Annotated in this window: 55 protein-coding genes and 1 tRNA gene (1 of these 56 only partly in view); 30 read left to right on the forward strand and 26 right to left on the reverse strand. The window is 64.5% G+C overall.

Features of this window, described 5'->3' with window-relative positions; genetic code table 11:
• Positions 1-110 precede the first annotated feature (110 nt).
• From DFK10_RS14120 to DFK10_RS14125, 3 genes are all read right to left on the reverse strand, one after another.
• Positions 111-6,155, reverse strand: a complete 6,045-nt coding sequence (locus tag DFK10_RS14120) for an Ig-like domain-containing protein (RefSeq protein ID WP_217810166.1) — start codon at positions 6,153-6,155, stop codon at positions 111-113.
• 1,361 nt (positions 6,156-7,516) lie between these two features.
• Positions 7,517-7,969 (reverse strand): hypothetical protein, encoded by a 453-nt coding sequence (locus DFK10_RS16330; protein WP_146193277.1) that lies wholly within the window; start codon positions 7,967-7,969, stop codon positions 7,517-7,519.
• A 159-nt stretch (positions 7,970-8,128) separates the two neighbouring features.
• Positions 8,129-8,218 (reverse strand) — tRNA-Ser (locus DFK10_RS14125).
• A 156-nt stretch (positions 8,219-8,374) separates the two neighbouring features.
• Here DFK10_RS14125 and DFK10_RS14130 point away from each other — a divergent pair.
• On the forward strand, positions 8,375-9,205 hold the full coding sequence (locus DFK10_RS14130) for a DUF2059 domain-containing protein (protein ID WP_109389678.1): 831 nt from the start codon (positions 8,375-8,377) through the stop codon (positions 9,203-9,205).
• On the opposite strand, the gene DFK10_RS14135 is transcribed toward DFK10_RS14130, so the two are convergent.
• The gene (locus DFK10_RS14135; RefSeq protein ID WP_109389679.1) at positions 9,202-9,549 is read right to left on the reverse strand and encodes a hypothetical protein; all 348 of its coding nucleotides are present in this window, start codon (positions 9,547-9,549) and stop codon (positions 9,202-9,204) included. The genes DFK10_RS14130 and DFK10_RS14135 overlap by 4 nt on opposite strands.
• A 187-nt stretch (positions 9,550-9,736) precedes the next feature.
• On the opposite strand from DFK10_RS14135, the gene DFK10_RS14140 reads away from it, so the two are divergent.
• The 7 genes from DFK10_RS14140 (at position 9,737) to DFK10_RS14170 (ending at position 15,403) form a co-directional block, all read left to right on the forward strand.
• Positions 9,737-10,408 (forward strand): 50S ribosomal protein L21, encoded by a 672-nt coding sequence (locus DFK10_RS14140; protein ID WP_109389680.1) that lies wholly within the window; start codon positions 9,737-9,739, stop codon positions 10,406-10,408.
• Between the two features lie 21 nt (positions 10,409-10,429).
• Entirely contained in the window at positions 10,430-10,699 is a 270-nt protein-coding gene (gene rpmA / locus DFK10_RS14145) for a 50S ribosomal protein L27 (protein WP_109389681.1), read from the forward strand.
• A 146-nt stretch (positions 10,700-10,845) separates the two neighbouring features.
• Positions 10,846-11,391, forward strand: a complete 546-nt coding sequence (locus tag DFK10_RS14150) for a GNAT family N-acetyltransferase (protein ID WP_109389682.1) — start codon at positions 10,846-10,848, stop codon at positions 11,389-11,391.
• Positions 11,388-11,912, forward strand: a complete 525-nt coding sequence (locus tag DFK10_RS14155; RefSeq protein WP_109389683.1) for a GNAT family N-acetyltransferase — start codon at positions 11,388-11,390, stop codon at positions 11,910-11,912. Before DFK10_RS14150 ends, DFK10_RS14155 begins: the two co-directional genes overlap by 4 nt.
• Before the next feature lie 103 nt (positions 11,913-12,015).
• Positions 12,016-13,056 (forward strand): GTPase ObgE, encoded by a 1,041-nt coding sequence (obgE, locus tag DFK10_RS14160; RefSeq protein ID WP_109389684.1) that lies wholly within the window; start codon positions 12,016-12,018, stop codon positions 13,054-13,056.
• Positions 13,044-14,150 (forward strand): glutamate 5-kinase, encoded by a 1,107-nt coding sequence (proB, locus tag DFK10_RS14165; protein ID WP_109389685.1) that lies wholly within the window; start codon positions 13,044-13,046, stop codon positions 14,148-14,150. The genes obgE and proB overlap by 13 nt, the downstream gene beginning before the upstream one ends.
• Positions 14,151-14,161: 11 nt before the next feature.
• A complete protein-coding gene (locus DFK10_RS14170) occupies positions 14,162-15,403 on the forward strand; it encodes a glutamate-5-semialdehyde dehydrogenase (protein ID WP_109389686.1) in 1,242 nt (413 codons plus the stop codon).
• On the opposite strand, the gene DFK10_RS14175 is transcribed toward DFK10_RS14170, so the two are convergent.
• On the reverse strand, positions 15,400-15,990 hold the full coding sequence (locus DFK10_RS14175) for a histidine phosphotransferase family protein (protein ID WP_109389687.1): 591 nt from the start codon (positions 15,988-15,990) through the stop codon (positions 15,400-15,402). The genes DFK10_RS14170 and DFK10_RS14175 overlap by 4 nt on opposite strands.
• Between DFK10_RS14175 and DFK10_RS14180 the strand changes: the two genes are divergently transcribed.
• The 3 genes from DFK10_RS14180 to DFK10_RS14190 all read left to right on the forward strand — a co-directional run bounded on the left by DFK10_RS14180 (position 15,989) and on the right by DFK10_RS14190 (position 17,884).
• Complete coding sequence (locus DFK10_RS14180) at positions 15,989-16,171, forward strand: DUF3553 domain-containing protein (RefSeq protein ID WP_109389688.1); 183 nt, start codon at positions 15,989-15,991, stop codon at positions 16,169-16,171. The genes DFK10_RS14175 and DFK10_RS14180 overlap by 2 nt on opposite strands.
• 130 nt (positions 16,172-16,301) lie before the next feature.
• A complete protein-coding gene (locus DFK10_RS14185; protein WP_109389689.1) occupies positions 16,302-17,054 on the forward strand; it encodes a GNAT family N-acetyltransferase in 753 nt (250 codons plus the stop codon).
• A complete protein-coding gene (locus DFK10_RS14190) occupies positions 17,051-17,884 on the forward strand; it encodes a lysophospholipid acyltransferase family protein (RefSeq protein ID WP_109389690.1) in 834 nt (277 codons plus the stop codon). The genes DFK10_RS14185 and DFK10_RS14190 overlap by 4 nt, the downstream gene beginning before the upstream one ends.
• Positions 17,885-17,887: 3 nt before the next feature.
• Here the strand turns inward: DFK10_RS14190 and DFK10_RS14195 are convergent, their stop codons facing one another.
• Positions 17,888-18,511 carry a thiamine phosphate synthase gene (locus tag DFK10_RS14195; protein ID WP_109389691.1) on the reverse strand — a complete coding sequence of 208 codons (624 nt, stop codon included), beginning with the start codon at positions 18,509-18,511 and terminating at the stop codon, positions 17,888-17,890.
• A gap of 125 nt (positions 18,512-18,636) precedes the next feature.
• Here DFK10_RS14195 and DFK10_RS14200 point away from each other — a divergent pair, with 125 nt between their 5' ends.
• The 3 genes from DFK10_RS14200 (at position 18,637) to DFK10_RS14210 (ending at position 22,076) form a co-directional block, all read left to right on the forward strand.
• Positions 18,637-19,380, forward strand: coding sequence for an RNA methyltransferase (locus DFK10_RS14200; RefSeq protein ID WP_109389692.1), 744 nt, complete (start codon positions 18,637-18,639; stop codon positions 19,378-19,380).
• Positions 19,381-19,462: 82 nt separating this feature from the next.
• Positions 19,463-20,605 (forward strand): heme A synthase, encoded by a 1,143-nt coding sequence (gene ctaA / locus DFK10_RS14205; RefSeq protein WP_109389693.1) that lies wholly within the window; start codon positions 19,463-19,465, stop codon positions 20,603-20,605.
• A gap of 1 nt (position 20,606) precedes the next feature.
• Positions 20,607-22,076 carry a carboxypeptidase M32 gene (locus tag DFK10_RS14210; RefSeq protein WP_109389694.1) on the forward strand — a complete coding sequence of 490 codons (1,470 nt, stop codon included), beginning with the start codon at positions 20,607-20,609 and terminating at the stop codon, positions 22,074-22,076.
• 135 nt (positions 22,077-22,211) lie between these two features.
• Here the strand turns inward: DFK10_RS14210 and DFK10_RS14215 are convergent, their stop codons facing one another.
• A complete protein-coding gene (locus tag DFK10_RS14215; protein WP_109389695.1) occupies positions 22,212-22,997 on the reverse strand; it encodes an enoyl-CoA hydratase in 786 nt (261 codons plus the stop codon).
• Positions 22,998-23,057: 60 nt separating this feature from the next.
• Between DFK10_RS14215 and DFK10_RS14220 the strand changes: the two genes are divergently transcribed.
• The 4 genes from DFK10_RS14220 (at position 23,058) to rpsI (ending at position 25,631) form a co-directional block, all read left to right on the forward strand.
• Positions 23,058-23,486 (forward strand): PaaI family thioesterase, encoded by a 429-nt coding sequence (locus tag DFK10_RS14220; protein WP_109389696.1) that lies wholly within the window; start codon positions 23,058-23,060, stop codon positions 23,484-23,486.
• Positions 23,487-23,566: 80 nt separating this feature from the next.
• Complete coding sequence (locus DFK10_RS14225) at positions 23,567-24,544, forward strand: SLAC1 anion channel family protein (protein ID WP_109389697.1); 978 nt, start codon at positions 23,567-23,569, stop codon at positions 24,542-24,544.
• A gap of 128 nt (positions 24,545-24,672) precedes the next feature.
• The gene (gene rplM / locus DFK10_RS14230; protein ID WP_109389698.1) at positions 24,673-25,140 is read left to right on the forward strand and encodes a 50S ribosomal protein L13; all 468 of its coding nucleotides are present in this window, start codon (positions 24,673-24,675) and stop codon (positions 25,138-25,140) included.
• The gene (gene rpsI, locus DFK10_RS14235) at positions 25,140-25,631 is read left to right on the forward strand and encodes a 30S ribosomal protein S9 (RefSeq protein ID WP_109389699.1); all 492 of its coding nucleotides are present in this window, start codon (positions 25,140-25,142) and stop codon (positions 25,629-25,631) included. The genes rplM and rpsI overlap by 1 nt, the downstream gene beginning before the upstream one ends.
• A 48-nt stretch (positions 25,632-25,679) precedes the next feature.
• Here the strand turns inward: rpsI and DFK10_RS14240 are convergent, their stop codons facing one another.
• Positions 25,680-26,903: an acyltransferase family protein gene (locus DFK10_RS14240; protein ID WP_109389700.1), complete on the reverse strand. Its 1,224-nt coding sequence runs from the start codon at positions 26,901-26,903 to the stop codon at positions 25,680-25,682.
• 42 nt (positions 26,904-26,945) lie between these two features.
• Positions 26,946-27,782, reverse strand: a complete 837-nt coding sequence (locus DFK10_RS14245) for a LysR family transcriptional regulator (protein ID WP_109389701.1) — start codon at positions 27,780-27,782, stop codon at positions 26,946-26,948.
• 196 nt (positions 27,783-27,978) lie between these two features.
• On the opposite strand from DFK10_RS14245, the gene DFK10_RS14250 reads away from it, so the two are divergent.
• The 3 genes from DFK10_RS14250 to DFK10_RS14260 are packed head-to-tail and all read left to right on the forward strand — an operon-like array spanning position 27,979 to position 30,730.
• The gene (locus tag DFK10_RS14250) at positions 27,979-28,851 is read left to right on the forward strand and encodes an ABC transporter permease (protein WP_109389702.1); all 873 of its coding nucleotides are present in this window, start codon (positions 27,979-27,981) and stop codon (positions 28,849-28,851) included.
• Positions 28,848-29,651 (forward strand): ABC transporter permease, encoded by an 804-nt coding sequence (locus DFK10_RS14255; protein WP_109389703.1) that lies wholly within the window; start codon positions 28,848-28,850, stop codon positions 29,649-29,651. Before DFK10_RS14250 ends, DFK10_RS14255 begins: the two co-directional genes overlap by 4 nt.
• Positions 29,648-30,730, forward strand: a complete 1,083-nt coding sequence (locus DFK10_RS14260) for an ABC transporter ATP-binding protein (RefSeq protein WP_109389704.1) — start codon at positions 29,648-29,650, stop codon at positions 30,728-30,730. The genes DFK10_RS14255 and DFK10_RS14260 overlap by 4 nt, the downstream gene beginning before the upstream one ends.
• A 99-nt stretch (positions 30,731-30,829) precedes the next feature.
• On the opposite strand, the gene DFK10_RS14265 is transcribed toward DFK10_RS14260, so the two are convergent.
• From DFK10_RS14265 to guaA, 10 genes are all read right to left on the reverse strand, one after another.
• Positions 30,830-31,345: an acyloxyacyl hydrolase gene (locus DFK10_RS14265; protein ID WP_109389705.1), complete on the reverse strand. Its 516-nt coding sequence runs from the start codon at positions 31,343-31,345 to the stop codon at positions 30,830-30,832.
• A gap of 66 nt (positions 31,346-31,411) precedes the next feature.
• Positions 31,412-32,038, reverse strand: coding sequence for a TetR/AcrR family transcriptional regulator (locus DFK10_RS14270; protein ID WP_109389706.1), 627 nt, complete (start codon positions 32,036-32,038; stop codon positions 31,412-31,414).
• A complete protein-coding gene (gene ppk2 / locus DFK10_RS14275) occupies positions 32,031-32,903 on the reverse strand; it encodes a polyphosphate kinase 2 (protein WP_109389707.1) in 873 nt (290 codons plus the stop codon). The genes DFK10_RS14270 and ppk2 overlap by 8 nt, the downstream gene beginning before the upstream one ends.
• A gap of 41 nt (positions 32,904-32,944) precedes the next feature.
• The gene (locus DFK10_RS14280; protein ID WP_109389708.1) at positions 32,945-33,889 is read right to left on the reverse strand and encodes an alpha/beta fold hydrolase; all 945 of its coding nucleotides are present in this window, start codon (positions 33,887-33,889) and stop codon (positions 32,945-32,947) included.
• A 71-nt stretch (positions 33,890-33,960) separates the two neighbouring features.
• Positions 33,961-34,908, reverse strand: coding sequence for a homoserine O-succinyltransferase (locus DFK10_RS14285; RefSeq protein WP_109389709.1), 948 nt, complete (start codon positions 34,906-34,908; stop codon positions 33,961-33,963).
• A gap of 24 nt (positions 34,909-34,932) precedes the next feature.
• Entirely contained in the window at positions 34,933-35,796 is an 864-nt protein-coding gene (locus DFK10_RS14290; RefSeq protein ID WP_109389710.1) for an ATPase, read from the reverse strand.
• A gap of 105 nt (positions 35,797-35,901) precedes the next feature.
• Positions 35,902-36,942, reverse strand: a complete 1,041-nt coding sequence (locus DFK10_RS14295) for an OmpP1/FadL family transporter (protein WP_109389711.1) — start codon at positions 36,940-36,942, stop codon at positions 35,902-35,904.
• Positions 36,943-37,050: 108 nt separating this feature from the next.
• On the reverse strand, positions 37,051-37,941 hold the full coding sequence (locus tag DFK10_RS14300; protein ID WP_109389712.1) for a DMT family transporter: 891 nt from the start codon (positions 37,939-37,941) through the stop codon (positions 37,051-37,053).
• 44 nt (positions 37,942-37,985) lie between these two features.
• Positions 37,986-38,606 (reverse strand): hypothetical protein, encoded by a 621-nt coding sequence (locus DFK10_RS14305; RefSeq protein WP_109389713.1) that lies wholly within the window; start codon positions 38,604-38,606, stop codon positions 37,986-37,988.
• A 50-nt stretch (positions 38,607-38,656) separates the two neighbouring features.
• Positions 38,657-40,231, reverse strand: coding sequence for a glutamine-hydrolyzing GMP synthase (gene guaA / locus DFK10_RS14310; RefSeq protein WP_109389714.1), 1,575 nt, complete (start codon positions 40,229-40,231; stop codon positions 38,657-38,659).
• A 140-nt stretch (positions 40,232-40,371) separates the two neighbouring features.
• Between guaA and DFK10_RS14315 the strand changes: the two genes are divergently transcribed.
• Positions 40,372-41,925 carry a trimethylamine methyltransferase family protein gene (locus DFK10_RS14315; RefSeq protein ID WP_109389715.1) on the forward strand — a complete coding sequence of 518 codons (1,554 nt, stop codon included), beginning with the start codon at positions 40,372-40,374 and terminating at the stop codon, positions 41,923-41,925.
• 4 nt (positions 41,926-41,929) lie between these two features.
• Here the strand turns inward: DFK10_RS14315 and DFK10_RS14320 are convergent, their stop codons facing one another.
• Positions 41,930-42,244: a DUF6477 family protein gene (locus DFK10_RS14320; RefSeq protein ID WP_109389716.1), complete on the reverse strand. Its 315-nt coding sequence runs from the start codon at positions 42,242-42,244 to the stop codon at positions 41,930-41,932.
• A 217-nt stretch (positions 42,245-42,461) separates the two neighbouring features.
• Between DFK10_RS14320 and DFK10_RS14325 the strand changes: the two genes are divergently transcribed.
• Together DFK10_RS14325 and lipA are read left to right on the forward strand one after the other, a co-directional pair.
• Positions 42,462-43,478 (forward strand): DUF6456 domain-containing protein, encoded by a 1,017-nt coding sequence (locus DFK10_RS14325; protein WP_109389717.1) that lies wholly within the window; start codon positions 42,462-42,464, stop codon positions 43,476-43,478.
• Between the two features lie 102 nt (positions 43,479-43,580).
• Positions 43,581-44,537 carry a lipoyl synthase gene (gene lipA / locus DFK10_RS14330; RefSeq protein WP_109389718.1) on the forward strand — a complete coding sequence of 319 codons (957 nt, stop codon included), beginning with the start codon at positions 43,581-43,583 and terminating at the stop codon, positions 44,535-44,537.
• On the opposite strand, the gene DFK10_RS14335 is transcribed toward lipA, so the two are convergent.
• Both DFK10_RS14335 and DFK10_RS14340 read right to left on the reverse strand, forming a co-directional pair.
• On the reverse strand, positions 44,534-45,421 hold the full coding sequence (locus DFK10_RS14335; protein ID WP_109389719.1) for a cytochrome c: 888 nt from the start codon (positions 45,419-45,421) through the stop codon (positions 44,534-44,536). The genes lipA and DFK10_RS14335 overlap by 4 nt on opposite strands.
• 3 nt (positions 45,422-45,424) lie before the next feature.
• On the reverse strand, positions 45,425-45,898 hold the full coding sequence (locus DFK10_RS14340) for a c-type cytochrome (protein WP_235866856.1): 474 nt from the start codon (positions 45,896-45,898) through the stop codon (positions 45,425-45,427).
• 96 nt (positions 45,899-45,994) lie between these two features.
• On the opposite strand from DFK10_RS14340, the gene DFK10_RS14345 reads away from it, so the two are divergent.
• Positions 45,995-46,852 (forward strand): LysR family transcriptional regulator, encoded by an 858-nt coding sequence (locus tag DFK10_RS14345; RefSeq protein WP_109389720.1) that lies wholly within the window; start codon positions 45,995-45,997, stop codon positions 46,850-46,852.
• 12 nt (positions 46,853-46,864) lie between these two features.
• Here DFK10_RS14345 and hpt read toward each other — a convergent pair whose 3' ends face one another.
• On the reverse strand, positions 46,865-47,401 hold the full coding sequence (gene hpt / locus DFK10_RS14350) for a hypoxanthine phosphoribosyltransferase (protein WP_109389721.1): 537 nt from the start codon (positions 47,399-47,401) through the stop codon (positions 46,865-46,867).
• 87 nt (positions 47,402-47,488) lie between these two features.
• Between hpt and DFK10_RS14355 the strand changes: the two genes are divergently transcribed.
• Complete coding sequence (locus tag DFK10_RS14355) at positions 47,489-47,932, forward strand: type II toxin-antitoxin system RatA family toxin (protein ID WP_109389722.1); 444 nt, start codon at positions 47,489-47,491, stop codon at positions 47,930-47,932.
• Here the strand turns inward: DFK10_RS14355 and DFK10_RS14360 are convergent.
• Genes DFK10_RS14360 through DFK10_RS14370 form a run of 3 tightly spaced genes read right to left on the reverse strand, consistent with a single transcriptional unit; the run spans position 47,923 to position 50,014 of the window.
• On the reverse strand, positions 47,923-48,390 hold the full coding sequence (locus tag DFK10_RS14360; RefSeq protein ID WP_109389723.1) for a CinA family protein: 468 nt from the start codon (positions 48,388-48,390) through the stop codon (positions 47,923-47,925). The two genes, DFK10_RS14355 and DFK10_RS14360, sit on opposite strands and share 10 nt — an antisense overlap.
• Positions 48,387-48,887: a phosphatidylglycerophosphatase A family protein gene (locus DFK10_RS14365; protein ID WP_109389724.1), complete on the reverse strand. Its 501-nt coding sequence runs from the start codon at positions 48,885-48,887 to the stop codon at positions 48,387-48,389. Before DFK10_RS14365 ends, DFK10_RS14360 begins: the two co-directional genes overlap by 4 nt.
• Positions 48,884-50,014, reverse strand: a complete 1,131-nt coding sequence (locus DFK10_RS14370) for a bifunctional 2-C-methyl-D-erythritol 4-phosphate cytidylyltransferase/2-C-methyl-D-erythritol 2,4-cyclodiphosphate synthase (protein ID WP_109389725.1) — start codon at positions 50,012-50,014, stop codon at positions 48,884-48,886. The genes DFK10_RS14365 and DFK10_RS14370 overlap by 4 nt, the downstream gene beginning before the upstream one ends.
• Before the next feature lie 176 nt (positions 50,015-50,190).
• Between DFK10_RS14370 and dusB the strand changes: the two genes are divergently transcribed.
• The 4 genes from dusB to DFK10_RS14390 form a co-directional block, all read left to right on the forward strand.
• Positions 50,191-51,156 (forward strand): tRNA dihydrouridine synthase DusB, encoded by a 966-nt coding sequence (dusB, locus tag DFK10_RS14375; protein ID WP_109389726.1) that lies wholly within the window; start codon positions 50,191-50,193, stop codon positions 51,154-51,156.
• Entirely contained in the window at positions 51,153-52,235 is a 1,083-nt protein-coding gene (locus DFK10_RS14380; protein WP_109389727.1) for a two-component system sensor histidine kinase NtrB, read from the forward strand. Before dusB ends, DFK10_RS14380 begins: the two co-directional genes overlap by 4 nt.
• Positions 52,235-53,599 (forward strand): response regulator, encoded by a 1,365-nt coding sequence (locus tag DFK10_RS14385; protein ID WP_109389728.1) that lies wholly within the window; start codon positions 52,235-52,237, stop codon positions 53,597-53,599. The genes DFK10_RS14380 and DFK10_RS14385 overlap by 1 nt, the downstream gene beginning before the upstream one ends.
• 89 nt (positions 53,600-53,688) lie before the next feature.
• Positions 53,689-55,512, forward strand: partial view of a sensor histidine kinase NtrY-like gene (locus tag DFK10_RS14390; RefSeq protein WP_109389729.1) — the 5' portion only. 459 nt of this gene lie beyond the right edge of the window; only the first 1,824 of its 2,283 coding nucleotides appear in the window; the start codon lies at positions 53,689-53,691; the stop codon falls past the right edge of the window.

Consider the following 55,512-nt stretch of genomic DNA (forward strand, 5'->3'; position numbering starts at 1 on the left):
CCAATCCTAAAGCAGGCCCTTATCGACCACCGCCAAAAGGACCAGCTTGACCAGATCAAGGACGCCGCATAACCTCGCATCAAGCTGCGCCACTCAGGCAAGTTTCAACATCAAGCGGGACATTCCCGCACGGCATAGCCGCCGACGGTCACACCAAGGCGGTCTTGGTCGCCCTCAAATGATCCGTCGAGTGTGGAATGTGCCAGTTCTCCGCCCACGAAGTAGCCCAGCATCGTCTGCTCGGAGACCAGATGTTCCCAAGCAACACGTCCGGTCAATGTGGCCGTCGTGCTATCGGTGTCGGCATCGTGCTGGATGTCGAAGTCCCCAAAGATCAAGCGGCGGTGGGTGCCCTCGTAGTTGCCCGTTTGCTCAAAGAAGGTCCCGCGGGTGCTGAGGCTCCCGCCTTCCAACGCAAAACTTCCGTCCACGTCGAACGGCACATAGTTCCGCGTCACCACACCACTTGCATCAGCGTCTTGCCGTTGGCGCTGCGCATCCACGAACCGTCCGCGTGCCTGAGCCACCATACGCTGGTTGGCCGACATCGTAGACTGCAAGTCGCGCATTGCCGAGTCCGCAACCACTTGGCGGATCTCTTCGCGATGCGCCTCGAACTCAGACGCCGGCGAGCCCGCAAGGATCGCGTAGGTGTTCGAGGCCACGTTCTGGTTGCCAGCCTCATCTTGCGCCGCGGCTGCCGGGACCTGAACCGTGACGGTCTTTCCCAGCTCAGGCGAGATGGTCAGCGTGTAAACCGCGCCGCTGCCCGTCAGCTTGGATGCCTGCGCATTGGTCACGTCGACATCGTCAAGCGCCAAGCCCGTCACATCCTCCGAGAAGGTCAGCGTGACCGTGAAGTCCTCAACCACAACATCCGTAGGCCCTTCGACCGTCACCGTCGGCTTGGTCGTATCCGGGTTCAGCGGATCAGTGCCATTGGCCAGCTCCGTTGCGTCATCGACCCCGTCGCCGTCACTATCCGTGACCAGCGGGTTGGTGCCCGCCGCACGCTCCTCGGCATCCGGTACACCGTCGCCGTCACTGTCGGGATCGTTTGGATCCGTCCCGGCCGCGGTCTCCGTGCCGTCTCCAACCCCGTCACCATCGCTGTCGGTATCCTCACGTGGGTTGAACGGGAAGGCGTCCGCATTGTCGCCCACGCCGTCGCCGTCGCTGTCCGTGGTCTCATTCGGGTCATTCGGGAAAGCGTCTTCGGCATCCGGAACGCCATCGCCGTCCGTGTCGGTCTTACCCGGATCGGTGCCATTGGCGCGCTCTTCGCCGTCCGGCACACCATCGCCGTCGCTGTCCACGCCGCCATCGCTGGCCCCGGCATCGTTGGGGTAGTCGTCATAGGCATCATCCACACCGTCGCCATCACTGTCGCGCGCGGTGGGATCCGTCCCGGCAGCCACCTCGGCCCCGTCCGAGATCCCGTCATTGTCGCTGTCGGGATCGTTGGGATCCGTGCCAAGCTCCTGCTCGCGCTTGTCGCTCAGACCATCGCCGTCCGTATCCGCGCTCGCCGGGTCCGTGCCGTTGGCACGCTCGGCATTGTCGCCCACGCCGTCGCCGTCCGTATCCGCGTCCTCATTGGCATCGTTCGGGAAGGCGTCCTCGCCGTCCGGAACCCCGTCCCCATCGCTGTCGCCAGAGGTCGGATCGGAGCCCGCGTCCTTCTCATCACCGTCAGAGACGCCGTCGCCGTCACTGTCGGGATCGTTCGGATCGGTCCCGTCAGCAACTTCCTGGTTGTCGCCAACCCCATCTCCGTCACTGTCCGTGTCCTCAGACGGGTCCCGCGGGAAAGCGTCTTGGCCGTCCGGCGTGCCATCCCCGTCGCTGTCGGGGTTGCCCGGGTCGGTACCTGCATCAACCTCGGTGCCGTCCGGGATACCGTCGCCGTCGCTGTCGGGATTGCCCGGATCCGTGCCAGCCGCGCGTTCCTCGGCATCCGTCAGCCCGTCGCCATCACTGTCAGGGTCGTCCGTCTTGGTGCCCACAAAGCCCTCTTCACGGTCGCCAATCCCGTCACCATCGGTGTCGGTGTCCTCCGACGGGTCGCGCGGGAAGGCGTCTTCGCCGTCCGGCGTGCCGTCGCCGTCGCTGTCGGGGTTCTTTGGATCCGTGCCCGCATCGCGCTCGTCGCCATCAGAGACGCCATCGCCGTCACTGTCGGGGTCGTTGGGATCCGTGCCATCGGCAATCTCATCGGCGTCGCTCACCCCGTCGCCGTCGCTGTCCGTGCCGCCCGAGGGGTCGTTCGGCAGGTCATCCTCGCCGTCCGGCACACCGTCGCCGTCACTGTCGCCCTTGGTGGGATCGGAGCCCTCCTCGACCTCCCGGCCATCCGGGATGCCGTCGCCGTCGCTGTCAGGATCGTTCGGATCCGTCCCGCGCTCCTTCTCTTCCTTGTCGCTCAGACCGTCGCCGTCCGAGTCCCCGCTCGTCGGGCTGGTCCCGTCCTCCGCTTCCTGGTTGTCGCCAACCCCGTCGCCGTCCGTATCCTTGTCCTCGTTCGGATCATTCGGGAAGGCGTCCTCGGCATCCGGCGTGCCGTCCCCGTCCGTGTCCCGCCGCGCGGCCACCGTAAAGGACGTCGCCGCGATGTTGTCGTTCGGCACGGAGTTGCCTTGGTCGTCCGTGGCCTCGTCCTGCACCTTGCCCGCCGCAAGATCCAGCGTCACAACCCCATCGGCCACAGGTGTGACCTCAAAGGTCCAGACCTTCTTCGGCGTCTGCTCCTGCAGGTTCCCAAGTGCCGCGTTGCGCGAGCTGACCCGTACATCCGACAGATCAAAGCCCGTCACGGGCTCGTTGAACGACAGCGTGGCCGTGAACGGCCCCACCTCCGGCTCACCCGGCGTCGTCGGCGTGTAGCTGAAGCTCGGCACCGGCGCGTCCTCGTCCACGTCCAGCACCGTCACGCTGACCATCTGCGCGCTGATGTTGCCCGTCACGTTGCCCGCGCCGTCGATGTCCCGCGCGAAGACCTCGACCTGCCAGACGCCGTCGCCATCGCTGTCCTGCGGGCTCTCGTAATCCGGCGCCTTGGCGCTCTTGAAGGTCAGCTGCCCCGAGGCCGGGTCGATCGCGAAGTCGCCCTGGTCCGTCCCGCTGCCCGAAGACCCGCCAAGGTCGGTAAGCGACCAGCGCACCGTCTCGTCGGCCGTAAAGCGCGCCACGCCCAGCGTGTTCTCAGAAAGCGTCGCGTTCGCCGTCGCCCCCGTCGTCGTGCCATTGCCCGCCGCATCCGGGCCCGTGATCACCGGCGCGGTGTTGTCCAGCACGTAGCCCGCCTCATTGGGCGACGGCACCGAGGCCGTCTTCCAAGGGTTGCCCTCAAGATCCACAATATCGTTGCCCGAGGCAAAGCCCAGCGTGACCGGTCCGTCGAGACCCGCCAGATCGCCCCCGCTCGCTGTGATCCGCCACGTGTTCCCGCTCGTGTTGTTGGCCGAGGTGATCGCAGCACTCGTTCCCGCCAGCGTGAAGTCCGCCGTCGCACCACCAACATTCTGCACAGGCTCCGAGAAGGTCACGTCCCAGACCAGCGTATCGGCCGCCGTCTTCATGTATGACGGGGCGACACGGGTCACGCTGATCGCCGCCGGGCGCACCGCCTCGACCTGCACGCCCGCAAGCCTGCCGATCGAGAGCGCCGTCTCGAGGTCGTTGCCCACCACGTCCTGAACGCTCGCCCCGTTGAGGTCGATCGCGTCTGCCACCTCGATCCCGTCAGGGTCCAGATCATTGCCCTGCACGGTATAGGTGAAGACCAGCGTCTGGCCGCTGCTCTCGCCGGGCTGATAGTCGGCATACGCCGTCCCGCTCTGCATGGTGAAGGGAATGCGCGGCGTGCCGCCTGCAACCGTCACCGCCTCCGACATCGACAGCTGGAAGCGCATCACCCGCGAGGCCGCCGAGAGGCTGTAGGTCTGGTCGCTCGGCACGCTCGTCTGCGTCACGGAAGGCGGCGCGTTGTCCACCAGATACTCCGGCTCGTCCGTGCCCCCCACCGTGGGCGCCGGCGCCAGCGCGTTGCCGGCCGTATCCGTGATGTTGTGGCCCGAGAAGAAGGACAGCGTGATCCTGTCCTCCAGATCGGCCAGATCGCCCCCCGAGGCCGTCACACGGTAGGTGTTGCTACCTTGATCCGTGACGCTCAGCACAGCGCTCGTGTTCGCCACACGGAAGTCCGCCGCGTCCACATTGGTCATCGCCTCGTCGAAGGTCACGTCCCAGCTCAGGCTGTCGGCATTGGTCGGGCTGGCGTCCACCCGCGTCAGCGACGCCACCCCCGGCACCGTCTCATCAACCGTGATCGCGCCTGAGATCGACGCCACACTGCTCTGGTTGCCCGCCACGTCCGTCTGGCGCGCCTGCACGTCATCGGCGGCGTAGCTCCCCGCGCTCAGCGTGAAGCTCGTCCCGCTGCCCGCGCTCCAGGTGCCGCCCCCGTCGATGCTGTACTCCCAGCTCGCCACGTCCCCGGCCAGTGTCACCGACACCGTCCCGTCCCGCGTGATCAGGTCGCTGTCGCTCGCGCCCGCGTCATCGGCCAGCGCAATCCCCGGCGCCGCCACGCTCGTGTCGATCTCCACGGACAAGGCCGACGAGGCCGCCGACACGTTCCCCGCCGCGTCCGTCTGCTTGGCCGTGATGGCGTAGGTGCCGTCCGAGAGCGCGTCTCCGTTCGCAACCGTGAGGCTCCAAGCGCCCGACCCGTTCGCACTCACCGTCCCCAGCGACGTCGCCCCGGCAAAGACCTCCACCGTCGCAGCCGCCTCCGACGTGCCCGTAAACTCCGGCGTCGTGTCGCTCGTGATGTCGTCGGCATCCGACACACCGCTGTCAGAGCCCGCCGCAAGATCCGGCTGAGACGGCGCGGACGGCACGGCCGTGTCCACGTTCTGCGCAGGCGAGCCCCCCGCCCCGGAATGCCCCAGAAGCGCCGGCTGACCTGTGCTGTCCCCCGTGATCGTCGCCCCGTTCAGCGCCAGCGTGTTCGCAACCACCGCGACGCCGTCCGCGTCCGTATCGCTGGGTTGCACCTCATACGCAAAGCTCAGCGTGTCTCCGCTCGCAGACGACAGCGCCACCGTCTGCACGCTCCCGCCAACATCCAAGTCAACCGACGGCGTCCCGCCGCTCTCGTCAACCGTCACAGGTTCCGTGAACGTCAGCTCAAAACCAATGACGTCGCCCGCCTTGTAGGGGCCCGTCGAGGTGAAGGCCGGCGTGCCGAGAGACGGGGCGTTCACCGTGGTAAACTGATAGTTCGACGCCGACACCGCAGGCGACCCGTTGCCAGCGTCATCGACGAACGCCCCCGCCGGGATCGCAACCGAGTAGGTCGTGGTGATGTCGAAGTTGCTCGCCGGGTCGATCTCGACCACCGTCGAGTCTCCGCTGCCGGTGATCGTCACTTGGCCAGACGTCACGTCAATCGTGTCGAAGGTCGAGCTGCCTCCTGTATCGGTGATGACAATATCACCAGAACCCGCGGAAACGCTCTCGTCGAACGACAGCGTAATCACGTCGCCCGGCACCACGTCGTTGTCGCCATTCGCCGGGTCCGTCTTCGATGTAGGATCGATCAGGGGCGCAATACCGTCCACGGCGAGGCTATACGTATTATCGCCCGCCGCCACGCCGCTCAGGTCAACATTGCCAGACCCGTCGACATTGTCGATTGAACCATGGCTGGAAACGTCCAGCGCATTGCCCGCCGCGTCCTCGATCGTCCCGCCATTGAGCTCAAGGGCGGTGATGTCGATCGACCCGCCGTCGTTGTCCTCAGACCCCACCGTATACGTGAAGGTCACTGTGTCACCGCTCTCGCTCGCGTAATCCGCATAGGCCGTCGTCCCGCCAACGTCCAAAGCAAGACGCGGCGTGCCGTTCGTCGTGTTCACGGCCCCAATCGTCTCGTTGAACTGGACCGCAAAAGAAACACTGTCGCCGTTCTTCAAACCACCCGATGGAACCGTGGCAGGCGACGTCGCACCCTGAGAAATCGACGTGACAACAGGTGGGGTCGTGTCGGGGACCGTGAAGGCATCCACAAGCGTCAGGGCCGGAGTCTCGACATTCGAGCTGCCCTCCAGAGCGCGGTCTTTTACCTCAACGGTATAAGTCTCCCCCTCCACGAGATTGGCCGCAGGAATTACAACCGAAAGCTTGGACCCACTCAGGTCGCCAGCACTGATGGACGTCTCGTAGCTGTTGCCGCTTCCATCCGTGATTTTAAAGGCATCCGCATCGCCCGCAGCCGCGCCAAGGGACAGTGTCCGGTCGTAGGCCAGCTCAAAAGTTAAGTCTGAGGCCGATGAAATAAAACTGGAGGAAATCGAAGAACCGTTTTGCTCAAGCCCGCTGAAGTTAAATGTTGGGCTAAAGTTTACGTCAAGTTGCGGGCTACTAGCATTTTCGAAATAGAATGAATTGGTGACCATTGAAAGTCGAGCGGCAAACAAGCCGACGCCCCCATCTGCTGAGGTATCAATTTCAAAACGGGTGGGGATATTATTTTCCATGAAATAACCAAAGTATCGTGCATTAAAACGGAGGAATTCGCGCTCATCATTCTGAGTTACGTTTACTGATGTGGCATCCCCAAAAACATCGCTATTTTCATGAAGAAAATGATCGTCGCCTGGCGTCTCGTTAATAACTCCATTGAGTTCACCAACCTGACCTTCCATTACTGCTAAATTGGGGCCAACTCTTCGATAATTGTAACCGATCATTACCTGCGGACCACCAGCGTCGGCGTTGTCAGGGAAAGTACCAGCTTGCACATACCTGCACTCAAAGCTTCCAGAGGAATCAGTAAAACGAATGTATATTCCGCGAAAGACAAAGCTTCCGTTTGTAAAGCCAGCTCTCGACTCAATTGTTTGAGATGAGCAAGTTTTATCCTGTTTGCCTACCGCAATCGTAGGGTAAGACAAAGCAACTACGGTAATAATGAAATACGCATTGTATTGAACAAGAGTTATAAGTGGTTTGACCACAACCCCTATTTTCCGCAGCCACTTGGTCATCCCGGCCCTCTTTCTGGCGCGCGTTTTCTCTTGCTGGGCTGTGTGCCAAGGGTCGCGGGTGGGGACTAGATGGTCTTTTTGGACATGGTCATAGTGAACATGACCTTACAACCTCACCCGCTAGCGGCGAGAAAGCGCCCGATCATGAGAGCGTGCGGGTCAGTCACTGACAGCTGGAAGGCGCCCTGTAAGACGTCGTGCGCTGACCGGAATTGGCGGTTCAGCTGCGCCACCTATAGTAATAAAAACTGTATCCGAAAATTTGGTCGCGCGGTCATACAAGGTATTTTCACCGCCGGTTGGGGGTGTCCGGGGGGTGGCACGGTCGGGTGGCCACAGCCTGCGACCAGTTCATTCAGCTCAGCCGTTTTCCACGCTTGGCTGGCCGCTTGGCCAAGGGCCTTTGGTTTGGCTGGCCTGTGGTCCACTCAGCCTAATGTCTCTTGGATACAACCCCCGTGGCGTCAGTCGCCCCCGTGGCCACCACCGGGGTCTTTGCCGGCGTCCCGGTCAAGCGCCGCACGTAATGCGCTCGGGTGCGTTTTGAAGCGCCCCCGTGGTGGCTTGAGCTTTCCCTGCAGATACCACCGGCCTGCCGCCGGACAGCTCGGGTTGCGCTGAATGCCTTCGTGATGAACGCAGCGATCCGATCCGCGCACGACCGGCAAGCGGCAGCGCGTTCCGTCGTGTTTTTCAGCCGTGCACCTAGGAGCGTTTTGATACCCCTCCCACAGCTGTTCGCGTGAGGCCCGCTCCGGGTAGTTGCCAAGCGCCGCCCGCTTGCGGCCTTTGGCACGCTGCTTGACGGTCAGCTGCGCCGCCTTGGCGGCCGCCTGGTGAAATGCCTCTCTGCTCAACGGTCTCGCGCGCAGGCGCTCCGGCTCCGGTCGGGGTGGTTGGTCAGCTCTCTGGGTCATGCCCAGATTATACCCCAACGATTCCCTTGGCGCGAGACCCGGGTGAGGGGCCCGGTGCTCCCAGCACCTGCAGATAGGCTCCCTAGCAAAGAATCCTGAGGGGCTATTAAGGGGCTAGATTTAACAACTGCCGCTAAGTCATTGTTTTTATTGATGTTGTGGCGGAGAGACAGGGATTCGAACCCTGGGTGGGCTTGCACCCACAACGGTTTTCGAGACCGCCCCGTTCGACCACTCCGGCACCTCTCCGCGGGGGTCTGGACGCGGGAGATAATCGGGCTTGCCGGGGCTTGCAACCCTTTTCCTGACAATCCTGTCATCGACGGCCATCCGCCCGTCGCCGGCCCTTGGAATACCGCCCTTTCGAACCTATTCATTGAGGGGCAACCAGAAAGGATACCCGACATGCTGCGTTTTGCCGTTCCTGCCGCTTTCACGGTCCTGGCCGCCACGCCGGCGCTGGCCGAAGGCGACGCCGCCGCCGATGCGGGCGCCCTTTTCGAGATGATGAAACTGCCGCAGATCATCTCGGTCATGCAGCAAGAGGGCATCGCCTATGGCGAGACCCTCGGCGCAGACATGCTGGCTGGCAATACCGGCCCCGACTGGATGCGGATGGTCGAGCGGATCTACGACGAGGAGCGCATGGTCGATCGCATCCGCACCGAATTCGTTCAGGGTCTGGAGGGCGCCGACATGGAGGCGCTGCACGGCTTCTACGGATCCGATCTGGGCCAGGAGGTTCTGTCCCTGGAACTGAGCGCGCGCGAGGCGTTTCTTGACGAAGCCATCGAGGATGCCGCCCGCGAAAATGCCGCTGTCGCCATGGCCGACGAGACCGAGCGATACCAGCTGGTCGCGCGCTTCGTCGAGGCCAATGACCTTATCGAGCGCAATGTCATGGGCGCGATGAATTCGAACTATGCTTTCTTTCGGGGCCTTGCCGAGGGCGGCGCTTTCGGCGGTGACCTGAGCGAAGACCAGATCCTGGCCGATGTCTGGGCACAGGAGCCGGAGATTCGCGGCAATACGACGGAATGGGTCTTTGCCTTCTCGATGTTGGCCTATCAGCCGCTGGCCGATGATCAGCTGGAAAGCTATGTCACTTTCTCCGAGAGCGAGGCGGGGCAGGCGATCAACCGGGTCCTGTTCGACGCGTTCGATGCCGAGTTCGAGGACATCAGCCGCGCGCTTGGCCGTGCCGCCGCCCACGAGATGACGGCGCAGGATCTCTAGCCCGTGACCATGATCGCGACGACCAGCGCCTCGGGGCTTGCCTCGTAGAGGGGAAGGTCCGATTGAAGTTGCAGGATATGCGGGGCGCGTATTTGCTGCGGGGCCTCGGCAAGATCGAAGGCGCGGGTCAGGGTCGGGCCGCCCCCGGCGCGGATGTCGGCAAGCAAGTCCGGATGGTTGGTTTTGACGAAGAGTTCAACCTCGCCGCGCCTTTGGGTATAGTTGGCCTCCTGCATCGCGCTGGCCGCGCCGCGAACTGGCCAGAAAAGCGGGTTGCCCAGATGGTTGGCTTGCTGCGAACAGGCGGCCAGAAGAAGGACGGCGCAGACGGCAGGATGGCGCATGGATTTCGGCCCCTTGGGGGTTGACTTGGCAGCAGGATGCGCAGATAAGCTGCCATCCCGGCAAGTCTCTTGTCGGGCTTAGGCAAAATCTCGCCCCAACGGGCGCGCTGTCCACGGGTTGCGGATGACCGCAGCGAACGCCCCGGTTCGGGGGACCCCAGAGACGCGATTGAAAAGGAAGAGACCCATGTTTGCGGTTATGAAAACCGGCGGCAAGCAATACCGCGTCACCTCGGGTGACGTTCTGCGTGTCGAGAAGATCGCCGCCGAAGCTGGCGAAAAAGTTCAATTCAACGATGTTCTGATGGTGGGCGGCACCGTGGGCACGCCGCTCGTGGACGGTGCCGGTGTCCAGGCCGAAGTGATCGACCAGATCAAGGGCCCCAAGACCATCAAGTTCGTCAAGCGCCGTCGTAAGCACAGCTCCAAGCGGACCCGTGGCCACCGTCAGCAACTGACGCTGGTGCGTATCACCGACATCCTGGAAAAGGGTGCCGACAAGTCCGGCGTGAAGGCCGCTGTTGGTGGGGCCGGCTTTGCCGCTGCTGCTGCCGCCGCTGCGCCGAAGAAGGCCAAGAAGGCCGCTGCAAAGCCTGCCGCGAAGGCCGAGGCCAAGGCCGAACCGAAGAAAGCCGCGCCCAAGAAGGCCGCCGCCAATTCCGACGGCGACGATCTCAAGCAGCTGTCCGGTGTGGGCCCCGCGCTTGAGAAGAAGCTGCACGAGGCCGGCGTGACCACCTTCGCCCAGATCGCGGCGTGGACCGAGGCCGATATTGCTGCTATGGACGAGAAGCTGAGCGTCAAGGGCCGGATCGAGCGTGAAGGCTGGGTTGATCAGGCCAAAGAACTGGCCAAGTAAGACGACGATAGGAGAGACACGATGGCACACAAGAAAGCAGGCGGTTCATCCCGTAACGGCCGCGACTCTGCCGGTCGCCGCCTTGGCATCAAGAAGTTCGGTGGGGAACATGTGATCCCCGGCAACATCATCGCGCGTCAACGCGGCAACAAGTGGTGGCCGGGTGAAGGCGTGGGCGAAGGCAAGGATCACACGATCTTCGCCACCGTCGAGGGCAATGTGACCTTCCGCAAGGGCCTGAAGGGCCGCACCTTCATTTCCGTGCTTCCGATGGCGGAGGCCGCGGAATAAGCCGAACCCAAAGGTTTCAAGAAATTTGAAAGGGATCGGCGAAACCGCCGGTCCCTTTTTCGTTACAAGGCCTGTCTTTCACCACAGGCCGCCCCCATGTCGGTTCCGTAACTTGCGGGGTTCGGGCTTTTGGAGGAGGAAGGCCAATGATTGTCGAACAGGATTTGCACAGCGAAGCATTGATAGCAGCGGGCCGGTTCGCGCTGCGCCCCATGCGCCAGTCCGATACCGGGCTGATCGAGATGTATGCGGGGGATGCGCGCGTCGCCACGATGACCCGCGACATCCCGCATCCGCTGCCCCCCGGCACGGTCGAGACGCTTTTGCGCACCGCCGCCGACCCCGATCATTCGGTCGATGTCTGGGTGATGGACGGCTCTGCGCTTGGCCACGCCGAGGTGCTGGGCATCCTGAAACTGGAACGCATGGACCGCCAGCAATCGGAAATTCGCTACTGGGTGGCGCCAGCCTTCTGGAATACCGGGATCGCCACCGAGGCGGTGGGTGCGCTGATCGCCGCCAATCCGCATGGGGCGGCCCAGGTCTTTGCCGAAGTCTTTCAGGACAATCCCGGCTCGGCCCGGGTGCTGACAAATGTCGGATTCGACTACCTTGGCGATGCCGAGGCCTTTTGCGTGGCACGCAATGCCGTTGTGCCCACCTGGACCTATAGCCGGAAGATGGGCGGGTGACACCCGACCTGCATACGGCACGCCTGACGCTGCGCGGGCCGCGTGACGCGGATGAGGCCGATATCGTTGCCGCGATCAATGACCTGGAGGTCAGCCGCTGGTTGACCGTTGTGCCTTATCCTTACACGCCGGAAGACGCCCAATGGTTCATTGGCGAATGCCTGTCCGGCCGTGAACGCAGCTGGGCCATCACCCGCACCGACGAGGACCGCGTGCTGGGCATGATCGGGGGACGCGACTCGTTCGGCTACTGGCTGCGCCGGGAAGAGTGGGGCAACGGTATCCTAAGCGAGGCCGCGCCGGCGGTTGTGGCGCATATCTTCGAGCAGGACACGCCGGGGCAAATACGCTCGGAGTATTTCCTCGGCAACGCCCGTTCGGCCGCGGTGCTTTACCGGCTGGGCTTCAAGGATACCGATCAGCGCGAGGTGACCTGCCGAGCAACCGGGGAACTGGTGCGATCCCAGCAAGTGGCGCTGTCCCGGGCGGACTGGCGCCCGCCATCACCGGCTGCAAGTTAGAGCGCCCTGCGTCCTCATCGACCGGCCAACCATCCGGTCCCCCTTGAGTGCATCGCGGCAATGCCGTATCCCGCGCAACTGAACGCCCCGAAAGGCCCGACCCATGAAATTCCTCGATCTCGCCAAGGTCTATATCCGCTCGGGCAGCGGCGGCGGCGGCTGTATCAGCTTCCGGCGCGAGAAGTTCATCGAATATGGCGGCCCGGATGGTGGCGATGGTGGCAAAGGCGGCTCTGTCATTGCCGAGGCGGTCGACGGGCTCAATACCTTGATCGACTTCCGCTACCAGCAGCATTTCTTTGCCAAGAACGGGCAGGCGGGCATGGGCAGCCAGCGCACCGGCGCCGATGGCGATGACATCATCCTGCGCCTGCCGGTTGGCACGGAAGTGCTGGACGAGGACCAGGAAACCGTGATCGCCGACCTGACCGAGGTCGGCCAACGCGTGGTGCTGGCCAAGGGCGGCAATGGCGGCTGGGGCAACCTGCGTTTCACCACCTCGACCAACCGGGCGCCGCGCCGCGCCAATCCTGGCCAGCCGGGGGTGGAGCGCACGATCTGGTTGCGGCTGAAGCTGATTGCCGATGTCGGGCTGCTTGGCTTGCCCAATGCAGGCAAATCGACCTTCCTTGCGGCAACATCCAATGCGCGGCCCAAGGTGGCCGATTACCCGTTCACCACGCTGGTGCCCAATCTGGGTGTCGTGGGGGTGGACGGGGCCGAATTCGTTGTGGCGGATATTCCGGGCCTGATCGCCGGCGCGTCCGAGGGCAAGGGCCTGGGTGACCTGTTCCTTGGCCATGTGGAACGCTGCGCCGTGCTGCTGCACCTGATCGACGGCACCTCCGGTGACCCGGTGGGCGATTATCGCACCATCATTCAGGAACTTGAGGCCTATGGCGGCGATCTGGCCGACAAGCCGCGCGTGACCGTGCTCAACAAGATCGACACCCTCGACGAGGAAGAGCGCGCCTTCATCGCCGGAGAGATCAAGGCCGAGACCGGGGTTGACGTCATGCTGATGTCAGGTGCCACAAGCGAGGGCGTGACCGAAGTTCTGCGGGCGCTGCGCGCGCAGATCTCCGAGGATCGCCTGCGCCGCAAACGTGAAGAGCAAGAGGACGAGGAACCGTGGCAACCCTGACCGGCGCAAAGCGGATCGTCGTCAAGATCGGCTCGGCCCTTCTGGTCGACCGAGATAGCGGCACGTTGCGGGCCAGCTGGTTGCGTGGGCTGGCCGAGGATGTGGCGTGGCTCAAGGGGCAGGGGGCCGACGTGGTTCTGGTCTCGTCCGGCTCCATCGCGCTGGGGCGCGGCGTGCTGGGCCTGGGTCTCGGGCCGCTGACGCTGGAACAGTCCCAGGCCGCCGCGGCCGTCGGCCAGATCCGCCTCGCCCGTGCCTATGAAGAGGCGCTGGCCCCCCACGGGATCACCACCGCGCAGGTGCTGGTGACGCTGGAAGATACCGAGAACCGCCGCCGGTTCCTCAATTCCCGTGCCACGCTGGAAACCCTGCTGGCCATGGGCGCCGTGCCGATCGTCAACGAGAATGACACGGTTGCCACGGACGAAATCCGCTATGGCGACAATGACCGGCTGGCCGCGCGCGTGGCGATGACGGTGCTGGCTGATCGGCTGATCCTGCTGTCGGATGTGGACGGGCTCTATTCCGGCAACCCGCACGAAGACCCGACCGCGCGCCGGTTCGACGTGGTAGAAGAGATCACCCCCGAGGTCGAGGCGATGGCCGGCGATGCCGGTTCCGGCCTGTCCAAGGGCGGCATGAAGACGAAACTGTTCGCGGCGAAGACGGCGATGGCGTCGGGCTGCGCCATGGCTATCACCGAAGGCTCGAAGCTGCGGCCGCTATCGGCACTGGCCGACGGGGCACCCGCCACATGGTTCACACCCCAACAGGACCGGCATGTCGCCCGCAAGGGTTGGATCGCAGCGATGAAGCCGCGCGGAACCCTGGCGGTGGATGCGGGCGCGGCGCGGGCGCTGGCGGGCGGAAACAGCCTGTTGCCCGCCGGGGTAACCGCCGTCAGCGGGGCCTTCCAGCGCGGCGATCCGGTGAACGTGACCGACGAGGCCGGCCAGGTGCTGGCCATGGGGCTGAGCCGCTACAGTGATGCCGAGACCCGGGCGATTGCCGGGCATCGCAGCGACGAGATCGAGGAAATCCTTGGCTATCCGGGCCGCGCGGTGCTGATCCACCGTGATGACCTGGTCATGTAAAGAGAAGTCAGATGACAGATATCAAGACCATGATGGCCGATCTGGGCCGAAACGCGAAAGATGCCGCTGCGACGCTGGCCTATGCCACCGCCGAGGCCAAGAGCCACGCGCTGATGACCGCCGCCGACCGAGTCTGGGCGCGCCGGGACGAACTCATCGCGGCCAATGAAGAAGACCTCGCCTATGGCCGCGAGAAAGGGCTGAGCCCGGCCATGATGGATCGCCTGATGCTGGACGAAGCGCGTATCGCGGGTATGTGTGAGGGGCTTCGGGCCGTGGCCGCGCAGGAGGATCCCGTCGGCCAGGTGATCGAGGAATGGGACAGGCCCAGCGGGCTGCATATCCGCCGTGTGCGCACGCCTCTGGGCGTCGTCGGCGTGATCTATGAAAGCCGGCCCAACGTAACCGCCGATGCGGGGGCGCTGTGCCTGAAGTCCGGCAATGCCGTGATCCTGCGCGGGGGCTCGGAAGGCTTTAATTCTTCGTCTGTCATTCATGCTTGCCTTGTCGAAGGCCTGACCGCTGCGGGCCTGCCGGAGCACGCAATCCAGCTGGTCCCGACACGCGACCGCGCGGCGGTGCAGGAAATGCTGACCATGGTGGATACGATCGACGTGATCGTGCCGCGTGGCGGCAAGGGGCTGGTCGGGCTGGTCCAGCGCGAGGCGCGGGTGCCGGTCTTTGCCCATCTGGAAGGGATCGTTCACATCTATATCGACAAGGACGCGGACCCGGACAAGGCGCGAGCCGTGGTGTTGAACGCCAAGACCCGGCGCACGGGCATCTGCGGCGCCGCCGAGTGCCTGCTGGTGCATCGTGACGCGCTGGCCCTGGGTCAGGAAATCGTCAATGATCTCAAGGCAGCAGGGGTCGAGGTTCATGCGGACGGGCTGGACGGTTCGGTCCCGGCAACCGAGGCCGATTGGGGCATGGAATACCTCGACATGAAGATCGCCGCGAAAGTGGTTGATAACATTGACGAAGCGATTGCTCATATCCGCCAATACGGATCGAGCCATACCGATGCGATCCTGACCGAGGACGATGCGGCGGCGGCGCATTTCTTTTCGCGGCTCGACAGCGCCATCCTGATGCGCAACGCCTCGACACAGTTTGCCGATGGCGGGGAATTCGGCATGGGGGCCGAGATCGGCATCGCAACCGGCAAGATGCACGCGCGTGGCCCGGTCGGGGCGGTTCAGCTGACCAGCTTCAAATACCTCGTCGAGGGCGACGGGACGACCCGCGCCTAGAATTCCAGCAGCAGCCGGTCATCGCCCCGGCTGAACTTCGCCCGGCGGTCCAGTGCGGCCAGGGCCTGCGGCAGAAGGGCGAAATGCACGGTTGCCGCCGACAGGTCGGGCATCGGCTGGCCATGGTCCAGCGCGGCCCATAATCCGGCATCCACATGCACCATGCCCTGCGCGGCAAGCGCCCATCTGACGCCGGTCCGGCGCAGTTCGATCCGGCCCCCCGAGGGCAGGGCGCTGTGCAGGCACAGGGCAGCGAGCAGCGCCGCCTTTGCCTCGGGTCGAGGAACGGTGTCGGTGACAAGGTAGTCGGACCGGGTGCGCCCGTCGGTGAAATAGGCTGTCAGCACCCCCGCCATCTCCGTTGCCCCGACCGTTTGTCCCGCATTTGCGGTGCCGAAGGCGATGCGGAAGAGCTGCACCTTGGCGTTGGCATTGGCGACGCTTTGATGGATCAGCGCCATTTCCTCGGTTGGGGCGGCATTGGACAGCGCCAAAAGCTCGACACCATTGCCGATCGCCCCAAGTGGGCTGATGATGTCGTGACAGATACGAGAACCGATGAGCGCGGAAAGGTCAGGTGGGCACATGGAAGATCAGAACAGCTTTCTGGAACCGGGGATGCTGGTGCGCCACCCCACGCAGCCCGATTGGGGCGTCGGGCAGGTGCAGTCGAATATCGGGGGGCGGGTGACGGTAAATTTCCCGGACGAGGGCAAGGTCGTGATCGACAGCACACGGGTCATGTTGGTCCTGGTCTCCTCCGGGTAAGCGAAGGGTAAGCGCCCCGGCAAAAACACGCAAGAGTTGAGTGGGCAGCGCAGGCAACGCACGGTGCCGTTGCCAAGCCCGACATGCGCCCCTAAAACGCGCGAACCCGCAGACAGGCACCCGGACAGCGATGGCACGGCCCACCCCGATCTTCGAAACCGCACTGGCACGGACCCAGGAGGAGCTGCGCGCGGCGCTCGCCCTCCGTTATCGCGTCTTCGTAGAGGAACTCGGGGCCGCGGATCACGGCGCGGGCCTGGAACAGGACCGGTTCGATGCCCATGCCAAGCACCTGCTGCTGTATGACCGCGCGCGGCCCGAGGGCGACCAGGTTGTGGGCGTTTACCGGTTGATGGACGAGGCCGCCGCGCGGGCGGCTGGCCAGTTCTATTCCGAGGATGAATACGATCTTGGGCCGCTGCGAGACACGGGCCTGTCCCTGCTGGAACTGGGCCGGTCCTGCGTGCGCCCCGAATATCGCGACGGGCAGGCCCTGTTTCACCTGTGGCGCGGTCTGGCGGCATATGTTCTCGACCACGGGATCGAGGTTCTGTTCGGGGTCGCCAGTTTTCACGGCACGGATAACGAAGGGTTGGCCCAGCCGCTCTCCCTTCTGCATCACCGGCATCTTGCGCCTGCGCATCTGCGGGTGCAGTCGCGTCGCCATGAGCCGATGGACCGGTTGCCGCCGGATGCCATCGACCGGATTGCCGCGATGCAGCAGATTCCGGCCCTTATCAAGGCCTATCTGCGGCTTGGCGGGGTCGTGGGCGAGGGGGCCTTCGTGGACCATGACTTCAACACCACCGATGTCTGCCTGATCGTCGAAACGGCGGCATTGAATGACCGCCAGCGGGCGCTCTATGCGGGGGGCGCGGCATGACAACGTGGCGGTCGGAGGAGCTGCCCGACAGCCACCGAATTGGCGGCGCGGGCTGGGTCTTGATTATGCTGCGCGTCGTGCCGCTGGCCATTCTTGTCTTCGGGTGTCTGGCGCTGTTGCTGCTGGTGCGGCTGGTCGAACGGCCGCTCTTCGGGCAGGGGCGCCCCTGGACGCCATTCATCACGCAATTCGTCTGCCGCAACGCCTTTCGCATCATCGGAATCGGCTACCGCGCCGAGGGCGCGCCGATGCGGGGCCCCGGCGCGGTGGTGGCAAACCATTCCAGCTGGCTGGACATTTTCGCGCTGAACGCGGCCAAGCGCATCTATTTCGTGTCGAAATCCGAGGTGGCGGGCTGGCCCGGGATCGGCTGGCTGGCGCGGGCTACCGGGACGGTCTTCATCGCCCGCGACCGGCGCGATGCCCCAGCCCAGGTCGATACCTTCAAAATGCGCCTGTCGCATGGGCACAAGCTGCTGTTTTTTCCCGAGGGCACCTCGACCGATGGCCGCCGGGTGCTGCCCTTCAAACCGACGCTTTTCGCGGCCTTCTTCGATCCGGCCTTTCGCGACAGCCTACGCATCCAGCCGGTCACGGTGATCTACCGGGCACCAGAGGGCGTCGATCCCCGGCTCTATGGTTGGTGGGGCGATATGGAGTTTGGCCCGCACCTTCTGGCGACCCTGGCGCAGCGGCCGCAGGGGGAGGTTGTGGTGAGATACCACGCGCCGGTGGCCGTGGCCGATTACGCGGACCGCAAGGCACTGGCCGCCGCGCTGGAACGCACGGTGCGCGGGGGCTTGGAAGAGGCGGGCGTTTCGGAGCTGTAGCCGCTAGAGCATCGCGCCTTGCAGGGTCTTCAGGGCCGCAACCGGGTCATCGGCGCCCCAGATCTCGTCGCCGATGCCGAAGAAATCCGTGACCGGGGCGAGGTCGCGGATCAGGGCGGTATCCAGCGCACCCTCGGCGACCACGGGCACTTCGATCATCATCGACCACCATTCGAACAATTCCCGTTCCGCCTGCCGCCCGTCCCCCAGCGGGGTGACGCCACAGGGCCCGAAGCTGACATAATCGGCGCCCAGTTCGCCGGCGGTCATGCCGTCATGGCGGGAATTGTGACAGAAAGCGCCGACGATGGCCTCATCGCCCAGTTCCTTGCGGGTCTTGCGCACCGAGCGCGCCCCGTCCGTCAGGTGCACCCCGTCAAGGCCCAGCCGTTCGACCAACAGCATGTGGCTGTCGATCACCAGCGCGACGTCGCGGGCATGGGTGACCTCGCGCAGGGCATCGGCGGCGCGGGCAATCCGGTCCTCGTCGCGGGTGCCGAGGGAAAGGCGCAGGCAGGCGACCTCGACGCTGTCCAACACGCGGGCGAGCGTTTCCGGATAGCTGGACAATTCGAACTCGGTCGGGGTGATCAGGTAGATCTGCGGGTGCTCTTTTTCGTCGGCCATTTGTCTATCCGCCTGTCTTGATGGGGTTTCGCCGCTATAGCGTTGAAATCGCGCCTTGGCTACCGCTTGCCGAACATCGCGGGCTTGCGTATCAGCGGGCAGACCCGCAGCCAGCCGAGAGCGCCATGCCCAGCGACACCCCGCAACCCGCCTTTGTCCTGATCCGCCCGCAGATGGGCGAAAATATCGGCGCAGCCGCGCGGGCGATGTGGAATTTCGGGCTGGACCGGATGCGCGTGGTCGCGCCGCGCGATGGCTGGCCCAACCCGTCGGCCGTGGCCATGGCCAGCGGGGCGGGGCGGCTACTGGACGAGGCGGTGCTGGCCGGTGACGTGGCCGAGGGCATCGCGGACCGGACCTTTGTCTATGCCACCACGGCCCGGCCACGGGAACTGACCAAACCCGTTTTCACCCCCGAGGCTGCCATGCGGGATGCCGCCAACCGCATCGCTCGGGGTGAAAAGGTGGCCGTGATGTTCGGCCCCGAACGCGCCGGGATGGAAAACGCCGATATCGCGCAGGCCAATGCCATCATTACCGTGCCGGTCAATCCGGATTTCCCGTCGCTCAACCTTGCGCAATGCGTGTTGCTGGTGGGCTATGAATGGCGGCGGGCCGTTGAAGAGGCCGAAGAGATGGTGCTGCGTGGCCAGCGCACGGAACTGGCCGAGGGCGCCGAGATCGAGGCGCTGGCTCGCCACTACGAAGAGCGGATGGACGAGGCGGGCTTTTTCTACCCGCCCGAAAAGGCTGACAGCATGAAGCTGAACCTGCGCAACCTGTGGTCCCGCATGCCGCTGACGCGGGCCGATGTGCAGATGCTGCATGGAATGATGCGGCAATTGGTGCGCTGGAAGGACAAGGGCTGAGACAGGCTGCCGCGTTCGCTTGCCCATGGGGGGCGCGCGGCATAGCTTGCACGCGAGGACGAACCGGGAAGGGCACAGAGGCATGGCCGACAAGAAACGCAGCATTTTCGAAGAGGTCGAGACGGCGCAGAAACCCGCCGCCGCGCCGGGCGGGATCGCGAAAGGCAGCCGGGCGGGTGCGCGCGGCGCGATCCGTATCTGGCTGATGGCTCTTTTCGCGCTGGTGGTGGTCATGATCGCCGTGGGCGGTCTGACCCGCCTGACGGATTCGGGCCTGTCGATCACCGAATGGGCGCCGCTCAGCGGGGCCGTTCCGCCCCTGTCGCAGGCCGATTGGCAGGCGGAGTTCGATGCCTACAAGCAGATTCCGGAATACATCGAACAGAATGCGGGCATGTCCATGGCCGAGTTCCAGTTCATCTACTGGTGGGAATGGGGCCACCGCCAGTTGGGTCGGGTGATCGGTCTGGTCTGGGCCCTGGGCTTCGTGGGCTTTCTCGTGGCGGGCAAGATCCCCGCGGGCTGGACCGGGCGGCTGCTGTTGCTGGGCGCGCTTGGCGGTCTGCAGGGGGCGATCGGCTGGTGGATGGTGCATTCGGGCCTGCAAGAGGGGATGCTCGACGTGGCCTCTTATCGGCTGGCCACGCATCTGGGCCTCGCCTTTGCCATCCTTGGCCTGATCGCCTGGTATGTTTTCCTGCTGGGCCGGAGCGAGGCCGAGCTGATGCAGGCCCGGCGACTGGCCGATCCGAAGCTGTTTTCTCTGTCCACCGGGCTGATGCATTTCACCTTCCTGCAGATCCTGCTGGGCGCGCTGGTGGCGGGTATCGACGCGGGCCGCGCCTTTCCGACCTGGCCTCTTATGGGCAGCGGGTTCTTTCCGCCCGATCCGTTCCAGTTGACGCCGATCTGGCGCAACTTCTTCGAGGATGCGGGGCTGGTGCAGTTCATCCACAGGATGTCGGGCTACCTGCTGTTCATCTTTGCCATTGTCGTCTGGCGGCGCGGGCAGGGGGCGGGCAATGGCGCGACGCGCTTCGCCTTCAACGCGGTGTTCGCCGCGATTTCGGTCCAGATGCTGATCGGGATCGCCACCGTGCTCTATTCGGCGCCGTGGCAGATCGCCATCGTGCACCAGCTGGTCGCGGTGCTGGTCTTCGTGCTGATCCTGCGGGCGCGTTACCTGTCGCGCTACCCGCTGCCGCAATCGCTGAGGGGCGCCTGACATGAACGCATATGACGAGCTGATGGAATTCGCCCGGACCACCCAGGCGCTGGCCCAAGTGGCCGGCCGGTTGGGCTGGGACCAGGAAACAATGATGCCGCGTGCCGCCGCACCGCAGCGGGCCGAGGAAATGGCGGCTATGGAGGCAGTTCTGCATGCCCGCCGCACGGATCCGCAGGTGGGCGCCTGGCTTGAGGCGGCCGAAACCACCGGGCCTGTGCAGGTCGCCAACCTGCGCCTGATCCGCCGCGACTTCGAAAGGGCGCGCAAGGTGCCCGCGCGGCTGGCCGCCGAGATCGCCCGCGTCACCTCGATGGCCCAGGGGGTTTGGGCCAGGGCCCGCGAGGAGGACGATTTCGCCGCCTTTGCACCGACCCTGAAAGAGGTGGTCGCGCTGAAACGCGAGGAGGGCGCGGCGCTGGCCGAGGGCGCGGATGTCTATGACGCGATGTTGCAGGATTACGAACCGGGCGCGACCGCGGCCGGTCTGGAAGAGATGTTCGCGCGGATGCGCCCGCGCCTTGTGGCCCTGCGCGAAGCGGTGCTGGACAAACCCGCGCCGACGGCGCTGACCGGCACCTTCGACGAGGGCGCGCAGATGCGGCTGGCGCGGCAGGTCGCCAAGACATTCGGGTATGACATGGCACGCGGTCGGGTGGACAAGGCCGTGCATCCGTTTTCCTCTGGCTCGGGGCTGGATGTGCGCATCACCACCCGGACAAACCCCGTCGATCCGTTCAACAGCCTCTATTCCACGATCCACGAGGTCGGCCACGGCGCCTATGAGCAGAACATCCACGCCGATCACCTGCTGACCCCGGTTGGGCAGGGCGTGTCCATGGGGGTGCATGAAAGCCAGTCGCGCATCTACGAGAACCAGCTGGGCCGGTCCGAGGCCTTTGCCGTCTGGCTCTATGGCCAGATGCGGGAGGCATTCGGTGACCTTTCGGTGCCGGATGCACAGGCGCTCTATGCCGCGATCAATCGCGTGGGGTCCGGCTATATCCGCACAGAGGCCGACGAGGTGCATTACAACCTGCACATCCTGCTGCGTTTCGACCTGGAGCGCGACCTGATCGCGCGCAGGCTGGAAGTGGGCGACCTGGAGGCTGCCTGGAACGAACGGTTCGCGACGGATTTCGGGGTTGCCGTGGATCGCGCCTCGAACGGCGTGTTGCAGGACGTGCACTGGTCGATCGGCCTGTTCGGCTATTTCCCGACTTACACGCTGGGCAATGTCTATGCCGGGTGTCTCTACGAGGCGTTGCGCCGCGATGTGCCGGATCTCGAGGGCGCGCTGTCCCAGGGCGATCTGAGCCCCGCCACCGACTGGCTGCGCGACAAGGTGCAGACCCATGGCGGGCTTTTCCAGCCGCGCGAGACAATTGCCCGCGCCTGTGGCGAAGAGCCAAGCGAAGAGCCGCTCTTGCGCTACCTGGAAGAGAAGTTCGGCGGGCTTTACGGGGTTTGACGATATGGGGTGGCTGACGCCACGCCCATTGTCTCGGCGCCGCCTTTGGCGCCGCCTGCGCATCAGGGGCGCTGCCCCTCTTGGCCTGCGGCCAATTCACCCCGGGATATTTGCCGGTCCGAAGAAAGTCTCAGTCTAGTCGGCCCAGTCCGGTTTGCGCTTTTCCAGGAAGGCGGTGATGCCTTCGTCGGTGTCGCGGTCGAGCATGTTGCGGACCATCACGTCACCGGCATGGGCATAGGCCTCGGCGGTGGTCATCTGGGCCTGGTCGTAGAAGGCGGTTTTGCCGACACGCACCGCGCTGGCGAGTTTGCCGGCGACGGTCTCGGCCAGATCTGTCGTGGCGGCGTCCAGTCGGTCGGTTGGGACGGCCTTGTTGATCAGGCCGATCTCCACGGCCTCTTCGGCGTCGATCAGGCGTCCGGTGGTCAGCATCTCGAAGGCGCGTTTGCGTGGTACGTTGCGGGTCAGCGCCACCATGGGCGTGGAACAGAACAGCCCGATATTGACCCCGTTGACGCCGAACCGCGTGCCCTCGGCGGCCACGGCCATGTCGCAGGTGGCGACCAGTTGGCAACCGGCGGCAGCGGCGACCCCGTGGACCTTGGCGATGACCGGCTGCGGGATCGCCTGGATCGTCTGCATCAGTCTGGTGCAGCGGGTGAAGAGATCGGCGAAATAGGCGGCGCCGCCATCCTCGGCCTGCCGGCCGGCCTGCATTTCCTTAAGATCATGGCCTGCGCAGAAAGCCTTGCCCGACCCGGCCAGCGTGACGGCGCGGATCTCATCGCTTTCGCCGATCTCGTCGAGTGTTTCCTGGAGCGCGGCCAGCATGGCGTCGGACAGGGCGTTCAGCTTCTCGGGGGCGGTCATCACCAGGTGGGCGACGCCGTTGCGGTCGGTGCGGTCGAGCAGGGACATGGCTTGTTCCTTTCACGGTTTCGGGGCAAGTCTAATGGTCTGACAGGCAAGGGGAAAGAGATGGCGTTGAAAATGGATGTCGCGGAGATGACCGCGTTCCTGGACGAGGTCTTTCCGCAGGTGCGGGGTGATTTCGTCATCGAGCGGCTGGACGAGGACCTGCTGGAGATGCGGCTGAAGGTCGAGGAGCGGCACCTGCGTCCGGGCGGCACGGTGTCGGGGCCGGCCATGTTCGCCCTGGCGGATGTGGCGGCCTATGTGGCCACCATGGCCCGGATCGGTCCCCAGGCCCTGGCGGTGACGACGAATTGTTCCATCGATTTCATGCGCAAGCCGCAAGCCGGGCAGGACATCATCGCCCGGGCCGAGGTGCTGAAACTGGGCCGGGCCCTGAGCGTAACGGAGGTGCGCCTTCTTTCCGAAGGATCGGACGCGCCCGTTGCACGAGCCAGCCTGACCTATTCGATTCCGCCCGAACGGCCCGCCTGACAGGCCCGTTGATTCAAATCAAGGAAACGGCATATATCTTCGGGCACATGAGTGACCGATGCCCCGGCCAGGAGAGACCGATGACCGACAGCATGCAAGACGTGACGGCAGAGCCGCGCCTGGCCCATTTTCCGGTGACTTTCTTCGCGATCGTCATGGGGCTTTTGGGGCTGACGCTGGCCCTTCATGCGGCGGCGCCGTTCTGGGTTGCGGCGGAGATGGTGTCGGGGCTGGTGCTTCTGGCGGCCGTCGTGGCTTTGGGGAGCATTTCGCTGGTTTACCTGGTCAAGGCCTTGCGCCACCCGGGGGCCATCGCCGGGGAATGGAACCACCCGGTCAAGCTGGCCTTCTTTCCGACCATTACGATTTCGCTTCTGCTATTGGCGACGGCGCTGTTGTCCACTGCGCCGGACCTTGCGCGTTTGATCTGGATCGCGGGTATGATCGGGCAGGGGGTTCTGACCATTGCCGTGGTCACGGGCTGGATAAGTCATCGCAGTTTCCAGGTCGGGCACCTGACCCCGGCCTGGTTCATTCCGGCGGTGGGCAACGTGATCGTGCCGGTGGCCGGGGTGCAGATGGGCTATGTCGAGACGTCGTGGCTTTTCTTCGCCGGTGGCATGATGTTCTGGGTCGTGCTGCTGACCCTGGTCATGAACCGGCTTGTCTTTCATGACCCGATCCCGGCGCGGCTGTTCCCGACCATGGTGATCCTGATCGCGCCGCCCTCGGTGGCCTTCGTGGCCTACCTGCAATTGGTCGGGACGGTCGATGGCGTAGCGCGGGTGCTGATCTATGCCGCCTATATTTTCGCGGCCCTGGTCGTGGCGCAGGTTCCGAAACTTGCGCGGCTGCCCTTTGCGCTGAGCTGGTGGGCCCTGAGCTTTCCGCTGGCCGCCTTGGCCATCGCATCGTTCCGGTTCGCGGCGCTGGAAGGCACGCAGGCGCACCTGGTCATCGGGTTTGGGGTGCTGGCGGTCCTCGCGCTCGTGGTGATCGGCCTGATCGGGCGCACGGGCCTAGCCATTGCACGGGGCGAGATTTGCCGGCCGGAATGATGGGGTAAAATAATACCTAAATTCCAAGCCATTGAAATTGCGCCATTATGCGGGATTGATGGTGCTTGACTGTGCGCTGCAAATCCTTAGAACACGCCCATCCGAAACCCCAATCAGGGCCGAAACACATGAAAACCTTTTCTGCCACTCCCGCAGATATCGAGAAGAAGTGGGTCGTGATCGACGCCGAGGGCGTTGTTCTGGGCCGCCTTGCCTCGATCGTGGCCATGCGCTTGCGTGGCAAGCACAAGCCATCCTTCACGCCGAACATGGACATGGGCGACAATGTCATCGTCATCAATGCCGACAAGGTTCAGATGACCGGCAAGAAGCGCACCGACAAGAACTACTACTGGCACACCGGTCATCCGGGCGGCATCAAGTCCCGCACCGCCGAGCAGATCCTTGAAGGCGCCCATCCCGAGCGTGTCGTGACCCAGGCCGTCAAGCGCATGCTGCCGGGCAACAAGCTCAGCCGCAAGCAGATGACCCACCTGCGCGTCTTCGCCGGTGCCGAGCACGGTATGGACGCCCAGAAGCCCGAAGTTCTGGACGTGAAGTCCATGAACAAGAAGAACACCCGGAGCGCGAAATAATGGCCGATCAAGTGAATTCCCTCGAAGAGCTGGGCCAGGTGGCCGAAGGCACCGAAGCCGTGGCCGTCGTCGAAGAGACCCCGCGCGAACCCGTCCGTGACGAACTGGGCCGCTCCTATGCCACCGGCAAGCGGAAAGACGCGGTTGCCCGTGTCTGGATCAAGCCGGGTTCGGGCAAGGTGTCGGTGAACGGCAAGGAGCTGAACACCTATTTCGCCCGCCCCGTTCTGCAGATGCTGCTGCGCCAGCCGTTCGACGTGGCCGGTGTTGCCGACCAGTTCGACGTGCAGGCCACCGTCAAGGGCGGCGGCCTGTCCGGTCAGGCCGGCGCCGTGCGTCATGGCATCTCCAAGGCGCTGCAACTTTACGATCCGACCCTGCGCGCACCGCTCAAGGCCGCGGGCTTCCTGACCCGCGACAGCCGTGTGGTGGAACGCAAGAAGTACGGTAAGCGCAAGGCGCGCCGGAGCTTCCAGTTCTCGAAGCGTTAACAGTCTGGATACGCGAACTTCTGGGCCGTCCTTCGGGGCGGCCCTTTGTTATTTCGGCGCGTTGCCCAGGAACCGGCGCCGCAGGCGGGTCTGGAGGGGGGCCTCGACATAACGGTTGAGCAGCATTGCCAGGCCCAGGGTCAGCGCTGCGGTCAACGCGCCGGTGGCCAGAACATGGGCCGCCGTCGTGCCGGCCAGCGCCTCCAGATCGGTGCTGCGATAGACCGGGATGGCGGCGAGGGCGATGATCGGCATGTGGAACAGGTAGATCGGGAAGATCGCCTGGCTGATCGCCTGCCAGAGCCTGTGCAGCGGCAGGCGGGCGGTCCCGTGCCCGGTCACCGCCAGCCAGATCACGCCGGCTGCCCCGAGCGCGAAGATCGTATGGCAAAACGCCCAGAACAGCGACCAGAAGACCGGCCCGCCCATCCGGTAGGGCCAACTGTCGGCGTCATGGATCGGCAGGCCGGTCCCATAGACGAGACCGGCGAGGCTGAGCAGCCACAGGAAAGGCCGGAGCGGCGGGCGCAACCCCCGAGACAGGGCGAATGCCAGCCCCAGCCCGATCACGAAGGGCGACAGCCGGAACCAGGGCCGGAAGTAGAGGTCGAAGGCGGCCGGGGGCGGGGTTCGGTCGGCCAGCATGACCGGGTAGAATCCGGCCGCGTCCGCATGGCTGAGGATGAGGTAGGCGAGCCGGGGCAGGCTGGTCAGCGCCAGGGCACCGGCCAGCCAAAGCCAGGGCCGCCGACTGCGCAACAGACCCATGACCGCGAAGGGCAGGGCCATATAGACGAGGATGATCACTTCCATGGACCACCCTACCGGGATCACGTTGCGATCCCCCAGGATATGACCGGCGAACAGCGCAGAGCGCCAGAAATCGCCGCCGAAACGCCCTTCGGCCAAGGCATAGACGAGCAGCGCCAGCCAATAGAGCGGCAGAATCCGGCTCAGGCGTTTGACGGCATGGGCCCGCAGGCTGATACGCCCGGTATCCTGCGCTTCGGAGAGCAGGGACAGTCCCAGCAGCAGCGCCGACACCATGAAGATCAGGTCCACCCCCATGGCCTGCCAGAGAGGGTTCAGCACACCCGGTATGCGGTCGATGATGCCGGGCATCGCGCCCTCCGGGGCCAGACGCGCAACGGCGATGACGACGTGGAACCAGATCACCTGGAGAATACCCAGGGCACGGCAAGCGTGCAGGATGTCCCGGTTGCGGGCCGAGGCCAGGGGGTCCGGGCGGCGCTGCGCGGTCATCGCTGTCATCGGAGCCCCTCGCTACGCCCGTTGACGGGCCGTGACCTCGGGTTATCCGCCAAGCTCCATGGAAAAGCAATCCGTCAGAAGCTTGTCGGCCAGCCGAACGATCGGGTCCAGCTTGCGGCTGCGGTGAAAGCTGATCCAGACCTCCAGCGACTCCGCCGGCCCATCGGGGATCAACCTGCGCAGGTCGTTGCGGCTGTCGCCGTAGCATTCCGGGAAGATTGCGACCAGGTCAGATTCCGCCACGACTCGATGGGCGAGGTTCAGCCCTTCCATGCGGAGCCGCACCGGGCCGGAATGCTGCGACCGGGCATAGGCGCTGACCTGCGCATCGGCGTCGTTGTAGTCGATGCAGACCCAGCCCGCAGGCGGCCCTTCCAGACCTGATGCCACGTAGGGCCGCACCCGTATCTCGCCCAGCTTGCGGCAGGTCAGCAGCCCCTGGGTCGGCCGCACATAGGTCACGGCGATATCAGCCTCTGCATAGGCGATGCTGCGCTCCCGGAACGTCAAGTCGAGCACCAGGTCCGGGTGACGTTCCATGAACAGGGCGCTGGTGCCGCCCAGAACGCTTTGCAGCACCGTGAGGGACATCGCGACGCGCACCACGGTTCCCGGCGGCGGGGTCACCCCCTGCTGGGCCGCGAATACATCGAGATTGTCTTCGATGATCTCGGCCAGCGATACAAGCCGGCGACCGGCGGCGGTCGGCTCCCACATGTTTGCATGCTTGATGAAAAGCGTCTGGCCGGTTTCCTCGGTTAGCTTCTCGATGCGGCGCGACACGGTGGCTACGTTCGCCGAAAGACTTTCGGCCGCCTTGGTCATTGTCTTGTGACGATCTAGCGCAAGGCAGAATCGCAGGTCGTCCCAGTTGTGCATCCCCAACGCGTTTTCACTCCCGTCATGGGCCCACCCCACCCGGAGCAAGTCATAGCACGAATATTCGGCCTGTCAGGAAAACCTGACCTTGACTAACGGAAAGGACAGGTCGAATCGCCGTTGCCCTGTCGGGGATTGATCTTTGCCCGGTTTCTTTGTCCTGTTGCGGATAGTCTTGCAGGGAATCAAACCGGATATGCTCAGGGGGCGACTGACCGAGAGCGGCAAACGCGGGCTGGTCCTGATCAGCCCGCCTTTCGCTTACGCGCTGCTTCTGCTCGCGGTGCCGCTGGCGACGATCCTGCTGTTCAGTTTCTGGACGCAGGATTACCTGACGATCGACACGACCTTCACCTTCTCCAATTACACCGAGGCCTTCGGTGATCCGCTTTACATGGCACTGCTGCGCCGGTCGCTGCTGATTGCCGGAGCCGTGACGGTGGTGACGGTGCTTCTCGCCTTTCCGATCGCCTATTTTGTCAGTTTCCATGTCCAGCCCTCGCGCAAGTCGCTCTGGCTGTTCCTCATCACCATTCCGTTCTGGACCAGTTACCTGATCCGCGTCTTCCTGTGGAAGGTGATCCTGGGCTATAACGGCGTGCTCAATTCCAGCTTGATCGGGGTCGGGCTGATCGACGAGCCGCTCTCCTTCATCCTCTACAATGCCAACGCGGTCGTGATCACCTTGGCCCATGCTTTCGCGCCCTTCGCGATCCTGCCTATCTTCGTGGCGCTGGAAAAGATCGACCGGTCCCTGCTGGAGGCGTCTCTTGATCTGGGGGAAACCCGCGTAACGACCTTCCTGCGGGTGACCCTGCCGCTGGCCATGCCCGGCGTGGTCGCCGCCGTCCTCATCGTCTTTATCCCGACGATCGGCGATTACGTCACCCCGCGCCTTGTCGGCGGGCCGGACGGGCTGATGATCGCCAACATGATCCAGACCCAGTTCCTGAAGCTCAACAACGCACCCATGGGGGCCACGCTCGCCATTCTGGCGATGCTGTCTGTCACCGCGGTGTCACTCGTCTTCATCTGGCTGAATCGCCGCTGGTTGCGGGGGCCGAAATGAGAGGGCTCAGGATCTATGCCATCGCGTATCTTGTCTTTCTCTACGCGCCGATCTTCCTGTTGCCGCTTTTCGCGTTCAACGACGCCGATATCATCGCCTTTCCGTTGTCGGGCTTCACGACCCACTGGTTCGAAGAGCTGACCCGCAACGCGGCCCTGCAGGCAGCGGTGCGCAATTCCCTGATCATCGCGGCCAGCACGGCGGTTTTGTCCACGATCCTCGGCATCTGCGCCGCCCGTGCTGCGACCATGGCCGACTGGCCGCTCAAACGCCCGATGATGGGGCTGATCATGCTGCCACTGGTGCTGCCCGAAATCATCGTTGCCGTGTCCTTGCTGGTGGTCATCGTGCAGGTCTTCGGGCTGGGCCTGTCGAATGCCACGATCATCGCGGCGCACACGCTGATCTGCATGCCGTTCTCGATCGCCGTGCTCAACGGCGCTTTCCAGAACCTCGACCCGGCGCTGGAAGAGGCGGCGCTGGACCTTGGCGAATCCCGATGGAGCGCCTTTCGCCTGGTCATTCTGCCGCTGGTCATGCCCGGGATCATCTCGTCCCTCTTGATTTCGTTCACGATCTCGCTGGACGAATTCATCATCGCCTTCTTCCTGAGCGGCGCAAACCCGACGATGCCGGTCTATATCTGGGGCCTGTTGCGCTTCCCCGGCCAGTTGCCGGTGGTCATGGCCATGGGCACAATCCTGGTGGCGCTGTCGATCATCCTATTGACCATTGCCGAACTCATGCGGCGGCGCGGCCTGAAACGGGCCGGGCTCAAAGATACCGGGGGCTTCCTGTGACACTTATCCAGCTATCCGGCGTGAACAAGCATTTCGGCGATTACCACGCCTTGCGCGATATCGACCTCGAGATCCAGCAGGGCGAGTTCTTCTCGCTGCTCGGCCCCTCGGGTTGCGGCAAGACGACCTTGCTGCGCACCATCGCCGGGTTCGAGGACGTGGGCAGCGGTTCGATCCGCATCGACGGGCGTGACATGAAAGGCGTGGGGCCGAACCTGCGCCCCACCAACATGGTGTTCCAGTCCTATGCGATTTTCCCCCATCTGAGCGTTGCCGAGAACGTAGGGTTCGGCCTGCGGCGCGCGGACATGACCCGTGATGAAAAGACCCGTGCCGTTGGCGAGGCGCTCGAAATGGTCGGGCTGGGGGGCTATGGCGGACGGGCAGCCAACGCGCTTTCGGGCGGCCAGCGGCAGCGGGTGGCGCTGGCCCGCGCCCTGATCCTCAAGCCCAAGGTGCTGCTGCTGGACGAGCCGCTCTCGGCGCTCGACAAGAAGATCCGCGAACAGATGCAGGTTGAACTGATCAAGTTGCAACGGGAGGTCGGGATCACCTTCATCCTCGTCACCCACGACCAGGAAGAGGCCCTGGTCATGTCAGACCGGATCGCGGTGATGTTCGATGGCGGGATCGGCCAGATGGATGATCCCGAAACGCTCTATCGCCGGCCCCGGTCGAAACGTGTCGCCCAGTTCATCGGCATGATGAATTTCCTGGACGGAGAGGTCGCCGCGACGGGCACCGAGATCGAGGTGACGGTTCAGGGCCTGGGGCGCTGTAGTGTGGCCGCCGAACAGGCCCCGGGCGCAGTCGCGCCCGGCCCGGTCTCGATCGGCATCCGCCCCGAAACGCTGTCCCTTCTTTTCGAGGGGGAAACCACCACCCGCAAGGAGGTCGCCGCGGTGGTTGACGAGGTCGTCTATTACGGCGACATGACCTATTACGACGTGCGCGTGGACGGGATCGAGAAACCGCTCACCCTGTCCATGAAGAACCTGATCGGCCGCCCGGTCCTCGATGTGGGCACCCAGACCCGTGTCGCCTGGGACGAACGCTCGCTGGTGCTGCTGGGGCACTGATGTCAGATGCTGGCCCTTTCTTTGGACCGATAAATATCCCGGGGTGAATTGGCCGCAGGCCAAGAGGGGCAGCGCCCCTCCGACACCCGTGGCCGGTCGCTAGTCCAACGCCACCTGATAGCGCACCGACAGGGTTTCCAGGCCCGGATTGAGCGTCTGTGTATCCGCGTTTGAGCGATGGTCGTAGAGCACGCTCAAGGTCGCGCCGTTGTCGAATTCATAACCCAGCCCCAGGGCCGAGCGGAAATGCAGGTTGCCACCAAGGTCCGGCCCGTCCCCGGGGGCGTAATAGCCCGGCATGAGCGACCCTTCCGCGAAGAGGCCGGACCCGCCAAGCGCGAAGCGCGACTTCACGCCGAACCCGATCCAGCCCGCGCCCTGGTCCGTGAAAGACAGGCCGACGGTCGGCTGAAATGGTCCATAGCTGTGGTCCAGGTCGTAGCCCAGGTAGAATTCCCGGCCGATGCTGGCATCCTGGAACTGGACGTCGGCGGCCTGTACGGACAATCGCGCCGGGGCCGCATCCCGGGACAGGCATCCCCCCTGGCCGCAATGGTTGACGCCCATGTCGAACAGGCTCGCCACCAGATAAATCACTGCAAGGGTTCCGTCCATCTGCCTGCCTCTTTCATCCTTTGCGACCGTGATAGCCGACCGGGGTCGCCTCCGACCAGCGCTTTTTCAGCCGTCTTCGGCGTCGGGCCGGATCAGGCCAAGCCCCCGCAGATAGATCCCGATTCCGGTCTCCAGCAGGTCCTCGGGCGGGAAGGGGGACTTGGTGCCGGGGCTGCCGCGCGCGAACAGTTCGACCACCCCGTGCGACATCGCCCAGATATGGGCGGAAAACATCTGCGGCGGTGGGCGCTTTTCCTCGGGGATGTGCTGCGACAATTCCTCGGCTGCGCGTTCCAGCACCCCCAGCGCCCGCGTCGCCACCGCGTTCAGTTCGGGTGTCCGCTGAATCGATATGCCGCTTTCGAACATGGCCACGTAATGGCCCGGAAACCGGCGCGCGAAGGCCAGGTAGGCCCGTCCCGTCGCCTCGAACGAGGCCAGCGCCGAGGGCTGGCCCTTCTCATAGGCGTGATCCATCAGGTCGGCAAAAATCTCGTAGCCCTGCCGCGCGGCCTCGGCGATCAGGTCTTCGCGCCCGTCGAAATGGCGGTAGACCGCCGCCGGGGTGACGCCCGCCTCGCGCGCGGCTTCGGAGAGGGTGAACCCGGTCGGTCCCTTCTCCTCGATCAGGCGCAGGGCGCCATCCACCAGGGCCCGCTTCAGATCGCCATGATGATAGCCACGCTTACCCATGCCAGAGGTCCGGCCCCCCCGCGATCTTGGGATCGACCGGGCCGACCCTGGACAGGTCCTTGCGGTCATAGTCCAGCGCGTGGAGCACGGTGCGGATCGCGTTGACCCGCGCCCGGCGCTTGTCGTCCGAGCGCACGATGGTCCAGGGCGCGTCGGGTTCATGGGTCAGTGTCAGGGTTTCGCTGATCGCGTTGGTATAGGCATCCCAGCGTTTCAGCCCTTCCACGTCGATCCAGGACAGTTTCCATTGTTTCAACGGATCCTGCTCGCGCTTGAGAAACCGTTTCAGCTGCGCCGCGCGATCCACGTTCAGCCAAAACTTGAAGAGGTGAATGCCTTCGTCCACCAGCATCTTCTCGAAGGGGCCGACCTGGCGGAACCAGTGCTGGCGCTGTTCGTCGGTGCAGAAATCGAAGACCTTTTCCACCACGCCCCGGTTATACCAGGACCGGTCGAAGAAGACGCATTCACCCCCGGCGGGCAGGTGGTCGATATAGCGCTGGAAATACCATTGCGTGGCCTCGGTCTCGGTCGGTTTCGACAGGGCCACCACCCGGGCGCCGCGCGGGTTCATGTATTCGCGGAACCGCTTGATCGTGCCGCCCTTGCCGGCTGCATCTCGGCCCTCGAAAACGATGGCGACCCGCTCGCCACTATCCTTGAGCCAACGTTGCAGCTTGACCAGTTCGACCTGGCAGGCCTCCAGCGTGGCCTCGTAGTCCTTTTTCTTCCAGCGCTTGTCGTAGGGATAGCTGGTCGACAGGATTTCGCCCTTGCCCCAGGTCTCGATTTCCTCGCGCACGGCGGCGGGTGCGTCTTCCTTGAAATACCGGCTGATTGCGCCGTCGAAGGGCAGGTCGGTCATGGGTGTCTCCTCGCTGATTGCACTATGGGGGTTCGCCCCCCTCAGCGCAATCCGGCGCGGGCTGCGGAGCGGTGGATGGCGGCCACGGTTTCGCCCGGCGCGGTCTGGTGGGGCAGGTGGCCCACGCCCTCCAGCCGGGTGAGGTTGGCCTGCGGCACCTCTTCAACAAAGCGTTCCCCGTGGATCGACAGGCCCACGGTCGTATCTGCGGTGCCATGGATCATCTCGACGGGCAGCGCGAGGTCGGCATAGCGCGGCTGCATGGCGGTGATCTGGCCCAAAAGTGCCGCGCGCTGCTTGGCATTGGCGCGCAGGCTGACGCGGCGGGCGGCAAGCTCCGCGCCGACATAGTCGTCATAGCCCTCGGGCATGGGTTCCGGGTCGAAGACGGCCCTGATCTGGTCGTGGATATAGGATCGCGGCACCAGTGCGGTGATCGTCGGCACGGCCAGCGCCGAGCCGAGTGCGGTGGAATTCATCCGGTAGAGCCCCGGCACCGACCCGTCCCAGGGATGGGTGGGCGAGGCGACCAGCACCAGCGCGGACAGGCTGTCGGGACGGGTCACGGCCCAGGACAGGGCAACGGCCCCGCCATAGCTCTGGCCCAGCACGATGGGCTGTTCCGCCCCCAACTGCGCCGCGGCCTTCTGCAACACGGCCGCCTGTTCACCGATGGTGGCGCCGCGATCGTGCAGGCGCTCCGTGTAGCCCAGCCCGGGGCGATCGAAGGCGATGACCCGGTAGTCCTCAGCCAGACGGTCCACGAGATCAAAGGTAAAGTCGCGCAGGTTGCCAGAGGAGCCGTGGATCAGAACAAGGTCCGGCCCCTGACCACGCACCACGGCGTGAACGCGCGTGCCGTCGACCTCGATCATCTCGCCAAGGGGCGGAAAACGGGCCTCCCACGCCGCCTCGCGCGCGCCGGCGCGCAGGTGGATCGCGGCGGCAATGGCCAAGAGAACAAGTAGAAAAACAAGCGTTTTCATGAGTCAGAGCCTCGCGCGACCGTTGGTCTTAGGTAAGGCGCGGGTGCGATGCGTCCAGCGCCGCCCGTCCGTCAGCGCCGCAGGTCGGTGGATTCGCGTCCGATCTTGGCCATGTCATAGGGCGTGGTCAGGTAGATCTCGGAAATCCAGTTGCCGTACAGCAGATGCGCGTGGCTGCGCCAGCGGTTCTGCGGTGTCCGGGCCGGATCGTCATCGGGGAAGTAGTTGACCGGCACCTGGATCTCGGCGCCTTCGATCTGGTTCGAGGCCAGGTCGCGCTGATATTCCTCGTTCAGGGTGCCGCTGTCATATTCCAGGTGGTTGAAAACATAGAGCGCCCGATGCGCCGGGTCCTCGACCAGCGCCGGGCCGACCTCGTCGGAATGCAGCAGGATGGGCAGGCCCGCCGCTTCGATCTCGGGTTTGCGCATCTCGGTCCAGCGGCTGACGGGCATAACGAAATCATCGGAAAAGCCTCTCAGATAAGGGCTTTCCGGGGCGAAGTTCATGTGGCGATAACACCCGAACAGTTTTTGGTCGAGCAGGTGCTTCCGGACCCCGTGGAAGTAATGGATCATCGCCATCCCGCCCCAGCAGACACCGAAGGTGGAATGCACATGGGTCTGGGTCCACTCGAAGACCTCGCACAGCTCGTCCCAATAGGTCACGTCCTCGAAGGGCAAGTGCTCGATCGGGGCGCCGGTAATGATCAGCCCGTCGAATTTCTCGTCCCGGACCTCGCTGAAGGGGCGATAGAATTCTTCCATGTGGTCGGCGGCGGTATTGCGGGACTCGTGCTCGCTCATCCGGATCAGAGTGAACTCGATCTGTAGGGGCGTGGCGCCGATCAGCCGGGAGAACTGGATCTCGGTCTGGATCTTCTTGGGCATCAGGTTCAAGAGCCCGATGCGCAGGGGCCGGATATCCTGCTGGCTGGCCGCACCTTCGCCCATGACCATGACGCCCTCGGTCGAGAGAACGTCATAGGCGGGCAGGGAACGGGGCAGCTTGATGGGCATCGCGGGCTCCTGGATCTTTGAGGGTTAGCGGGGCGCGTCGAGCGCGGCGGCGATCACGGCGTCGAAATCCGTCGCGTCGCGGACACTGGCCATATCCGAAGCGCAGACGGTCAGGCCCCAGTTACGCGCCATTGCCTCGTAGCGGGGCTGGCGATGGGCCAGGGCCTGCGCATAGGTCCAGCGGATGAAGGTATCCGGATCAACATCGCCTTCCTGAAGCTTGTTTTCGCTCAGGTATTCCTTCCAGACACGGGCCAGGAATTCCGGTTGATAGGCCATGGGCTTCGGCGCGCGATCGAACCGGCGCACCAGTTCGTCGGTATGGGCATCCGTGCCCTTGATCCAGACCATCAGGCACTCGGACGACAGGGCGCGCAGGATCGGATCGTCAGGATCCTCCGGATCGACCCATTCGCAGATCGACCCGCCGGTGTCGCAGACGAAATGCGAATAGCCATAAACCTCTTGCGCGCGCGCGATGAACTGCCCGGTGTCCAGAAGCGTCCGTTCCTCGGCCTCGCGGAATTGCCGTTGGCGGCGGGTATATTCGGCCATGGGCAGGCCGCCCCGGTCCGGATCGCCCGGCTTGCCAAGGTAGGCCGACACGGCGGTCAGGTCATCATCGTGGATATTGGCGGCGATATGGATCGCATCGGCGCGCAGCATCTCGGCCAGGAAGGGGACCTTCATCGCCTCTTTCTTGAGGTTGTCGGCAATCGGTTCGGCCATGTAGCGCGTGCCGATCCGGTAATCGACGCTGTAATGGAACCAGTCACCGGTCGCCGCCAGCATCTTGGACAGATGGGTCTTTCCAAGGCCGGACATGGCGAAAAAGACCACCCGCTTATGGGCGGCATCCATCCAGTCAGAGGCGTGTTCGTAGATCATGGGCGTTTGCGTAGCGCGGGCGCGCGGGGCTTCCAAGCCCAAACTGCGTTGCAATGAAAAAGCCCCGCCAGCTGTGGCGGGGCTTTGACAGGGGCTCTGATCGGATCAGAAGTTGTAGCCGACTTTCAATCCGACGCCGATCGCCGAGTTGTTTTCGAAGGCAGACCCGGTGCCCGAACCAACCGTATCGCCGAGCTTGACGTAGCGCACACCACCGGAAATCTCGACCCCGTTGGTCATGGTGTAGGCGCCACCCACCTGCAGGCTGACATAGCCATCGGTCGGCGCAAGGTCGGTCGTGGTGCCGCCCTGGGCTGCTTCATAGCCAATACTGATCGAGCCCGAGAAGGCATCCGAGAAGCGCCGGCCGATACCGACCGAGTAGGTGATCGTGTCCTGGTCATAATCGACCAGTGGCGTGGGCAGGTTGGAATCGACCAGCGCGGTTTCCGACCAGTCCGCCCATCGGATCGACCCGAAGAGCAGCGTATCGGCGGCGATGCCGGTCTGGAAATCCAGGTTCACCGTCTGCGGCATGGTCGCTTCGAGCGTGTTACCGCCAACGCTTCCATCCAGTTCCAGCGCGATAGGGCTCGAATAGGTCAGAGCGGCACGCAGGGCGATATCGGGAATTTCGTAGGCCGCCCCGAGGACGTAACCCGCCCCGCTGCCGCCGGAATATTCCGAGGCATAGGGCATCGGGGCGACAAGGGCCACCTCGCCGCTGGCACTGAGCATCCGCAGGCCGCCGTGCACGCTGACCCGTTCATTGATCTGGTAATTGCCAAGGAACGTCAGGCCAATCGTATCGACGGTGGCACTGGTGCCGGTCAGGGCATAGCCCGGTTCGCTGTAGTCGACATTCGCCCCGAACGGTTCATCCAGGATGAAAGCCACGGAAACCCTGTCATCGAGGTCGGCTTTGTAGGCCAGGCCGACGCTCGTATAGCCAGGCGCCATATCACCAGAATCGCCGCCTGGCCCGGACCCGGTCACGTTTGGGTCCACATATCCAAAGCTGAGCTCCGCGTAATCGCCCTCTTCGAAAATCACGGCCACGGACTGGCCCGACCGATCAAGACCGCCGGCACTGGCCAGACCGGTGGTCAACAAAAGCGCGGCACCCGCGCCCAAAACGTTTTTCATATCCTCGTCCCTTGAGTGGTGATGTCTCCTCTGTCAAGGACCGTAGGGAACGGGCTGTGATCGGGTCAATTCTTGACGCAGCGTCAGGTGGTTGCCCGCGCCGTGACGTCACTTCTGTGACGCAGTGACCTGTGTGATGGCCGGACGGGACTGGCCGCGGGTGATATTGAGGTAGTTGCCCGCGAAGATGAACGCCGCGCCAAGAAATACGAACGGGTCGAGGCCTTCGCTATAGACCAGGGCCCCGACCACCGCGATAACCGGCAGCCGGACGAAGTCGATAGGCATGACCACCGCCGCTGGTGCCAGCGACAGGGCCGTGGTCAGGCAGTAATGCGCCAGCAGACCGGCGCAACCGATGAGCACCAGCAAAGGCAGGCTGGTCAGGGAGGGCTGGGCGATATCGCCGTCGATCCCGGCACAGGCAAGGCCCAGAACCAGTTGCATCGTGGTCAGCCAGAACAGGATGCAAGTGATGCTGGCGGTCCGGGTCAGGCGGCGGGTGAAGATCGCGGACAGGGCAAAGCCCACTGCTGCGCCTGCCGCGGTCAGGTGGCCGGTTTCCAATGTGGCGATGCCGGGCCGGGTGACGATCATGACACCGGCAAAGCCGATCGCCGCGGCCAGAGCGCCGATCCGGGTGATCCGTTCGCCCAGCACGAAAGGGGCCAGCAAGATGACCCAGATCGGGGTTGTGAACTCCAATGCGAAGACTTGCGCCAGCGGGATGGCCGTGATCGAGAAGAACCAGAGGTTCTGGCCAACGAAATGCGCGACATTGCGCAGCCCGTGCAGGCCCAGCCGGTCGGTGTTGATCTGCCGGCGCGTGCCTGATGCGCTGCTGACGATGAGGACGAGAACCACGCCGACCGCAGAGCGATAGAGCATGATCTCGAACGTATCGAGTTCGAAACTGACGGCCCGGCCAGCCACGGCCATGGAGGTGAACGCGGCGATGGCTCCAACCATCCATATCGCCGCGCGGCCGGTATCAGACATTCCCACCGCCCCGAACTGTCGCAACCAGCTGCATGGCCGGATCGTCAATCCATGACATAGCGGAACCGCGTGATGAGATCGTCGATCCTTGTCCTGTCGAGGTCTTCCTGGCCCGGAACCTCGAACAGAGCCTGCCGTCCGCAGCGCTCCACGGGATGCGTGAATTCTTCCACGATATGATACTGCTCGCGATCCGCGTAGTCATCGAACAGTATTCGGGTGCCTGATCGTGCCTCGATGAGGCAGGTCAGAAAACAGGCAACCCGAAATCGCCCGTCGATCAGGACGACATCGGGCGAAGACCCGCCGTCCCAGATGCTGTTCGTGTAGTCGGCAAAGCGGTCGGCGAAGGCATAGCTCTTGGGGCGTCCCCACTTCCCAAGTTCACCGAGGTCCACATGATGGAGCGTCAACCGCTCGGGCTGGACGGCTTGCCGCGCGACATGGTCGAGCCAGTCCCGCGAGGTATCCACGCTGACGATCGGGACGTCAGTGAAGGCATTGACCCAAAGGGTCGACGCACCGCAGCCGTATTCCGCATTGCGCGCCGCCTCGGACAGCACCGCCTTGAAGAGCGCATCGTCACCGTTGAATAGTCTTTGTCCGGCTTTCTTCGGGTGCCCCAGATTGAAAAGCTCGGTTGTTTTTCTCAGGGCAGAAAGCACGATACTCGGACCTCAGGATATGGTCGTTGCTGACAGTGGTTCGTCGGGCATCATTCCCATTCGATGGTGCCGGGCGGCTTGGAGGTCACGTCATAGGTGACGCGGTTGATGCCCTTCACCTCGTTGATGATGCGCGTGGCAGTTTCGCCAAGGAAGTCATGGCTGAAGGGGTAGTAGTCGGCGGTCATCCCGTCCACCGAGGTCACCGCGCGCAGGGCGCAGGCATAGTCATAAGTCCGGCCGTCGCCCATGACGCCCACGGTGCGGACGGGCAGGATCGCCACGAAGGCCTGCCAGATTTCATCATACAGCCCGTGCTTGCGGATCTGGTCGATATAGACCGCATCGGCCTTGCGCAGGATCTCCAGCTTGTCGCGGGTGATCTCGCCGGGGCAGCGGATCGCGAGGCCGGGGCCGGGGAAGGGGTGGCGGCCGATGAAGCTGGCGGGCAGGCCAAGCTCATGGCCCAGCGCACGGACTTCGTCCTTGAACAGCTCGCGCAGGGGTTCGACCAGTTTCAGCCCCATCTTTTCAGGCAAGCCGCCGACGTTGTGGTGGCTCTTGATCGTGACCGAGGGACCGCCCGAGAAGCTGACGGACTCGATCACATCGGGGTAGAGCGTGCCCTGGGCCAGAAACTCCGCATCCTCGATCTCGCCCGCGTATTTCTGGAACACGTCTATGAAGAGTTTGCCGATGGTCTTGCGCTTGGTTTCCGGGTCGCTGACGCCTTCAAGCTCACCCAGGAAAAGTTCGGTTTCGTCGGCGTGAATCAGTTTGATGTTGTAGTGGTCCCGGAACATCGTGACCACTTCGTCGGCCTCGTTCTGGCGCAACAGGCCGTGATCGACGAAAACGCAGGTCAGCTGATCGCCGATCGCCTCGTGCAGAAGGATCGCGGTGACCGAACTGTCGACACCACCGGACAGGCCGCAGATGACATGGCTGTCACCGACCTGTTCGCGGATCTTGGCGATGGCCTCCTCGCGATAGGCGCCCATGGTCCAGTCGCCGGAAAACCCCGCGTCGCGCACGAAGTTTTCATAGAGCGTCTTGCCATTGGGGGTGTGGTGCACCTCGGGGTGGAATTGCACCGCGTAAAAGCGGCGGTCCAGATCGGCCGTGATCGCGAAAGGCGCGCCGGGCGAGGTGCCCAAAACCTGGAAACCCGGAGCGATTTCCGAGACATGGTCGCCGTGGCTCATCCAGACCTGTTCGCGGCCGGACCCGTCCATGAACCAGCCATTGAGGAAGTCGGGCCGGTGCGTGTCGACCGGCGAAACCCAGGCGCGGCCGAATTCCGCGGTGGCGTGTTCGCCCGCTTCGACCTTGCCGCCCAGGTCCTGCATCATGACCTGCTGCCCATAGCAGATGCCAAGGATCGGCACACCAAGCTGGTAGACCTTTCGCGGGGGGCGCGGGCTGCCCTCGCGCATCACCGAATCCGGTCCGCCCGAGAAGATCACCGCCTTGGGGGCAAACGCCTCCAGGAAGGCATCGGTGACGTTCTGGAACGGGTGGATTTCACAATAGACGTTCAATTCCCGCAGGCGGCGCGCGATCAATTGCGTCACCTGGCTGCCGAAATCGATGATGAGAAGGCGGTCGTGGCTGAGGCTGTCCATGGGGCCAATTAAGCCGGAAGCGGAGGCCATGCAAGCACGCGCATGTCGCTTTCGCACCCAAAGGGGCGCAAATCCGATCTATCCACGGCGCGCGGGACGGTATGACCTTTCAAAAGCACCATATTGCAGGGAGTCGCGGCATGAGCGAGGCAAGCAAAGCACGGGCAGGGCGCAGGGGTCGGGGCGGCGGCGGGGCCGCGCGCCGGGCGCAGCGATCCGCCGTCAGCTTCGAAACGGCGAAATACATCGAACGCAACGTGCCCAATTTCGAGGTCCTGACCGAAGAGGCCATCGCGATCATCGAGGCGAATGCCGAGCAGGTTCTCGAAGAGATCGGCGTCGCCTTCGTCGACAACCCCGAGGCGCTGGAGCGCTGGAAGGCCGCCGGGGCCGAGGTCACCGGCGAACGGGTCCGCCTGCCCAAGGGCCTCGCGCGCGAGTTGATCAAGACCGCGCCTTCCGAGTTCACCCAGCACGCCCGCAACCCCGACCGCAACGTGGTGATCGGCGGGCGCAACCTCGTGCTGGCCCCGGTCTATGGTCCACCCTTCGTGCGCGATGTGGATGGCGGCCGCCGCTATGCCACGATGGACGATTTCCAGAAATTCGTGAAGCTGGCCTACATGTCGAAGTGGCTGCACCATTCGGGCGGCACGGTCTGCGAACCGACCGACGTGCCGGTGAACAAGCGCCACCTCGACATGCTGCTGGCCCATATGACCCTGTCGGACAAGCCGTTCATGGGCTCGGTCACCGATCCTGACCGTGCGCGCGACAGTGTCGAGATGGCCGAGATCCTGTTCGGCGCGGATTTCGTCGACCAGAACACGGTGATGACTTCGCTGATCAACATCAACTCGCCGCTGACCTTCGATGCGACGATGATGGGGGCCCTTGAGGTCTATGCCGCGAAGAACCAGGCGTCGATCATCAGCCCCTTCATCGTGGGCGGCGCCATGGCGCCCGTTTCCGTGGCGGGGACGCTGACGCAGGTTCTGGCCGAGGTCATGGCCGGCGTCGCCTACAGCCAGCTGATCCGGCCGGGTGCCCCGGCGATTTTCGGAACCTTCGTGACCTCGATCGACATGAACTCGGGCGCACCCACCTTCGGCACCCCCGAGGCTGCCAAGATCACCTATGGCGCCGGGCAATTGGCCCGGCGTCTGGGGCTGCCCTATCGGTCGGCGGGGTCGTTCAACGGCTCCAAGCTGCCCGATGCACAGGCCGCCTACGAAACGGCCAACAGCCTGAATGTCGGCCTGTTGGCCGGGGTCAATTTCATGCTGCATTCCTGTGGCTGGCTCGAAGGTGGCCTGGTCGCGGATTTCGAGAAATTCGTGATGGATGCCGACCAGCTTGGCGCGCTGCATGGCATCGCCAGCGGCGTCGAGATCGACGAGAACGCCCAGGCCATGGACGCGATCCGCGAGGTCGGCCCGGGCGGGCACTACCTGGGCTGCGCCCATACCCAGGCGAATTTCAAATCCGCCTTCTGGCGCTCGGACCTTCTCGATTACAAGCCCTTCGAGACCTGGGAAGAAGAGGGCGGGCGCGACACCCGCCAACTGGCCCGGCTGCGGGTCGACAAGATGCTGGCCGACTACCAGCAGCCGCCCCTCGACCCCGCGATCAACGAGGCGTTGAACACCTATGTGGCCGAGAAGAAGGCCAGCATGCCCGACGCTTTCACCTGATGCGTCACCCCATCGGGGCCAGCCTGCGGCGCGATTTCCGGATTGCCCGCAGGCTTGCTGCTTCCGACATCAACGCGATCAGCACCTCTATATGGCGGGCGATGGAATAGGCCGCCCGGTCCTGCCGGCGTTGCAGGTCCAACATCGCCTCCAGGTCCAACAGGCGCACGACCGCATCGGTGGCGCGGGGCAGGGTTTCGGTCTGCAACAGGCGCCGGAGATGGCGATTGCGGCAATAATCGGTTAACCCGTGGCGGGCGGTTTGCACCAAAATCAGCGGTCGTTCGAGGCGCGAAACGCGTGTCAGGACGTCTTCCATTCCTATCTCCCGGTTGTTTTCGCAATCCTTTTAGCGCAACCCCCGCGTGTGTTGCGTGTGGATAACACCCTGCGAACGGCGCGTTAACAATCGTTTACGATTTGGAAACGAAGCTCACAAAATGTGGATAATGTTTCTTCTATGGCAACACGGTCCCGAGTGGGTTGTGTGCCGGATTGGTCACGCGCTGTTGGCGTGACGAGGATGGGAACGGGCAATGTCATTTGAACACAAGATGTCGGTTTCAATGCCGACCTGGGTGCCGGAGCACGTTCGGCACTACCTTCTGCACACGGTCTATGGCCAGTCGATCCGCGCCCTCGCACGGCGCGCCGATTGCCATGCCTCGACCATCATGCGCCAGGTGCGCAAGGTCGAGCAACGCCGGGAGGACCCCCTGATGGACGAGGCCCTGCGGGTGCTGGCATCGGACGGGTCCGGTGGCGCCGCCGCGGTCTCGAACCTCGAACAGTTGCAGGCGCTGCGGCGGCTTGCGGAACCGACGGCCCTGCTGGCTGTGGCGCCGGATATGGGGCGCGGTGTGATCGTGCGGGACGGCGCGGAGGCCGGGCAAGACCTGGCCGAGCCACTGGACCTGCGCGTGGCGCGGGCCCTGGTCGTGCGCGACTTCCTCGATCCGGGCAGCCCGAAGGGGCGGGTCGTGCGCTATCGCATCTCGGGGACCGGGCGGGCGGCGCTGCGCGACCTGATTGCCCGCTCAGAGAACCGCGCCCGCGAAATGGCCGAAGCGCCTACGCCCTTTGCCCATGCCAAGAGTATGGACGAGGCCACGCCCTTGCGCAGCACCCGGCTGGCCGCTGCCGACAGCCCCGTGCGCGCGCTGGCCCGGCGCAAAGACAAGTTCGGCGAACCTTTCCTGACGCCGGCCATGGTGCATGCAGCCGAGCGGCTGCGCGAGGATTTCGAAGTGGCCCATATCGGCCAGCGTGTCAGTCAGGACTGGCAGGCGATGATGACCGGGCCGCGCAGCGGCCGGGGCGGACAGGGCAGTCGGATGGATGTCAAGGCGCGTCTGGAACGCGCCTTCGAGGCGCTGGGTCCGGGATTGGCCGAGGTGGTCTATCGCACCTGTTGCCTGCTGGACGGGTTGGAGCAGACCGAGCAATCCATGGGCTGGTCGGCACGCTCCGGCAAGATCGTGCTGCGCATCGCGCTGGCCCGGCTGGTCGAACACTACCGCCAGTCCGGCCAATTGGGGTCACGCTATAGCTGATGGGGACCGATGAGCCTTGCAAGCGGCGCAAGGCGGGGTTTCATTGCTTTTTGCCGCGTTTGGGCCTAGGTCAGAGCAAAGCACAGGCTGGAGGAGGCCAAATTGCGCGACCTTAAGATTCCTGAATCCCGGCACCCCGAAAAGGCGCATCGCGCCGACAATGCGCAACCCAAGAAGCCGGACTGGATCCGTGTCAAGGCGCCAACGTCCAAAGGCTATCAGGAAACCCACAAGATCATGCGCGAGCACAAGCTCGTCACGGTCTGCGAAGAGGCGGGCTGTCCCAATGCCGGCGAATGCTGGTCGCAAGGTCACGCCACCATGATGATCATGGGCGAGATTTGCACCCGTGGCTGCACCTTCTGCAACGTCGCGACGGGTCGTCCCGATGATCTGGACGTGTTCGAACCGGGCCGGGTGGCTGACGCTGTGCAGAAACTGGGCCTCAACCACGTGGTTATCACCAGCGTGGACCGGGACGACCTCGAAGATGGCGGCGCGGAGCATTTCGCGATGACCATTCGCGCCATTCGCAAGCGCAGCCCCGGCACCACGATCGAAATTCTGACGCCGGACTTCCTGAAATGCGACCCCTCGGTGCTGGAAGTGGTGGTCGAGGCCAAGCCGGATGTCTTCAACCACAATCTTGAAACCGTGCCCGGCCTTTACCCCGAAGTGCGCCCCGGCGCGCGGTATTTCCATTCCTTGCGCCTGTTGCAGCGGGTCAAGGAACTGGACCCGACCATGTTCACCAAGTCGGGCATCATGGTCGGCCTGGGCGAGGACAAGCAGGCCGTGCATCAGGTCATGGATGACATGCGCGCCGCCGATATCGACTTCCTGACGATCGGCCAATACCTGCAACCGACGCCCAAGCACCACGCGGTCGACCGTTTCGTGCATCCCGACGAATTCGCGGCCTATGAAAAGGCCGCTTACGGCAAGGGGTTCCTGATGGTTTCGGCGACGCCGCTGACCCGGTCCAGCTACCATGCGGGTGATGATTTCGCGCGGTTGAGGGAAAACCGGCTGAAGAAGCTGGGCGAAACGGCCGTTTAGGGCAGGGCGGTCAGGTAGGCGGCGATCGCCGCGCGGTCCTCTGCCGGCAGGCGGCTGGTGTTCTTGATGACCGCGACCATACTGCCACCGGCGGTGTCGAATTCGGGCGTGAAGCCGCTTTCAAGATAGGCCACGATATCCGGGGCCGACCAGCCCAGACCGTCGGGCGTGACATCGGGAATGCGGCCATCGCCATCCGGGTTTTCCGCGCCGGCCAGCCAATTGCCCCGGTCCAGCCCGCCCAGGGCGTTGCGCGGGGTGTGGCATTCGCCGCAATGGCCCAGCGCCTCGACCAGATAGCGGCCCCGTTCCAGTTGTGGATCAAGATCGCCCGTCATCACCCAGTCATCGTCGGCGAAAAGCCATTTCCAACCGCCAAGGCTGCGGCGGATATTGAAGGGAAAGCCGACCTCGTGGGGTTGGCTCGGGGTCGCGTCGGCGGGCAAGGTCCGCATGTAGGCGACCAGGTCGGCCATGTCCTGCGCCGTCGCGCGGGTATAGGAGGTGTAGGGAAAGGCGGGGTAGTAGTGCGCCCCTTCGGGTGAGATCCCGCGCTGGATCGCGTTGACCAGCTCCATGTCGGACCACGCGCCGATTCCGTGAACCGGATCGGTCGAGATATTGGGCGCGAAGAAGGTGCCGAAATCGGTTTCGAAATGCTGCCCCCCGGCCAGTATCGGAGGGCCTTCACTATCCTCGGCCTCGGGCGCGGTGTGGCAGGACGCGCAGCCGGCGGCGATGAAGACCTGTTCTCCGGCGGCAGCATCGCCCACGACGGCGCTCAGGTGATCGTCGGGAAGCGGGTCGGACGCGGTCAGCCACCAGCCAGCCGCAGCCCCGGTGACGGCAAGCGCCGCCACCGTTTTCAGTGCTCCCAACCTCATGGATCAGTCGTCGCTCTGGCGGTAATCCTCGTGGCAGGCGCCGCAAGCCCCGCCAAGTCCACCGATGGCCCCCTGAAGCGCGCCGAGCCCTTGGCCGGCTGCGTCTTCCATCACGGCAGCGGCCATCACCAGGTCTTCGGATTTGGACATCACGTCATCGAGGTTTTCCCAGATCGCGGCCAACGCCCTGGATCCTTCGACCGAGGTATCCGAGCCTTCGGGCCAGTATGTCGACTGGTTCAGCGTGGACAGCGCCGCGATATTGGACGCGGCGGCCTGCGCGGCTTCGGCGTCGTAAGGAATACGTTCGCGGGCCATGCCCCCCAGAACGCCGATATTGTGGGCGTAAAGCTGCATATGGGCCTGGCGAGCCTTGATGGCCCCGGCAATGGCCGGATCGACATGGGACTCGGCCAGCGCAGTCGAGCCAAGGCCTGTGAGGGAAAAGACAGTAAGGACAGTTGCAAGGCGTTTCACGAGATTACTCCTGATTGAATCAGTTCCGGTGACTTCCACGATATCTGTGAGTAAAATCGAAGCCAGTCTGAATTTTCGCGGAAGGGGTCTGATATAATGCACAATCAGAACTGGGATGACCTGCGCTTTGTCCTTGCCGTGGCCGAAGAAGGCTCGGTCAGTGCCGCCGCACGGCGGCTGCGGGTCAACCATGCGACCGTGCTGCGCCGGGTCGCCGCCTTCGAGGACCGGATCGGACTGCAACTCTTCGAGCGCACCAGCTCGGGGTATGTCGTGCCCCCCGACCATCGACGGGTGATCGACGCCGCGCGCGAGGCTGCTGCGGCGATCAACGCCGTGGACCGGGTCGCGCAAGGTGTTGAGATGCGCCTGACCGGCACGCTTTGCCTCACCTCCACCGACACCTTTTGCCAAACCGTCCTGCCGCCGATCTGCCGGGAACTGACCGCCGAGGGCGAGGCGCTTTGCGTCGAGATGTCATGCACCAATGCCCATCTGGACCTCGCCCGGATGGAGGCCGACATCACCGTGCGCCCCACCATGCGCCTGCCCGACGGCCTGATCGGAGAGCGGGCCGGGGCGCTGGGGTTGGCCGCTTATGGGCCTGCGTCGGCACCAACCCGCGATTGGCTCGGGCTGCGTGGACCGCTGGAACGGTCGCGCGTGGCCGAGATCATGGAGACCACAAAGCCCGGCCCGGTCCGCGCCGCGGCGGACAGTTTCATCATCCTGCGGGAAACGGTGGCGCAAGGCCTCGGCAATGCCATCCTGCCACATGTGCTGGCAGCCGGAGATCCGAGGCTGGACCGGTTGGATCGGCCCGACATGGCCCTTGAGATTCCGATCTGGGTGGCCAGCCATGCCGATATCGGCGGATCGGCACGGCTGCGGGCTTTCCGGTCGCGGATCGTGAGCGGGCTGTTGGCACGGGCAGAGCGGTTGGGACCACGCTAGCGCCCATGGTCGCTACAGCATCCGGACCTTGCCGATGAACGGCAGGTTGCGGTTGCGCTGCGCGTAGTCGATGCCATAGCCGACGACGAACTCGTCGGGGATCTCGAACCCGGTCCAGTCCGCCTTCACGTCCACCTCGCGCCGGGTCGGTTTGTCCAGAAGAGCGATCGACCGCAGCTTGTGCGGCTTGCGCGCCTTCAGCAGGCCAAGCACGTGTTTCATGGTGAAACCGGTATCGACGATATCCTCCACCACCAGAACATCGCGCCCCTCGATTCCGCCGCGCAGGTCCTTGAGGATTCGCACCTCGCGGCTGCTTTCCATGGAATCGCCGTAGGAGGACGCTTCGAGGAAGTCGACCTCCACATTCATGTCCAACTCGCGGACCAGGTCGGCGATGAAGACGAAAGAGCCGCGCAACAGCCCGACCACAACCAATTGCTCGGTATCGCCGAATTCGGCGCGAATCTCGCGGGCGAGGTCCTCGATCCGGGCGGCGATGGTCTTGGCCGAGATCATTTCATCAATGGCATAGGTCTGTTGCGTCATCTGGCCTGAATATCCCCGAGGTGCTTGATTTCCCGGCCGCACTCTACGACATGACGCGCAAGAGTCACGAAGACAAAGGAGCGCGGGATGCCCGCCCATGCCGAAACCCGGCATCTGCCCTACACACCCCAGCAGATGTATGACCTTGTGGCCGATGTGGGCCGCTATCCGGAGTTCCTGCCATGGACCGCCGCCGCGCGGGTCCGCAAGGTGACCGATCACGGCGATCACAAGGTGATGGAGGCCGACCTCGTGGTGTCCTTCAAGGTGTTCCGCGAACGCTTCGGCAGCAAGGTGACGCTTTGGCCCAAGGCGCGCCAGATCGACACCGAGTATATCGACGGGCCGTTCCGCTACCTGGAAAGCACCTGGGAATTCCGCGAGGCCGATGGCGGTTGCGAGGTCGCGTTCCGCGTGGATTTCGAGTTTCGCAACAAGCTTCTGCAAGGCGCGGCGGGCATGTTCTTCAACGAGGCGATGCAACGGATCGTGCGCGCCTTCGAGGCCCGCGCGAAGGCGCTTTACGGCTGAAGCGCGTGCATCAGTTGATCGAGTGCGTGGTTCACGGCAGCCGCCCGGACAGAGGCGCGGCCAATGGCGCCGAACTCAACGGTTTCGGTTTTCACACCGTCCTTCGTGGCAAATCCGAAACAAACGCGGCCCTCGGGTTTGTGCTCCGACCCGCCGGGCCCGGCCACGCCGGTGATCGAAACCGCGACGTTGGCCTCGGACCGGGCCAGTGCACCGAACGCCATCTCTGCGGCCACCTGCTCGGACACGGCGCCGTGTGCGGCGATGGTGGCAGGGTCGACGCCCAGCATCTCGACCTTGGCGGCGTTGGAATAGGTGACAAAGCCCCGGTCGAACACATCCGACGACCCCGGCACCGCGGTAATCTCGGCCCCAAGTAAGCCACCGGTGCAACTTTCGGCGCAGGCGATCATCTGGCCTGCAGCGCGGGCCACGTCGATCAGGTCGGCGGCCTTCATGGCAGGAACACCAGGTGCGACAGGCCCGCCAGGCCCAGGGTGATCACGGCGGCGAAAAGGCCCGCCCAGGCATCGTCCAGCATCACGCCCATGGCATCGCCGCGCCGGTCGGCCCGGCCCACCAGCCAGGGCTTCCAGATGTCGAACAGGCGAAACAGCAGAAAGGCCGCGATCCAACCCGGATAGAGCGCCAGGATGTCCTGCCCGGCGGCATGGGCGCCGATGATGACGGGCGCCAGCGCGATCCATTGGCCGACCACCTCGTCAATCACGATCTCGGACGGGTCATGGTCAGCCCCCTGCGCGGTATAGACCCGCGTGGCCCAGACGCCCTTGGCGAAGGCCACGGGGATGGCGAGCAGGAAAAGCCATAGCCCGCCGAGCTGCCAGATGGCCCAAGCCAGGGGCAAGGCGGCCAGCGACCCCCAGGTGCCGGGGGCAGGGCGCAGGTGGCCCACGTAAAGCACGGTGCCGATCAGATGGGCCAGCCGGGTCATCGCTTCACCAGCGTCGCGGTGGCCATGGCCGCGATCCCCTCGCCGCGCCCGGTGAAGCCGAGCCGTTCCGAGGTTGTCGCCTTGATGCTGACGCGGTCCACCTCGATCCCCATGATCCGGGCCATCTCTTTGCGCATCGCGGCAGCGTGTGGGCCGACCTTGGGGGCCTCGCAGATCAGCGTGCAATCCACATGGGTGATTTCGAACCCAAGCGACCGCGCCAGATCGCAGGCATGGGCCAGGAAGACCTCGCTTGCCGCGCCTTTCCATTGCGGATCGCTGGGCGGGAAATGGGTGCCGATATCGCCCTCGGCCAAGGCACCGTAGATCGCGTCGGTGACGGTGTGCATGCCGACATCCGCGTCCGAATGGCCCTGAAGCCCCCTGTCGAAGGGCACGGCCACGCCGCAAAGCATCACATGGTCGCCAGGCCCGAAGCGGTGCACGTCGAACCCGTTGCCGGTGCGGATATCCATCTGTGCCCCCAAAAGCTGTTCGGCCCGTGCAAAATCGCCGGGCAGGGTGATCTTGATATTGCGTTCGTCGCCTTCGACGATAGTTACGTCAAGCCCTGCGGCACGGGCCACGGCCACGTCATCGGCCGCCGCGCCGTCGCTCGCCGCATGGGCCGCGCGGATGGCGTCCCGATGGAACCCCTGCGGGGTCTGCGCGCGAAACAGGCCGGTGCGGTCCTGCAGGCCGGTGACCTTGCCCGCTGCCCCGGACCAGAGCGCATCCGATACGGACAGGGCGGGGGCGGCGCCCGGCGCATCGGCCAGACCATCCAGCACCCGGTGGATCACATCCGATGGCACACAGCAGCGGGCCGCGTCATGGATCAGCACCACGTCGCCCGTCGCCTTCTCCAGCCCCGCCAGGACCGAGAGCGACCGCGTCGCGCCGCCAGCGGCGATGGTGGCGCGGTCGGCAAGGTGCCGCGCTTCCACATGGCTCATGTCCTCGGGCGCGACGACCAGCACAATTTCATCGACGCGCGGATGGGCCTCGAACACGGCAAGGCTGTGTTCCAGCACGGTCCGCCCCGCGACCTGCCGCCATTGCTTTGGCAGATCACCACCGGCGCGCACCCCGCGTCCGGCGGCAACGATGATGGCTGTGCTGCGCATGGGCCTCGTCCGGTTGCTTCGGGCATGTGATTAGCCGCTGGGCCGGCCTTGGAAAAGGGGCGTTCTGGGCGGGATACCGGACTGGAATGCCCAACAATTAGGCAATGGCACTTTGCCGCACAAAAATTCACCTAAATTTCATTGTGAGGCTCAAAGCGCTTTGCTATCTCGACCTCATGAACTTGCCCACCCCTCAGTTTCCAATCGCTCTTGCCCCGCTGGCAGGCATCACCGACCTGCCATTCCGGCAGTTGGTGGCGTCCTTCGGGGCGGGCTGGGTCGTGTCGGAGATGGTGGCCAGCCAGGAAATGGTGCAAGCCAAGCCCGGCGTGCGCGAAAAGGCCGAGCTGGGCCTGACCGAGGCTGCCACGGCGGTGCAGCTGGCCGGGCGCGAGGCGCACTGGATGGCCGAGGCGGCGCGGCGCGTCACCGATAACGGTGCGGCGATGATCGACATCAACATGGGATGCCCGGCCAAGAAGGTGACGCAGGGCTATTCAGGCTCGGCTTTGATGAAAGACCTCGACCATGCGCTTGGCCTGATCGAGGCGGTCGTGGCCGCCACCGATCTGCCGGTGACGCTCAAGACCCGGCTCGGTTGGAACGATGCCCTTCTGAACGCGCCCGAGCTGGCACGGCGGGCCGAGGCCGCAGGCATTCAACCGATCGTCGTTCACGGCCGCACCCGTTGCCAGTTCTACAAGGGTCACGCGGACTGGGCGGCGATCCGCGCCGTGAAAGAGGCGGTCACGATTCCCGTCATTGCCAATGGCGATATCACCGAGGCGGCTAGCGCCCGCGCGGCGTTGGCGCAATCGGGCGGCGATGGCGTGATGATCGGGCGCGGTGCGCAGGGCCGGCCCTGGCTGTTGGCGCAGCTGGCCAGCGAGCTTTACGGGCATCCGGCGCCCATGATTCCAACTGGCGAGGCCTTTATCGACATGGTTTCAGCGCATTACGAGGCGATGCTGAGCTTCTATGGCGCCACACTCGGGGCACGGGTCGCCCGCAAGCACCTGGGCTGGTACATGGAGGCCGCCGCACCCGATCCGTCGTTGCGCCGCGCGGTGCTGACCACGGCCGATCCGGCCCGCGTCCTGGCGCTGCTGCCTCAGGCGCTCGGCGAAAGGCAGGCGGCATGATAACTGATCCCGACCTGTGGAATTCGCTTCCGGTGCCGGCCCTGTTGCTGAACCCCGACGAAACCATCGCCGACAGCAATGTCGCGGCGGAAAACTTCCTCAACCTGTCGGCCAAGGCGCTGGACGGGGCGTTGGTCTGGGACAAGGTGATGATCGACGCGCCGCTGGAAGAGGCCTTTGGCCGGGCACGCGACTATCGCACACCGCTTTTCGTCAATGATGTGGATGTGGGCAGTGGAGAACGGCCACCCTTGCAGTGCAACGTCCAGTTCGCACCGCTGTCCGGGACCGGCGACCAGATGCTCATGCTGATCTCCCCGCGCGAGATCTCGACCCGCATCGCCCAGAACGCCCTGAGCTATCGCGCCGCGCGCTCGGCCATCGGCATGGCCGAGATGCTCGCCCACGAGATCAAGAACCCGCTGGCGGGGATCGCCGGGTCGGCGCAATTGCTGTCCATGGGTCTGGCGGGCGAGGACCTGGAGCTCACCCACCTGATCGTCGAGGAGACCCGGCGCATCGTGAAGCTGCTGGAGCAGGTCGAACAGTTCGGCAATGTCCAGGCGCCGAAGCTCAAGCCGGTCAACATCCATGACGTTCTGGACCGCGCCCGGCAATCGGCGTCGGTGGGCTTTGGCGCGCATATGATGATGATCGAGGATTACGACCCATCGCTGCCGGCGACCTATGCCGACCCAGACCAGTTGCAGCAGGTTTTTCTGAACCTTCTCAAGAATGCGTCCGAGGCCGGTGGGCCAGGCGGCTCGATCACCCTGCGCACCTTTTACGAACCGTCGCTGCGGCTGCGCCGCAAGGATGGCACCCAGGCGCGCCTTCCGCTTCAGGTCGAGATCATCGACGACGGCCCCGGCCTGCCGCCCGATATCGCCGCCGAGGTGTTCGAGCCCTTCGTATCGGGCCGCGAGAACGGGACCGGGCTGGGCCTTGCCCTGGTCAGCAAGCTGGTTGCCGACATGGGCGGCTGGATCTCGGTGGACAGCGTGCCGGGGCGCACGGTGTTCCGCGTCTCGCTGCCGACCGTGCCCCGCGACCTTGCAAAGAAAGAGGATGTTGACTGATGGATGGAACCGTTCTTGTCGCCGATGACGACCGCACGATCCGAACGGTCCTGACCCAGGCGCTGACGCGGGCGGGCTGCAAGGTGCACGCGACATCGTCGATCGTGACGCTCATGCGCTGGGTGGACGAGGGCAAGGGCGACCTGGTGATATCGGACGTGGTCATGCCCGATGGCAACGGGTTGGAACAACTGCCCAAGATCGCCGAGGCACGACCCGGTCTCCCTGTCATCGTGATCTCGGCGCAGAACACGATCATGACCGCGATCCAGGCCGCCGAGGCCGAGGCCTACGATTACCTGCCCAAGCCGTTCGATCTGCCCGATCTGATGAAACGGGCCGCCCGCGCACTCGAGGTCAAGCGCCGCGCCCCGGCCCGCCGCGAGGGCCGCGACGAGGCCGGTGATGGCGACCTGCCCTTGATCGGGCGCACCCCGGCGATGCAGGGTATCTATCGGCTCGTGGCGCGGGTCATGAACACGCCGCTCTCGGTTCTGATTACCGGCGAAAGCGGCACCGGCAAAAGCCTGATCGCCCGCACCATTCACGACTTTTCGGACCGGCGCACCTTGCCCTATGTCGTGGCTTCGGCCGCCGACCTGGAAGGGATGGACGGTCCGTCGGCGCTGCTGTCGCGGGCCAAGGGCGGCACGCTGGTTTTCGACGAGGTCGGGGATTTTCCGGTCGAAACCCAGGCCCGTATCGTGCGGATGCTGGATGCGATGGGAGAGAGCGCGCCGCAGGTCATGGCCACATCGCGTGGGGCTCTGCTGGAACAGATGGAAGATGGCAGCTTCCGCGAGGATCTCTATTACCGGCTGGCCGGCGTCACCATGTCGGTGCCCGGTCTGCGGGATCGGGTCGACGACATCCCGCTTCTGGTCGAGCACTTCCTGGCCCGGAGCGAGCGCGACGGGGCACCGCCGCGCCGCCTGTCGGACTCGGCGCTGGACCTTTGCCGCGCCTATAGCTGGCCGGGCAATGTCCGGCAGTTGGAAAACGTGGTGCTGCGACTCGTCGCCACCGCGACCGAGGACGAAATCACCCGTGCCGAGGTCGAAATCGTTCTGGGCAACCAGCCCGCGATGGAGCCGCTGAGGGGCGCTGACAGCGACAAGCTGTCGGCCTCGGTGGCCAAGCATCTGCGGCGCTATTTCGACCTGCACGGGGCGGAATTGCCGCCGCCGGGACTTTACCAGCGCATTCTGCGCGAGGTTGAGGCCCCTTTGATCGAGATTGCGCTGGATGCGACCGGTGGAAACCAGGCCCGCTGCGCCGACCTGCTGGGCATCAACCGCAATACGCTGAGAAAAAAGATAACCGATCTCGATCTCCACGTGACTCGACGCCGCAAATTGATGTAAAACGGCAACATAACCGTGGCCGCTTTGCAGCAAGCGCAGGGCAGGACCGACGGGTAGACAGGCGGTAGGGACCGGGATCCGGTCCGGCAATGAACGAGGCACCCGGCGTGCAGCGCTCCCTTTTGGGTTTCAATCTTTCGGCCCTCAGCCGATGGCGCCGCAAGCGGCAGGTTCAGAACGCGTTGACCCTGGTGCTGGTGGCATTGGCGCCTGTCCTGGTGATCCTGACGATCTCGGCACTGCGCCCGCTTGACCAGACAGGGCGGACGGAACTGTTGCGCCTGATCCTGTTGGTCGACCTCGTCTATATCCTTGTCGTCGCCTCGCTGGTATTGGCGCGTATCGCAACCATGGTCGCAGCCCGGCGGGCGCGATCGGCCGGCTCGCGCCTGCATTTGCGGCTGACCGGGGTGTTTGGCCTTCTGGCGCTGATCCCCACCGTGGCGGTGGCCGTTTTTGCGGTGCTGACCATCAATATCGGGCTCGAAGGCTGGTTTTCGGAACGGGTCCGCAACGTGGTGGGCAATTCTCTAGAGGCCGCACAGGCCTACGAGGAAGAACACCGACAGGAGGTGGCCCGTGACGGGCGTGCGCTTGCGGCCTATCTCGCCACCCAGCGGGTTCAGACCTTCTTCATGGAGCGCGGCGAGATCCGTCAGGCGCTGTCGCGGGTTCAGCCGCAGATCGAGCGCGGCCTTTCGGAGGTCTTCGTGCTGGACGGCACCGGCGAGATCGAGGTGCGTGGCGAACGTTCCTATGAATTCTATTTTGAGAAACCGACCGAGGCGCAGCTGGCCCAGGCCCGGCAGGACGGCATCCTGATCATCGAGGATTGGGCCAATAACGAGTTCCGCGCGCTGATGCCGCTGGAAAACTTCACCGACAATTACCTTTATGTCACACGGCCCGTGGATGGCGAGATCCTGTCACTGCTGGACGACACCCAGGAAACCGTCGAGCTTTATGGCCAGTTGGAGAATGAGCGCGGCCGAGTGCTGTTCGAATTCGGCCTGATCTACCTCGGGTTCGCCGTGATCCTGATCCTTGCGGCGATCTGGGTGGGGCTGTGGTTCGCCGAACGCCTGTCGCGCCCCGTTGGCCGACTTGTAGGCGCCTCGCAGCGGGTTGGCGCGGGCGATCTTTCCGTGCGGGTGCGCGAAGAGTCAGGCGATGATGAGATCGCGCAGCTTGGACGCTATTTCAACCAGATGACCGCGCAGCTGGCCGACCAGAGAGAGGAGTTGTTGCAGAACACCCGCCAGATCGAGGATCGGCGGCGGCTCTTCGATAGCGTGCTCAGCTCGGTGCCCTCGGGGGTGGTCGGGCTGGACCCGGATGGCTGTGTCACCTTCGTGAACCGCGCGGCGACGCGACTGCTGGAAATGGGCAAGGGGGCGAAACGGACGGCTTTGGCCGTTGCCGTGCCGGAATTCGCGCCGCTCTTCGAAAAGCTGGTCAGCGAGGACCGGCGCGTGGCGCAGGGCCAGGTGGAACTGGTGCGTGGAGGCGAGCAGGAAACGCTGCTGGTGCGGATGTCACCGCGGCGCGGCGAGGGCGGGGTGCTCGACGGCTACGTGATCGCCTTCGAGGACGTGACCGACCTGGTGAGCGCACAGCGTATGGCCGCCTGGGGAGACGTCGCGCGCCGCATCGCGCATGAAATCAAGAACCCGCTGACGCCGATCCAGCTGTCGGCGGAGCGGATCAAGCGCAAGTTCCGCAAGGAGGTTCCGCCGGAGTCGGTCGAAACCCTGGAGCAGATGACCGAGGTGATCGTGCGCCAGACCAACGACCTGCGCCGCATCGTCGACGAGTTCTCCAAGTTCGCCCGGATGCCGGAACCCGACCGGACCACACATGACATCGTGGGTCTGGTCCGCGACGCCACGGCGCTGCAGGAGGCAGGCCAGCCC

The sequence above is a fragment of the Salibaculum griseiflavum genome (assembly GCF_003129565.1).
In the GTDB taxonomy this organism is placed as follows: domain Bacteria; phylum Pseudomonadota; class Alphaproteobacteria; order Rhodobacterales; family Rhodobacteraceae; genus Salibaculum; species Salibaculum griseiflavum.

Excerpts from the sequence above, each read along its gene's own strand:
- DFK10_RS16330 (WP_146193277.1), bottom strand. The coding sequence starts at position 7,969 with ATGACCCAGAGAGCTGACCAACCACCCCGACCGGAGCCGGAGCGCCTG.
- DFK10_RS14130 (WP_109389678.1), top strand. The coding sequence starts at position 8,375 with ATGCTGCGTTTTGCCGTTCCTGCCGCTTTCACGGTCCTGGCCGCCACG.
- DFK10_RS14135 (WP_109389679.1), bottom strand. The coding sequence starts at position 9,549 with ATGCGCCATCCTGCCGTCTGCGCCGTCCTTCTTCTGGCCGCCTGTTCG.
- DFK10_RS14140 (WP_109389680.1), top strand. The coding sequence starts at position 9,737 with ATGTTTGCGGTTATGAAAACCGGCGGCAAGCAATACCGCGTCACCTCG.
- rpmA (WP_109389681.1), top strand. The coding sequence starts at position 10,430 with ATGGCACACAAGAAAGCAGGCGGTTCATCCCGTAACGGCCGCGACTCT.
- DFK10_RS14150 (WP_109389682.1), top strand. The coding sequence starts at position 10,846 with ATGATTGTCGAACAGGATTTGCACAGCGAAGCATTGATAGCAGCGGGC.
- obgE (WP_109389684.1), top strand. The coding sequence starts at position 12,016 with ATGAAATTCCTCGATCTCGCCAAGGTCTATATCCGCTCGGGCAGCGGC.
- DFK10_RS14170 (WP_109389686.1), top strand. The coding sequence starts at position 14,162 with ATGACAGATATCAAGACCATGATGGCCGATCTGGGCCGAAACGCGAAA.
- DFK10_RS14180 (WP_109389688.1), top strand. The coding sequence starts at position 15,989 with ATGGAAGATCAGAACAGCTTTCTGGAACCGGGGATGCTGGTGCGCCAC.
- DFK10_RS14175 (WP_109389687.1), bottom strand. The coding sequence starts at position 15,990 with ATGTGCCCACCTGACCTTTCCGCGCTCATCGGTTCTCGTATCTGTCAC.
- DFK10_RS14185 (WP_109389689.1), top strand. The coding sequence starts at position 16,302 with ATGGCACGGCCCACCCCGATCTTCGAAACCGCACTGGCACGGACCCAG.
- DFK10_RS14190 (WP_109389690.1), top strand. The coding sequence starts at position 17,051 with ATGACAACGTGGCGGTCGGAGGAGCTGCCCGACAGCCACCGAATTGGC.
- DFK10_RS14195 (WP_109389691.1), bottom strand. The coding sequence starts at position 18,511 with ATGGCCGACGAAAAAGAGCACCCGCAGATCTACCTGATCACCCCGACC.
- DFK10_RS14200 (WP_109389692.1), top strand. The coding sequence starts at position 18,637 with ATGCCCAGCGACACCCCGCAACCCGCCTTTGTCCTGATCCGCCCGCAG.
- ctaA (WP_109389693.1), top strand. The coding sequence starts at position 19,463 with ATGGCCGACAAGAAACGCAGCATTTTCGAAGAGGTCGAGACGGCGCAG.
- DFK10_RS14210 (WP_109389694.1), top strand. The coding sequence starts at position 20,607 with ATGAACGCATATGACGAGCTGATGGAATTCGCCCGGACCACCCAGGCG.
- DFK10_RS14215 (WP_109389695.1), bottom strand. The coding sequence starts at position 22,997 with ATGTCCCTGCTCGACCGCACCGACCGCAACGGCGTCGCCCACCTGGTG.
- DFK10_RS14220 (WP_109389696.1), top strand. The coding sequence starts at position 23,058 with ATGGCGTTGAAAATGGATGTCGCGGAGATGACCGCGTTCCTGGACGAG.
- DFK10_RS14225 (WP_109389697.1), top strand. The coding sequence starts at position 23,567 with ATGACCGACAGCATGCAAGACGTGACGGCAGAGCCGCGCCTGGCCCAT.
- rplM (WP_109389698.1), top strand. The coding sequence starts at position 24,673 with ATGAAAACCTTTTCTGCCACTCCCGCAGATATCGAGAAGAAGTGGGTC.
- rpsI (WP_109389699.1), top strand. The coding sequence starts at position 25,140 with ATGGCCGATCAAGTGAATTCCCTCGAAGAGCTGGGCCAGGTGGCCGAA.
- DFK10_RS14240 (WP_109389700.1), bottom strand. The coding sequence starts at position 26,903 with ATGACAGCGATGACCGCGCAGCGCCGCCCGGACCCCCTGGCCTCGGCC.
- DFK10_RS14245 (WP_109389701.1), bottom strand. The coding sequence starts at position 27,782 with ATGCACAACTGGGACGACCTGCGATTCTGCCTTGCGCTAGATCGTCAC.
- DFK10_RS14250 (WP_109389702.1), top strand. The coding sequence starts at position 27,979 with ATGCTCAGGGGGCGACTGACCGAGAGCGGCAAACGCGGGCTGGTCCTG.
- DFK10_RS14255 (WP_109389703.1), top strand. The coding sequence starts at position 28,848 with ATGAGAGGGCTCAGGATCTATGCCATCGCGTATCTTGTCTTTCTCTAC.
- DFK10_RS14265 (WP_109389705.1), bottom strand. The coding sequence starts at position 31,345 with ATGGACGGAACCCTTGCAGTGATTTATCTGGTGGCGAGCCTGTTCGAC.
- DFK10_RS14270 (WP_109389706.1), bottom strand. The coding sequence starts at position 32,038 with ATGGGTAAGCGTGGCTATCATCATGGCGATCTGAAGCGGGCCCTGGTG.
- ppk2 (WP_109389707.1), bottom strand. The coding sequence starts at position 32,903 with ATGACCGACCTGCCCTTCGACGGCGCAATCAGCCGGTATTTCAAGGAA.
- DFK10_RS14280 (WP_109389708.1), bottom strand. The coding sequence starts at position 33,889 with ATGAAAACGCTTGTTTTTCTACTTGTTCTCTTGGCCATTGCCGCCGCG.
- DFK10_RS14285 (WP_109389709.1), bottom strand. The coding sequence starts at position 34,908 with ATGCCCATCAAGCTGCCCCGTTCCCTGCCCGCCTATGACGTTCTCTCG.
- DFK10_RS14290 (WP_109389710.1), bottom strand. The coding sequence starts at position 35,796 with ATGATCTACGAACACGCCTCTGACTGGATGGATGCCGCCCATAAGCGG.
- DFK10_RS14295 (WP_109389711.1), bottom strand. The coding sequence starts at position 36,942 with ATGAAAAACGTTTTGGGCGCGGGTGCCGCGCTTTTGTTGACCACCGGT.
- DFK10_RS14300 (WP_109389712.1), bottom strand. The coding sequence starts at position 37,941 with ATGTCTGATACCGGCCGCGCGGCGATATGGATGGTTGGAGCCATCGCC.
- guaA (WP_109389714.1), bottom strand. The coding sequence starts at position 40,231 with ATGGACAGCCTCAGCCACGACCGCCTTCTCATCATCGATTTCGGCAGC.
- DFK10_RS14315 (WP_109389715.1), top strand. The coding sequence starts at position 40,372 with ATGAGCGAGGCAAGCAAAGCACGGGCAGGGCGCAGGGGTCGGGGCGGC.
- DFK10_RS14320 (WP_109389716.1), bottom strand. The coding sequence starts at position 42,244 with ATGGAAGACGTCCTGACACGCGTTTCGCGCCTCGAACGACCGCTGATT.
- DFK10_RS14325 (WP_109389717.1), top strand. The coding sequence starts at position 42,462 with ATGTCATTTGAACACAAGATGTCGGTTTCAATGCCGACCTGGGTGCCG.
- DFK10_RS14335 (WP_109389719.1), bottom strand. The coding sequence starts at position 45,421 with ATGAGGTTGGGAGCACTGAAAACGGTGGCGGCGCTTGCCGTCACCGGG.
- DFK10_RS14345 (WP_109389720.1), top strand. The coding sequence starts at position 45,995 with ATGCACAATCAGAACTGGGATGACCTGCGCTTTGTCCTTGCCGTGGCC.
- hpt (WP_109389721.1), bottom strand. The coding sequence starts at position 47,401 with ATGACGCAACAGACCTATGCCATTGATGAAATGATCTCGGCCAAGACC.
- DFK10_RS14355 (WP_109389722.1), top strand. The coding sequence starts at position 47,489 with ATGCCCGCCCATGCCGAAACCCGGCATCTGCCCTACACACCCCAGCAG.
- DFK10_RS14360 (WP_109389723.1), bottom strand. The coding sequence starts at position 48,390 with ATGAAGGCCGCCGACCTGATCGACGTGGCCCGCGCTGCAGGCCAGATG.
- DFK10_RS14365 (WP_109389724.1), bottom strand. The coding sequence starts at position 48,887 with ATGACCCGGCTGGCCCATCTGATCGGCACCGTGCTTTACGTGGGCCAC.
- DFK10_RS14370 (WP_109389725.1), bottom strand. The coding sequence starts at position 50,014 with ATGCGCAGCACAGCCATCATCGTTGCCGCCGGACGCGGGGTGCGCGCC.
- dusB (WP_109389726.1), top strand. The coding sequence starts at position 50,191 with ATGAACTTGCCCACCCCTCAGTTTCCAATCGCTCTTGCCCCGCTGGCA.
- DFK10_RS14380 (WP_109389727.1), top strand. The coding sequence starts at position 51,153 with ATGATAACTGATCCCGACCTGTGGAATTCGCTTCCGGTGCCGGCCCTG.
- DFK10_RS14385 (WP_109389728.1), top strand. The coding sequence starts at position 52,235 with ATGGATGGAACCGTTCTTGTCGCCGATGACGACCGCACGATCCGAACG.